We start from the raw sequence: 48,121 nt of genomic DNA on the forward strand, positions 1-48,121 counted from the left end.
TGGTTTTGCTACAAAAGTTTTCATTAATTAATTACCAAAAATTAAGTTTGATACCCAGTGTTTCCATGAAACACAACCATTAATCTTAATCATCACCCCTTCAAGTGTGATATAGATAAAATAATGCACGGTGGGAATCCGTGCATTTACAGGGTCGACGTATTATACATATTTTTCCATCAAATGCTAATTTTTTGCGTAAAAAATCTTCATATTTATGTTTATCTTCCGAATATTAATATAATTAATGTTTTTAATGAATTTATTAAAATTGACTCATGAATAAAGTTAATTTATTGTCATATTACACAATTAATTCGTAGGAAGAATCGCTATGAGCTATGCAAAAGAAATTAATAATTTAAATCAAAACATTGCTGATTTTAATAAAAAAATCAATGTATCCTTTGAATTTTTTCCGCCTAAAAATGAAAAAATGGAAAATATGCTATGGGAATCAATTCATCGTTTAAAAGTGTTAAAACCGAAATTTGTGTCTGTAACCTACGGTGCAAATTCAGGTGAACGGGATCGTACTCACAGTATTGTAAAAGCAATTAAGCAAGAAACCGGGTTAGAAGCCGCCCCTCATTTGACCGGTATTGATGCCACGACGGAAGAGTTGAAAAAAATCGCTCAAGACTATTGGGACAATGGTATTCGCCGTATTGTTGCATTACGTGGAGACGAACCGAAAGGTTATGATAAAAAACCGTTCTACGCTTCCGATTTAGTAGCGCTACTCCGATCCGTTGCTGATTTTGATATTTCCGTTGCTGCTTACCCGGAAGTCCATCCGGAAGCAAAATCGGCGCAAGCTGATTTAATTAACTTAAAACGTAAAATTGATGCAGGTGCAAACCATATTATTACTCAATTTTTCTTTGATATTGATAGTTATCTGCGCTTCCGTGATCGTTGCGCATCTATTGGCATTGATACGGAAATAGTACCAGGCATTCTACCTGTAACAAACTTTAAGCAACTTCAGAAAATGGCATCATTTACCAATGTGAAAATACCAAGTTGGCTAACTAAAGCCTATGATGGATTAGATGAAGATCCGACTACTCGCAATCTTGTCGCCGCAAGTGTTGCTATGGATATGGTGAAAATTTTATCCACTGAGGGCGTGAGTGATTTCCACTTTTACACGCTTAATCGGAGTGAATTAACCTATGCGATTTGTCATATGTTGGGGGTTCGCTCGTCAGTCTAAAAAACAAAAGTGCGGTTAAAATTAACCGCACTTTGCCTTTAAATTCGCCTTGCTTGCCAAAAAGTTTTTGTCCAGTAAGGTGTGTTCATTGAAGAATAAATAACACCACCTTTTGTGGAAGCATGAAGAAATTTGCCGTCTTTCACATAAATTCCGACATGATAACCGTTCGGGCCACGTCCCGTTTTAAAGAAAATCAGGTCACCGGTTTGAATGTCTTCCTTATGAATAAGTTTTCCATGTCTAGCCTGTTCTTTTGTCGTCCTAGGTAGAGTAATATTAAAACGATCAAAAAAAGTTTTCTGAACAAACCCGGAACAATCTACCCCATGTCTAGATTTTCCGCCCAATATATAAGGCGTTCCCGCCCATTCATACTGTTGTTCGCTCAATAACGTAATTGCCATAATAGGATCATCAATTTTTCCTTTGTAATTAATGGCGTAATTTTCCTTCTCGGAATTCCCTGAAGCACAAGCAAATAACAGCATTGTAGTAAAAACAAGAAATAACCTTTCAATTGATTTCATTTTATATCTCAATGAACAAAAGTGCGGCTAAAAATAACCGCACTTTTCATTTATCGACTTATTTTCGCTTTTTCAACTCTCGTACGTAATTTTTGCCCCGGTTTAAATGCCACCACACGGCGCGCTGAAACCGGTACGCTTTCCCCTGTTTTAGGATTACGTCCCGGACGAGAAGCTTTATCACGTAATTCAAAATTACCGAATCCCGATAATTTTACATCACAGCCGGATTCAAGAGATAAGCGAATTTCTTCAAAAAAATCATCTACTAAGTTTTTAGCCTCTAATTTTTGCAACCGATATTTTTCAATTAAAAATTCGGTAATATCAATTTTTGTAAGCGTCATAGGTTTAGTCTCTTAATTCAGCGTTAAAACGTTGTTTAACCTCATCTAACACAGCGGAAATTACAGCATGGATTTCATCGTCTTCCAAGGTTTTTTCATTATCTTGAATCGTCAAACTGATAGCAAGGCTTTTTGTACCTGACGGTACGCCAATACCTTTATACACGTCAAATAAATTAACTTGAGTGAGTTTTTCCCCACCAGCTTGCTTACATGCCTCAATAACATCGCCAGCAGCAATTTCATCCGCAACCACAAGTGCCAAGTCTCGACGGTTAGCCGGGAATTTGGAAATTTTCCTTGCTTGTATGACATTCCGATTTGCAATTGCGTTCCATAAAATTTCAAATACAACTATTTTTTCATTTAACCCCAATTTTTGAGAAACTGATGGATGAAGCGTACCAATAAAGCCAATTTCCTTACCGTCCAGTTCGATTGACGCAGATTGTCCCGGGTGCAATGCAGCAAAAGTTTTTGCGACAAAACATACTTTACTTCCCACTCCGGTTAAAGACAGTAGACTTTCTAAATCGCCTTTTAAATCAAAGAAATCGACTGACTGAGCTTTATTATTCCAACTTTCATTACTTGTCGTACCACTAATTACCGCACTTAATACAAATTCTTGACGCACGCCGAATTCAGCATCGGCATCAGGAATAAATCGTAATCCCGTTTCAAACAGGCGAACACGATTTTGTTGACGATTTTGGTTATATAACACTGCTCCGAGTAAACCGCTTAACAACGAAACCCGCATTACCGACATTTCGGTGGAAATGGGGTTTGGCAGCTCAAGTACCTCCTGATGAGGATGCAATAGACTTTGTACTTTTGGATCAACAAAACTATAAGTGATCGCTTCTTGGTAATCTGAATCTACAAGCGCGGTCTTAATCCGAGCTAAATCCAATACGGCTTCTTGATGATCACGCATACGTAAATGTGCCAGTGGTGCATTATTTGGAATACTGTTATATCCATAAATACGCGCAACTTCTTCAATTAAATCTTCTTCAATATCAATATCGAAACGCCAGCTTGCTGAGATTACCGTCCATACATTATTTTCGTATTGAACATCAAAACCAAGGCGTTCAAAAATATCGGTAACAATCTCGGTTTCAATATGATGCCCCAGTAAAGCGTCTAATTTCTCACGATGAAGTTGGATTTTTTTGACTTTCGGTAAAAATTCTTCATTTACCGCCTCATTAATTTCTCCACTTTCACCGCCACAAATTTCAAGTAATAATGCCGTTGCACGTTCCATTGCATAATGTGCTAATTCAAAATCAACTCCACGCTCAAAACGGTGTGACGCATCCGTATGCAAACCATATTGTCTTGCCCGACCGGCAATCGCCAGAGGAGTAAAGAAAGCCGCTTCCAAAATAACATCTTTCGTTTCAGAGGTAACACTACTTGCTTGTCCCCCAAAAATCCCTGCCATCGCAAGCGGGCCATTAGCATCCGCTATAAGTAAGGTATTTGATTGTAATTTTGCGGTGGTACCATCCAGTAAAATAAGTTCTTCGCCATCTTTTGCTAAACGTACTTGCACCGGTTGCACAACTTTTGATGCATCAAAGGCATGCATCGGTTGGCCTAATTCAAGTAAAACATAATTCGTAATATCAACGACGGGATCAATAGAACGAATACCGCAACGACGCAATTTCTCTTTCATCCAAATTGGTGAATCTGCTTTTACATTCACATTTTTCACCAATCGAAGTAAATAATGTGGGCAAGCTTCCGGTGCGACAAGTTCAATATCAATTTTATCTGAAATTGTTGCCGGCACTACGTCAAAGTGCGGTCGATTTACCGGCTGTTTATTAACAACAGCAATTTCACGGGCAATCCCGGCTATACTTAAACAGTCCGCACGGTTCGGCGTCAAACTAATTTCAATCGCTTTATCATTTAAATTCAAATAGTGACGAAAATCTGTGCCGACCGGTGCGTCTTGCGGTAACTCTATAATTCCCTCAGCATCAACATCAATACCAAGTTCAGAAAATGAACAGAGCATACCTTCCGACGGTTGACCGCGTAATTTGGTTTTCTTAATTTTGAAATTACCCGGTAACACCGCCCCTTCCGTCGCACAAACGACTTTTAATCCTTGACGGCAATTCGGTGCACCACACACGATATCTAATAATCTGTCACTACCGATATTCACTTTAGTTACACGTAATTTATCCGCGTCAGGATGTTGTGCGCACTCAACCACTTCTCCGATAACAACACCTGTAAAATCACTCGCAACATTTTCTACGCCATCTACTTCCAACCCTAACATAGTGATTTGGTCACATAATTGTTCTGTAGAAACAGCCGGATTAACCCATTCTCTTGCCCACTGCTCGCTAAATTTCATTATTCTTTACCCTTTAAAATTTATTATATATAACCTCGTTTTGAGGATACATCCGAAAAATAATTTATTTGAATTGCTTTAAAAAACGTAAATCGTTTTCAAAGAATGAACGTAAATCTGTGACGTTGTAGCGCAACATAGTTAACCGCTCAACACCCATTCCCACTGCAAAACCGGAATATTCATTCGGATCGATTCCCGCATTACGTAATACATTCGGGTGAACCATACCGCAGCCTAATACTTCAAGCCATTTGCCGTTTTTACCCATGACATCCACTTCTGCCGAAGGCTCGGTAAAGGGAAAATAAGAAGGTCGGAAACGTACTTTTAAATCTTCTTCAAAAAAAGCACGTAAGAAATCATGTAATAAACCTTTTAATTCTGTAAAGTTTACTTTTCTATCCACATACAGTAATTCAACTTGATGGAACATTGGCGTGTGTGTTTGATCATAGTCGTTACGATAAACACGCCCCGGCGCCATAATACGAATTGGCGGTTGCATTTTCTGCATCGTACGGATTTGCACTCCTGAAGTTTGAGTACGCAATAATAATTCGGGATTAAACCAGAATGTATCATGGTCAGCACGTGCAGGATGATGTTTTGGAATATTTAACGCATCAAAATTATAATAATCACTTTCAATTTCAGGACCGTTCTCTACAGAGAAACCAAGTTCCGAAAAAAATTGAGTAATGCGATTAATTGTTATGCTAACAGGATGTAAGCCACCTTTTTCCACTTTTTTACCCGGTAAAGTTACATCTATGCGTTCTTTTTCAAGTTTAGCATTCAGTTCCTCTTGTTCCCACTCAGCTTTTTTCGTACTCAAAAACTCAAGCACAACTTGTTTGACTTCATTTATTTTTGCTCCTACTGCAGGGCGTTCTTCTGCCGCAATATTTCTCAGTTCTTGCATTAATTGCGTGAAATGACCTTTTTTACCAAAATATTCAACACGAATTTCATCCAGTGCTACTAAACTCTTATTTTCGATCGAATTAATCGCTGATTTTGCTTTATCGGCAAGATCCTTCAGATGCTGCATAGTTTCCTCTGATTTACTTTTATCTAAAAATTTTTCTAATAATAATACCAACACATTAAAAAATCACGTTTTTATTTACGTTTAAAGGGTATCTATCGATTAGAGTTAAATGCTATTTCTAAAAAGCTAGCTGTTATCACAACATTTTTAAACAACGGGTTAAATTTGTCACAATGAGAACCATAAGCGCCTGAATTTTTTTGTATAATTCTACATAAATTATGAACGCACTTTTATAAATTATAGAAAAGGGTATAAAGTATAAGTTTGATAATTAACAGTGTTTAACTATCAATGTTAAGAAATTTAGAGGATTAGCTAAGATAAAAAAATAGCATAACCAAAGTTATGCTATTTCCCTATTTAATCAAAATTATTTTTGATAAAGTGGTGTAGGACCTTGTGTACCACCATTCATTTGGCTTGCTTCTTGATGTAGTTTCATTAAAGAACCAGAAGATGTGATTTCTACACGACGGTTAGGACGTAAACAATCTTTTTCTTCTTTACTTGCATGACGGAAGCCTTCACAAGCTTTAACCTGCGGGTTTTTACCGTAGCCGACAGCCGTGATCTGAGCTTTTATACCATCTTCAATTAGACGTGCTTTTACACGGTTTGCACGACGTTGAGAGAGAGAGAGGTTGTAAGCATCAGAACCTAAACGGTCAGTATAGCCAGCCACTTTAACCTCTTTCGCATTTGCAGATTTTAATTGAGCGGCAACATTATCAACCACTTCTTTACCACGTGGAGTCAATACATCTTTATCGAAATCAAATAAGAAATCACCGCTTAGAGTATATGCAGACTGACCGTTACATCCGTTTGGATACCAGAAGAAACTTTGGGCATTATGGTTTTTATCAAATAAGATTTTATATTGACAGATTTTGTGCACTCCGTTTTCACGATAGTTAAACGCATAATCCCATTCTTCTACACCATATAAGCCTTCAGAGAAGTGCGGACGACCAATCAAATTGTAGAGCTGATCTTTATTCATACCACGTTCAATCATACGCACATTATCCCAGTTTGGCCATGAACCAAATTGGCTACCATCATGATTAAAACCAGCACTGTCAATTTTTGGCCACACTAGTTGTGGTACTTGAACGCCATCAACATCCTTATATTCAGGCATACCTTCGGAAGTAACTTTACTTAAGTTACCGCAAGCTGCAACTGCTGTAACGGCAGCTGCAGATAATAAAATACGTGATAATTTCATGTTTTTACCTTTTAATCATTAAAAAAGTGTCATCCTTGTAATCAAGAAACACACAACTAAACTTTACTAATTCCAAATGAGAAAACTACAAAAGTTTCGAGGGCTATACTAATAGTAAAAGCCAATTTTGTAAATATTAAACTATAACTGAAATATTCTATTTACCGTGATTTTTGTAAAATAATGTAAAGCTTAGTGAATAAAATCCTGACAAGTCCTATTCATATAGCGCTGAATAAGTGCATTAGCACTCTCTTCTGCCTGTTGCCCTAACTTTTTCAATAATGTTTTTTTCATCTTATAGGTCACACCAATAACTAATTTATCTTTCATCGCATCAAGTAAAAGATCATCACTGGTAGAAATCCCGTCTATTAATTGCAACTCTAACGCTTGCGTACCAAACCAATGTTCACCGGTAGAAACCTTATTAACATCTAACTGAGATCGATTTTGACGGACAAATTGTTTAAATAGTTTATGAGTTTCTTCTAATTCTTGTTGGAATTTTTGTTTTCCCTTTTCAGTATTTTCCCCTAGCATCGTTACCGTACGCTTAAATTCTCCCGCAGTCATCACATCAACATCAACATCATGCTTTTTTAATAACCGGTGAATATTCGGTATTTGGGCAACTACGCCAATCGATCCAATAATAGCAAAAGGTGCGGCAATAATTTTATCCGCTACACAAGCCATCATATAACCGCCGCTTGCCGCAACTTTATCAATCGCAATAGTTAATTTAATTCCTTTTTGTTTTAAACGCGCTAACTGCGAGGCGGCCAAACCGTATCCATGCACAACGCCACCGGGACTTTCCAAACGTAGTAATACTTCGTCATCAGATTTGGCTACATTCAGGATTGCTGATATTTCCTCACGAAGTGCGGTTGTTTGTGAGGCAGAAATATCACCTTTAAAATCTAAAACATAAACACACGATTTAGGTTTATCAAGCGGTTCACCTTTTTTCAATTTTGCTTTTAACTCTTTTGATTTTTGTTTTTCAACTTTCTTTTCTGCTTTTCTTTGCCGTTTTAACTCTTCATCTGATAAATGAAAATCACGTAAATATTTAACTCTATCCTCAAAATCCTCGGATAAATTGCTAATTATCAGTTCACCTTGTTCTGCATCCTTATTTCGACGGGCAGAAATAATAAATGCCGTAATTGCTGCGATAACAAGTAAAATTGTTAAGATTTCTAAAATAAAAATACCGTAGCCGGTTAAAATATCTGACCACATAAAAACTCTCCTCTAATTATTTATGGTTCGGACATTCTACTTGAGTCTAACGCTAAGCTCTAACTTTTTATGGAAAATTTCAGGATTTAAGGTAAACTAGCCGCACTTTTTATTATTCTTATTACACCTAGGGGTTCGTATGTCTAAAATTGCATCTATTGCAGATGTATTACAAGGAAAAGTCGCGATTGGTGAAACTGTTACTGTGCGTGGCTGGGTTCGTACTCGTCGCGATTCTAAAGCGGGACTCTCATTCTTAACCGTATATGACGGTTCTTGTTTTGATCCTATCCAAACGATTATTAACAATGATATTGAAAATTATGAAAACGAAGTTTTACGTCTTACAACCGGCTGTTCTGTTGTTGTGACCGGTAAAATCGTTGAGTCACCGGCAGAAGGCCAGGCTGTTGAGTTACAAGCTGACAAAGTCGAAGTAGCTGGGTTTGTAGAAGATCCTGATTCCTACCCAATGGCAGCAAAACGCCATTCTATCGAATACTTACGCGAAGTCGCACACTTACGTCCACGTACCAATATTATCGGTGCCGTAGCTCGTGTACGCCATTGTTTAGCACAAGCCATTCATCGTTTCTTCCATGAACAAGGCTTTTATTGGGTTGCAACTCCGCTTATTACAGCTTCAGATACGGAAGGCGCAGGCGAAATGTTCCGAGTTTCTACTTTGGATCTCGAAAATCTTCCGCGTGATGAAAAAGGTGCGGTCGATTTTAGCCAAGATTTCTTCGGCAAAGAATCTTTTTTAACGGTTTCCGGCCAATTAAACGGTGAAACCTATGCTTGCGCATTAAGCAAAATTTATACTTTCGGACCAACTTTCCGTGCGGAAAACTCTAACACAACCCGCCATCTTGCAGAATTTTGGATGGTTGAACCGGAAGTCGCCTTTGCCACATTAGAGGATAATGCAAAACTGGCCGAAGATATGCTGAAATATGTTTTCCGTGCAGTATTGGCTGAACGTAAAGATGACTTAAAATTCTTTGAAAAACATGTCGATAAAGATGTGATTGATCGTTTAGAAAACTTCGTAAAATCCGATTTCGCTCAGATTGATTACACCGATGCCATTGATGTGTTATTAAAATCCGGTAAGAAATTTGAATTTCCGGTTTCTTGGGGAATCGATCTTTCTTCTGAACATGAACGCTATCTAGCGGAAGAATATTTTAAATCCCCTGTTGTGGTAAAAAACTATCCAAAAGATATTAAAGCTTTCTATATGCGTTTAAATGACGATGGAAAAACTGTCGCGGCAATGGACGTATTAGCACCGGGAATTGGTGAAATTATTGGCGGCTCACAACGTGAAGAACGCTTGGAAGTGCTTGATAAACGTATGGAAGAAATGGGGTTAGATCCGAAAGATTACTATTGGTATCGTGATCTTCGTAAATACGGAACTGTGCCTCATTCCGGTTTTGGACTCGGGTTTGAACGCTTGATTGTATACGTTACCGGAGTACAAAATATTCGTGATGTTATCCCATTCCCTCGTACACCGCGTAATGCGAATTTTTAATCAAAAATAGAGATAACTTGACCGCACTTTCTTGTGCGGTCAAATTTTTATTGTTTTAAGGAAAGTAAAATGAAAAAAATTGAACAGCTTTTCGCTAATAATTTAAGCTGGGCACAACGAATGAAAGAGGAAAATTCCACTTATTTTAAAGAGCTTGCTGATCATCAAACACCTCATTATCTTTGGATTGGCTGCTCCGATAGTCGTGTTCCTGCAGAAAAACTGACAAATTTAGAGCCCGGCGAATTATTTGTTCATCGTAATGTGGCAAATCAAGTTATTCATACGGATCTTAACTGTCTTTCCGTTGTGCAATATGCGGTTGATGTGCTTAAAATTGAACATATTATTATTTGTGGACATACTAATTGTGGTGGTATTAAAGCCGCAATGGCAGATCAGGATCTAGGTTTAATTAATAACTGGCTACTCCATATTCGTGATATTTGGTTTAAACATAGCCATTTACTCGGAAAACTTTCACCGGAAAAACGTGCCGATATGCTGACTAAAATTAATGTCAATGAACAAGTTTATAATCTCGGTCGTTCTTCCATTATAAAAAGTGCTTGGGAACGCGGGCAAAAACTTTCTTTACACGGCTGGGTATATGATGTAAATGATGGTTTTCTAATCGATCAAGGAGTGATAGCAACAAGCCGTGAAAGCCTTGAAATTTCTTATCGTAACGCCATCGCTCGTTTACTCACTTTAGGTGAGGAAGATATTCTTAAAAAGGAACATGCTGAATAGAAAAGTGCGGTTAAAATTGACCGCACTTTTTGTATTTTACTTCCGGATAATCAAGGATTATTTTATTTCACTCAAGCTGTTAAATAATCCATCATCCTTATTTGGTATTTGCAAATAAAAACCCTGTGATTTAATTTTTTTCTCGACTTCATTTTTATCAGCATGACGAAGCGGCTTATTACCAGATAAATTAAACATCATTACCAGTTCAGGTTTACCAAAATGCTCCAATAAATTATTGGGAACGGCAGAGAAATCATCACGTTTTTGAATATAAAGGTAACTCCCCACTTTTTTCTTACTTTTATAAATCGCACATAACATTTACCTTTCCCTCTATAAAGAAAATCCCCACAGGAAACTCCGGTAGGGATTTATTCAATTTTATAAAATTATTTTGCTGCGTCTTTCACTGCATCCACAGCTTCAGCCGCTTTTTCAGTTGCAGATTCTTTCATTGAAGACATTGCTTCTTTTGCCGAATCCATTTTTTCTGCCGTTGCGTCTTTCATTTCAGATGCTTTGTTGCTCACTGCATCTTTCATTTCCACCATTTTCTCCATAGCTGAATCTTTAACTTCCGCTACTTTAGCTTTGGCTGCTTCTCCGGCTTCTTCAACTTTAGCCACCGCCGCATCTTTCATTTCAGTTGCTTTTTCCACAGCCTTATCTTTTGCATCCGCTGCTGCAGATTTTGCTGAATCTAGGGCATTCACTGTTGCTTCTTTCGCATCAGACATTGTTTGTTTTGCTGCCTCTTTTACATCAGATGCGGCTTGTTTTGCCGAATCTTTAACATCCGACGCCACACTTACCGCTGCATCTTTTACATCAGCTGCCGTATTGGCTGTCGCCTCTTTTGCCGCTTCAACTTTTTGTGTCGTTTCTTGTTTATCAAAACAACCTGTTACGGCTAAACTTGCGCCTAATACTAATGTCGCTAATACTGTTTTTTTCATTTCTATCTCCTAATTGAGTAACAAACTAGCAAAGCATACTTGCCTTGTGCAATGTGTAGTTTACGCAAAAATAAAACAATCGAAAACAAAATTTACATTCCATAAAAGTAAAACTGCTGTTTTCAATCTTAACTTTTCACTATAACCAATTGAAAAACAATAATTTTATGAAAAGTTCCCATTTTTAAATTTATTTTTTGTAAAGAAAATAAAACATCTAAAATGTCTATCTTTTAGACAAATTAAAGCATTTCCGGTGAGTAGCTGTAGCTCATAATCTGCCCTTTTCCATTTTTCCAATCAATTTGAGCAATGGTTGCCGGATAAAAACTAATCGGGTTTCGTTTACCATAAAGTTCTGCAACAATTTCCCCGACTAACGGCAAATGGGAAATAATAAGGATAGTTTCTATGCCTTTCTTTTCCAGTACTGACAAATAATCTACGACCAACTCTGCCGAACCGTAAGGTGTAATTCCTTCCCAAATTTCTAAATTAGGTTGTAGTGCCGAATCAAATGCTAAATTCACTTGTTCAAAGGTATCTAAAGCGCGTTGATAGGGGCTGACTAATATACAGTTAAATGAAAGTGCGGTTGATTTTGTCGTATTTTTTAACCATTCTCCTTGCACAAAAGCTTGTTTTCTCCCATATTCGGTTAAACAACGCTCTTTGTCGGCTTTAGCCATCACTTCGGCTTCACCGTGACGCATAATAAAAATTTTCATATTGCTTTCCTAAATTAAAGAAAAAACCGACCGCTCTTTTTTTAGAGCGGTCGTACAAATTAGTTTGTTTTCACAGCCTCAGCAATTTCTTCCGCATATTGTTGGGCCATTTCACTATCTTGACATTCCACCATGACACGAATTAAGGGCTCCGTGCCGGATTTACGCAATAGAATTCGCCCTTTTCCTTCCAAACGTCTTTCTACATCTGCAGCAATGGCTTTTACCCTATCACTTTCTAATGGATTTTTCCCACCAGTAAAGCGTACATTAATTAATACTTGAGGAAACAACTTCACCGCACTAGCCAATTCATTGAGTGAAAGTTTATGTTGAACCATTGCTGCCAATACGGCTAATGAAGCAACAATACCATCTCCCGTAGAATTTTTATCGGAAATAATAATATGACCGGAGTTTTCTCCCCCAAGCGTCCAATTATTTTCCAACATTTTTTCAAGTACATAACGATCCCCTACATTTGCACGTAAAAACGGTACGCCTAGCATTTTAAGTGCAATCTCAAGGCTCATATTACTCATTAACGTCCCTACTACGCCGCCCTTTAATTGACCGGAACGCAGTGCTTCACGAGCAATAACAAAGAGGATTTGATCGCCGTCTACTTTATTTCCAAGGTGATCAATCATCATAATACGATCGCCATCTCCATCATAAGCCAAGCCAATGTCGGCTTTCACTTCTAGCACTTTTTCTTGTAATGCCCGAACATCTGTTGCACCGCATTTTTCATTGATATTAACACCGTTTGGCTCCGTACCAATCTCGATCACTTCCGCACCAAGCTCACGCAACACATTCGGTGCAATGTGATAGGTTGCCCCGTTTGCACAATCTACCACAATTTTATAGCCTTCTAAGCCTAAATGAGCCGGAAATGTACCTTTACAAAATTCAATATAACGACCCGCTGCATCATTGATACGGCTCGCCTTACCCAGTTCTGCCGATTCAACACAATCCATTGGCTGTTCAAGCATTGCTTCAATCGCTTCCTCAATTTCATCAGGTAGTTTTGTACCCTGAGCAGAGAAAAATTTAATTCCGTTATCATAGTAAGGATTATGAGAGGCGGAAATAACAATACCGGCTTCCGCGCGGAAAGTACGGGTTAAATAAGCAATGGCCGGGGTCGGCATTGGCCCTGTAAAAGCAGCGGATAAGCCGGCCGCAGCTAAGCCTGCTTCTAATGCCGATTCCAACATATAGCCGGAAATACGCGTATCTTTACCAATTAAGACGGTTTTTGATCCTTGTGAAGCAAGTACCTTACCTGCTGCCCAGCCTAATTTTAATGCAAAATCAGGCGTAATCGGATAAGTTCCCACTTTGCCACGTACACCATCCGTACCGAAATATTTACGATTTGCCATAATAAATTCCTTTATTTCTCAATTTTTTCTAAAAAATTAGGCGTTTTCTGTTGCTAACCAGATTTTGAGTGCATCAGATGTAGCAGCCACATCATGCACGCGTAAAATTTTTGCGCCTTTTTGCGCTGCAATTAACGCACCGGCAACACTCCCCATCACTCTTTCATCAACAGGTTTATCCAACACTGCACCAATCATTGATTTGCGCGATAATCCTGCAAGCACGGGGTATCCCTCTTCACAAAATCTATTTAACTGCTGCAATAACTTATAATTGTGTTGAACGGTTTTACCAAAGCCAAACCCCATATCCCAAATTAAATTTTCTTTTCTTATTCCTGCAATAATACATTCTTCCGAACGCTCTCGTAAAAAAGTGAGGACATCTTGTACTACATCTTTATATTGAGGATTCGTTTGCATCGTTCTTGGTTGTCCTTGCATATGCATAATACAAACGGGTAAATCCAGTTCTGAGGCAACTTGTAAGGCATTTGGTTCCTGTAAGGATCGAATATCATTGATTAAATCCATTCCGACTTTTGCCGCCTCTTGCATCACAATTGCCTTAGAAGAATCTACTGAAATCCAACAGTCAAAGCGTTGATTCACCGCTTCAACCAAAGGCACCACGCGACGAAGTTCTTCTTCTTCCGACACTTCTCCAGCCATCGGGCGGGTTGATTCGCCACCAATATCAATAATGGCCGCCCCTTCATTCAACATTTTTTCCACTTGAAACAATGCCTTATCAAGACTAAAAAACTGCCCGCTGTCAGAAAATGAATCCGGTGTGAAGTTGAGAATCCCCATAATTTGAGGAGCCGATAAATCTAGACATTTGTTATTAGCGTAAAGTTTCATAAAGTGCGGTCGATTTTTAAGATGAATTTGAACTGGGAAATTATAGCGGAATCCGTATAGGAAAAGAATAAAGAATCCGAAAAATCACTCACCCGTTGCCTTTTTTTTATTTTCAATACAATGGAAAACCTTTTGTGAATTGAAATGTGACTAGGGGAAACAATGAAAAAACTAGCTTTACTTCTTATTTCAGGCATTGCTCTGGTTGCCTGCAATGAAAAAGAATATACCGTTGATGATTTTATGAAGAATGATCAACTAAGAACAGAATGGCTAAAAAAATGTGAAAACGGTGAAGTTCGTCCTGAGTTACTAAATTGTATTAATTCTAAAAAAGCTATAGATAAGATGAGAACACACAATTTTGACTATCTAGATAATTTAGGAAAATAACCTACAAAAAAGCCTTCCTCTAGGAAGGCTTTCTTTTGAAGATTATTCAGAATCTTGCGAATTTTCAACCGCACTTTCATCGGATTTCGTTTCAGTTGAACTATTTGAATAAGCAGCTTGTGAGACTTTCGGCTCTTCCCAACCTGATGGCGGCGTGATCGGTTCACGATTCATCAGCTGTTTAATTTGCAATTCTTCAATCGTTTCATACTTCACAAGTGCATCTTTCATCGCATGCAAAATATCCATATTATCAATAAGAATTTGTCTCGCACGCTCATAATTACGGGTTATGATTGCACGTACTTCTTCATCAATCAGATGAGCTGTTTCATCAGACATATGTTTTGCTTTTGCCATTGAGCGACCTAAGAATACTTCACCTTCATCTTCAGAATAAAGAATTGGTCCAAGTTTCTCGGAGAAACCCCATTGAGTCACCATATTACGGGCAATATTAGTTGCCACTTTAATATCATTAGAAGCGCCGGTAGAAATATTTTCTTCACCGTAAATCAAATCTTCAGCCAAACGCCCTGCATAAAGGGTAGAAAGTTTACTCTCTAATTGTTTTTGGCTAATGCTGACCTGATCACCTTCAGGTAAGAAGAACGTAACCCCCAATGCACGGCCACGAGGAATAATGGTCACTTTATGAACCGGATCATGCTCCGGTACTAAATATCCCACAATGGCATGTCCTGCTTCATGATAAGCCGTCGATTCTTTTTGTTTCTCCGTCATAATCATAGTACGACGTTCGGGCCCCATATTAATTTTATCTTTTGCTTTTTCAAACTCAAGCATGGAAACCTTGCGTTTATTATTACGGGCAGCAAATAGCGCAGCTTCATTGACAAGGTTAGCCAGATCCGCACCGGAATAGCCCGGTGTACCACGAGCTAATGTCATAGCATCTACATCCTCAGCCAACGGTACCTTACACATATGTACTTTTAAAATTTGCTCGCGACCTTTTACATCCGGTAATCCCACCACGACTTGACGGTCGAAACGCCCCGGACGGGTTAATGCCGGATCTAACACATCCGGACGGTTAGTTGCGGCAATTACAATGACACCGTCGTGACCGCCAAAGCCATCCATTTCAACGAGCATTTGGTTAAGGGTTTGCTCACGCTCATCATGACCGCCGCCTAAACCGGCACCACGTTGACGACCCACTGCATCAATTTCATCAATAAAAATCAAACAAGGGGCATTTTTCTTCGCTTGTTCAAACATATCGCGTACACGGGAAGCCCCTACACCGACAAACATTTCAACGAAATCAGAGCCCGAAATAGTAAAAAACGGTACTTTAGCTTCACCGGCAATCGCTTTTGCCAATAAAGTTTTACCGGTACCCGGTGGTCCTACCATCAAAATCCCCTTTGGAATTTTACCGCCTAAATTTTGGAATTTAGTCGGATCACGTAAGAAATCGACAATCTCGCCTACTTCTTCTTTTGCTTCATCACAACCCGCCACATCGGCAAAAGTCACTTTGATTTGATCTTGGCTTAACATTTTTGCTCGGCTTTTACCAAAGCTCATTGCCTTGCCGCCACCGCCTTGCATTTGACGCATAAAGAAAATCCACACGCCCACAAGAAATAGCATTGGAAACCAAGAAATTAAAATTTGTGAAATTAAACTACGTCTTTCAAACGGCGTACCCTCTACTTTCACTTTCTTACTTAATAAATCATCAAGTAATTTCTTATCTTCCAATGGTGGCATGACAGTCATATATTTTGAGCCATCGTTTTTTGTTACCGTAATTTCATTGGTATCAAAACGCGCTTCTTTTACTTGACCGTTGCTCACATCGTAAACAAACGTCGTGTAATCGGTGGAATTTTCTACCGAATTAGAATTGAAACTCTGGTAAGCAGTCATCATCACAACCGCCACCACGATCCAGAGCACCAAATTTTTGACCATATCGTTCAAAGTTTAACCTGCCTTTCCTAAGTTAATAAATTCGTCACAAGATACTATATATCATAGACTATGAAAAGCTATCAAAGCGATTCGCCTTTATAGCCCGTAGCCACAATATAAACCTCACGGGAGCGTCCGCGCGAAGCCTCCGGTTTACGGACTTTTACCACATTAAAAAGAGAGCGAATCTCTTTCAAATATTCATCAAATCCTGCCCCTTGAAATACCTTTACTACAAAACTGCCTTTTATTGCCAATACTTGCTTGCACATATCTAATGCCAGTTCCACCAAATACATCGCACGGGGAATATCAACAGACGGCATACCGCTGAAATTGGGTGCCATATCCGACATCACTACATCTACCTTGACTTCACCCACCCTTTCAAGCAATGCATTAAGGACCTTTTCATCACGAAAATCGCCTTGTAAAAAATCAACTCCTACGATCGGATCCATTTCCAAAATATCGCAAGCAATTACTTTTCCATTGTTACCGATTTGGCTTACTACGTATTGCGACCATCCGCCCGGTGCAGCTCCAAGATCGACAACAGTCATTCCCAGTTTAAATAATTTGTCTGTTTGCTGAATTTCATCAAGTTTAAAATAAGCACGAGAACGCAATTTTTGCTTATGTGCTTTTTGTACAAACGGATCTTTAAAATGTTCGTTTAGCCAACGAGAAGAACTCGCCGAACGTTTTTTCTTTCCCATAATTTCTATCTTTCGTACTATTTTTTGTAGTAGTTTCGCCTATATTTGGGTACAATTTGCCAAATTCAAGACTTGATGAGCTTAAAAACAGAGAAAATCTCTGTTTTTTCTGACCGCTCTTTTTATTATTCGTATTCATTTATAGGATTCCTTATGACAACCTTATCAACCAAACAAAAACAATTTTTAAAAGGCCTTGCACACCATCTAAACCCTGTTGTTATGCTCGGTGGCAATGGGTTAACCGAGGGCGTGCTTGCCGAAATTGAAAACGCCTTGGACCACCATGAGCTCATTAAAGTAAAAATTGCCGGCGCCGACCGAGAAACCAAACAATTAATCATTGATGCTATTGTTCGTGAAACCCAATCTTCAAACGTTCAAACTATCGGGCATATTTTAGTGCTTTACAAACCTAGCGAAGAAAAGAAAATACAACTTCCACGGAAATAATTTACATTAAAGTGCGGTAAAAAATGACCGCACTTTTTTATTTCCTAGAGATAATCTACTTCAATAATTTCAAATTCAACCGCACCGCCCGGCGTCACAATATTTACCGTATCATCCAGTTCTTTACCAATTAAACCGCGTGCAATCGGTGAATTCACGGAAATCAAACCTGATTTAATATCCGCTTCATCATCGCCGACAATTTTATAAGTAATTTCCTCCTCCGTATCGGTATTCACTAATACGACTGTCGCCCCAAAAATCACTTTGCCGTTATTCGGCAACTTAGTGACATCAATCACTTGACTATTGGTCAACTTGCCTTCAATCTCTTGAATTCGCCCTTCACAAAAACCTTGTTGTTCACGTGCGGCGTGATATTCTGCATTTTCTTTTAAATCACCGTGTTCACGGGCTTCTGCAATTGCCTTAATAATTTCGGGGCGACGAACATTTTTCAAGAAATCCAATTCTTCTTTCAATAGCTCTGCACCACGCACAGTCATTGGAATTTGTTTCATAGCTTCATTCCTTAAAATTTAATAAAAAGAAAACCACGGCAAAATTGAAAAAACATTGCCGTAGCGACTTAAAATTAACGTACACAAGAAAATGATTTACTCTCGTGAGTTCGGGGACTATTATTGTCCGTCTTGAAAGAAATAGCAACCAGAACCGTTAATAATGGAAAAAATATCTTCAATTTCAACCGCACTTAAAGCAATATTTTTTACACTCGGCTTTTCCCTTTCCAGCTATGCAAAAATTGACCTTCCCTCGATTACCGAGTATTTGCCCGAAGGTGCAAGTACAGGAATTATTGCTAAAAATCTAAATCAAGATCAAATCATTGCGGATTATCACAGCACGACCTTTATGCTACCGGCAAGTACACAAAAAATATTTACCGCCGTTTCTGCAAAATTAGTGCTTGGTGATGACTTCAAATTTGATACCGCCCTTTTAACGAACGGCAAAATTCAAAACGGGCTGTTAGAGGGCAATTTAATCGTACGTTTTAGCGGCGATCCGGATCTCACCAGCGGACAACTTTATAGCTTACTTGCCGAATTAAAAAAACAAGGCATCAATAAAATTCATGGTGATCTCATACTGGATACTTCCGTATTCTCCAGTCATGATCGTGGTTTAGGTTGGATTTGGAATGATTTAACCATGTGCTTCAATTCCCCTCCTTCCGCCGCAAATATTGATAATAACTGTTTTTATGCGGAATTGGATGCCAATCAAACGCCGGGGGAAACCGTTAAAATCAATGTGCCGGCACAATTTCCCATTCAAGTTTTCGGACAAATTTATGTGGCAAACAGTCGTGAATCACCCTATTGTCAATTAGATGTGATGGTGCATGATAATAATCGCTATCAAGTTAAAGGCTGTCTTGCCCGTCAGACAAAACCGTTCGGTTTAAGTTTTGCCGTACAAGATCCCGATGCTTATGCGGCGTCGATTATTCAACGTCAACTAAAACGATTAGGCATTGAATTTAATGGAAAAGTACTACAACCGCAAAAACCACAGCAAGGGCAATTATTGGCACAACATTTCTCTAAACCGTTACCGGCTTTATTAAAAAAAATGATGAAAAAATCCGATAATCAAATTGCCGATTCTTTATTTCGAGCCATTGCCTACCATTACTATAAACGTCCGGCCACCTTCCAACTCGGGACATTAGCGGTTAAATCCGTTTTACAAAAGCAAGGAATCAAATTCGGTAATAGTATCTTGGCGGATGGTTCCGGCCTTTCACGTCATAACTTAGTTGCGCCTAAAACAATGCTTTCTATACTGGAATACATTGCGAAAAATGAAGATAAACTGCATTTAATGGAAACTTTCCCTATTGCGGGCGTTGACGGCACCATTAGCGGACGTGGCGGATTAATTAATCCGCCGTTAGTAAAAAATGTCATCGCAAAGACCGGTTCATTAAAAGGGGTTTACAACCTTGCAGGGTTTATGACAAATGCACGCGGCGAGAAGATCGCCTTTGTCCAATTTATTAACGGTTATTCCACCGGCGAACTTGAAAATAAAACAAAACGCGCCCCTTTGGTACAATTTGAAAGCGGATTGTATAATCAATTATATAAAGAATAATAAAACAGTATAAAATATAAAGAAATTTAACCGCACTTTGAGTAACAGCGTTCTAAACTCAACTCAAAGTGCGGTTAATTTTAACTGAATTTTCGATAATCTGTGATTATTTCGCTCCCAGTAAAGCCGGTACTTTCAATAAAATTAATTCATTATCGTCTTGACGATTAGGTTCTCGACTTGATGAAAATGGAAAGTTATTATCATTACCGACGATAATGTGTTCACTATCAACAATATCAAGGTTCTCAATAGTAAAGAATGGGAATTTCAATACTCCTCCATTCAAAGGCTTAAGACTGACTTTATTTGGATCGGAAATATTCAATAAATCAATATATGCAATTTTTTTCACAGCTTTACCTACATTATCAGAGGAAAATTCCACTTTATAAACCCGCTTAAATTTTGCCGGTTCAGAAAAACAATGTGTAGTATCCGTAAGATTTTTACAACCTTTATCCTCTGTTCCTTCACCGTTATCCCGCTCTATGATTAAGCCTTTTTTTGCATCAAGCAGATTAAAATCCCCAATTGCATTGTGTTCGTTTTCTAGAGGATAAAGCCAGTAACGTCCCGTCCATTCCTGTTTATCGACATCAAACTCTAAAATACGTAATGCAATCTTGTCGTCGATAGTTTCCCAACTTTGTTTTTTTTCATCCCATAGAGGTCCTTCTAATAATGGGTAAAGATATTTACCGTCAGGGGAAGAGGCCATTCCTTCATAACCTTTCGAACGTTTTAAATTGACATTTTTATGCTGACCGTTTGGTATGCCCGGTGAAACTACCCGATAGTGATCGGGTGACTGAATTTTTATTCCGTCTACTTCCGCTTCAAACACAGATAATACTTTTCCGTCTAAATCCGTTTTAATTAAATACGGACCGAATTCATCGCCAATCCAAATATTATTGCCGATAATTTGAAAACTTTCCGTATCAAAATCCGATCCGGTTAAATATCTTTCCTTTGTATCTTCATGCACAATACGAAACGGTACTTTTTTATCAGGATCCGCTAAAAAAACTGTCTTAAGCGGTTCAAATTTGCCCTTCGACCAATTAATTTGATATTGATTCAGATAAAGCATCGAATCCGGCGAATTAACTTTACCGCCAAAGCCATTATCGGTAAGGATCCATACCGTATCTTTTCCAACAACTTTTATTCCGGAATGGCCTTGCCTTGGCTGATCTTGAATCGGTAAAAAATAACCCGTTTCACGATCTTTTGATTTTCCCGCTACGGATTGCAATTTTTCCACTCGCTTGAAAGTGGTATATTTCCCTGCAATTTTTAAATCACTCGGTGCATCATTCGGTACGGAAACTACAGCATTTGCAGGTAACACTGCATGACCTGCCAATTCAGCCGGAGTTTCAAAAGCCGATGGTATTTTCGCTGCACTTGTCATACTTAAAGCTAAGCCTAACATAGCAAAACAATGTTTACATTTCATATCATTTCCTCTTTAGTTCATTGTTATTAAAGAGAATACTTTGTAAAAGTGACAAGAGTATGACAATAAATAATAACATTGCTATAAAAAGCAAATCTGCACATGATCACAACAACATACCATCTTATGCAGATTAATATTGATCTACATAATAACTAAAAAACAACCACACTTTGATGACAAAAACTAAAGTGCGGTTAAATTTTGGAGGGAATTACCAAGGCTGAATCGTTGGCCCTAGGGTAAATTCACTGATATTTGTATCTTCAGGTTGGGAAAGGGCAAATGCCACTACGTTTGCCACACGTTCCGCAGGGATTTCAAAAGTATCGTAAAGCTCACGGTAGCCTTTGGATGTTGTTTCATTAGTGATGTGATCGACTAATTCGGATTGCACCGCCGCAGGATAAATCGTTGCCGTGCGAATATTTGTACCGGCTTGAGCGGATTCCATACGCAATCCTTCCATAATGGCTTTTACCGCCCATTTTGTCCCGCAGTAAACACTCGCCCTGGGATATACTTTTAACCCTGCAACGGAAGAAACCGCTAAAATGTGACCGGATTTTTGCGACTCAAAGGTAGGTAACACCGCCGCAATACCGTTTAACACGCCTTTAATATTGACATCCACCATTGCATTCCAATTGTTTGTTTCCAAGGCTGAAAGCGGTGAGTTTGGCATTAAACCGGCATTTAAGAAAATTGCATCGACTTTACCAAATGTATTTTTAGCAAGTTCAACCAACGCCGTATTATCTTCCGCTTTCACCACATCCGTGACACGATAAACGGCTTCGCCGCCTTTAGCTCTGATGTTTTCTACAATCGCTTGTAATTTAGCTTCACGACGCGCACCTAACACTAATTTTGCACCGTTTTCGGCTAATTTATATGCCGTAGCTTCACCTATACCTGATGAGGCTCCCGTGATAATAACAACTTTATCTTGAATATTGTTCATGTTATTTCTCCTAATTGATTTACAAAAATACATTAAAAAATGACCGCACTTATTTTAATTTTGCATAATATTCATCCGAAACCGGTTCAAGCCACTCATTGCTCGTTACCTCACCGGGTACTTCAATGGCTAAATGTTGAAACCACGAATCTTTCGCCGCGCCATGCCAGTGTTTCACATTTGCGGGAATATTCACCACATCCCCCACCTTCAACTCTTGAGCAGGTTTGTCCCATTCTTGATAGTAACCGCGTCCTGCTGTAACAATCAAAATTTGACCTCCCCCTTTAGCCGCATGATGAATATGCCAATTATTGCGAACCGTTGGCTCAAAAGTAACGTTATATACCCCTACTTGCTCGGTAGAAATCGGAGCTAAATAGCTTTGACCGCTGAAATATTGGGCATAAGCATCATTTGATTTACCCAAAGGAAATTGACTCAGCGTTTCCATTTTTTGTACCCCTATTTTTTTTTGTAATTTCGTTGATTTGAACATCAGTTAAGCCGTTCTTTTTTCCGATCTCAATATGAGCATTAAGTTGGCTTGGTACATTTAATTGATTTAACGCCCCAATCGTGATGATTTCTCTTTCTTGCCAGTTGAGCAAGTCACTTGCAAAAATATCACCAAATAAATGAGTTTTTAAATAACGATCAATATCGGGGGAAAGGCTGGATAAATCAACCTTCTGTCCCACTAAATCCGTTTGTGTTTTCGTACCGCGCTCTAAGATATTTGTGCCTTTTGGCAAAGCCGTCGCTACTCTGCCTTGTTCTGTTTTTGAGCCTTTTTCTTGTCTTTCTTTCACTGTTTCCGATAAGGTTGAAAGGGCATTTAAACTACGTGGAAAACCGACATAAGCATAAAGTTGTACCATCGCATCTTTGGCTTCATTTACGGTTAAAGTTTTATCTAAAGCGTGATTTAACATAGTTTTTAGTTCAATTTGATTACCTGTTGCAGTAAAAACGCCGATAGCGGCTAACGCTTCTTGACGTGGTGTTAATTCCATTGTTTTGTTCTCCGCAAAAGTAAAGCCTGCTACACCGGCTCCTAAGAGTGAAATCCCCAAAAGGGTGAATAACTTTTTCTTCATTTTCAAATCCTTCATTTAGAGCCTCAATTACAAAATACGGTTAAAAATAACCGCACTTACTTTTCCAAAATTTCTACTGTCGCTGCCCGAGAGCCGCTCCCGATCATATGTAACATATAACGACTTGACGCATATTTCTTGCGATAGGCTTGATCAATTTTATCATTCAGTTGAGAATCATTGATTGAATTAAATGTCACATCAAAAACATTGTTTATTGCATAAATTTTACCTGCCTTCTGCCGAATTGCTGCTTGATACCAACTAGAATGTACACCACTATAAGCACGCACAAATAATCGCCCTTCCACAATCACCGCCCAAATCCAAGTAGGCGTACCCGTTGTTTGACTATCAGGGCGGAATGGAGCGATTTTTAAATCATCTGCAATATCAATTTGGCTTAAAACTTCTTTATCCCACATCATTTTCTCCTTAATCAAAACTTAGAGGCGGTGTTATTGTATTTATCCTCATAACTCCATACAATGAATAAAATAAGAAAACACAATTCCAAAAAATGAGATTATGAATCGATTAGATGCCCTTAAATACTTTGTTGCCGCAGCAGAAAATTTAAGTTTTAAATTGACCGCACTTCGTTTCTCCGTTTCACCACAAGTGATCAGCCGAGTGATTGCCGAATTAGAAAAAGAACTCGGCGAACCTTTATTCAAACGCAATACGCGCGCTATTCATTTAACGGATTTTGGCGATAAATTTCGCCCAAATGCGATTGCTTTTCTACAACAAGAAGAACGATTGTTCGGATTAAAACATGAGGAAAATGATTTGGCCGGTATGGTTCGAATAACATTGCCGCCTTCTGATTATGCCGACTATATTTTGCAACAATTATTGACCGCACTAAAACCTTATCCGCATATTGCCATTGATTGGCGAACAGATTTCGATACACTCAATACCGTGGAGGATCAAATTGATATTGGTATCCGTATCAGTCGTACGCCTAAAGAACATTGGGTTGCAAAGAAAATAATGATGTTGCGCGAACCTATCGTCGCCACCCCGGAATTAATTGCAAATGTCGGATTACCGAAAGATATACACGACTTAGCAGAAAATTTTCCCGTAGGTAATCTTTTGAACCCTAAAACAGGTAAAGTTTGGGATTGGTTTATTGATAACGAGCCTGTTCCCTTACCAAAACCTTGCGTCGTAACCGGTGATATTCGCAGCTTATTACAAGCCGTGCTGGCAGGTAGAATTTTTGCTCCGATTATGTATCACGACTGTAAGAAATACATTGAAAACGGCACACTTCAAGTCGTGCTAAACGACAAAGAATCCGCCCTGTGGGGGCTATATCTTTACCGTCCCTATCAGCCTATCACGCCAAGACGGGTTCAGCTAGTATTTGAGATATTGGAACAGATCTTAATGAGAAATAAAAGTTTAATCTAACACGACAAGTTTGAGAAAATGGCTACACCATACCAAAACGATGAAAAAAATAACCGCACTTTAATCCATTCATGATGAACAAAACTAAAGTGCGGTTGCTTTTTTGAGTTGGTCGATAAGCCGAGTTCTGTCGTGGACAATCATTCCTCTAGGCGACGAATTACTCCGCCGCTCAAGCGACCTACCCGAACTCTAGACGGGCCATCCATTGAGTTCCTATTTGGTCTTGCTACGAGTGGAGTTTACCCTGCTGCCAACCGTTACCGGCGACACGGTGCGCTCTTACCGCACCCTTTCACCCTTACCGTTTGCACGGCGGTCTGCTCTCTGTTGCACTGGTCGTAGGCTCACGCCTCCCGGACGTTATCCGGCACCCTGCCCTGTGTAGCTCGGACTTTCCTCTCGTTTACTTGTCCCGCTAGGTCGTGCGAACACGGTCAAGGGCTTCAATAAACCAGCGATTGTCTAACCAACTCGGCGCGTAGTATAGAGATTAATAAAAGTGCGGTCAACAAAATCCAATGGATTTTGAAGGTTGCCCTTGCCACGGCGCTGAAGCCGTAAGTAATCGCATCAGTGATTAGGCATAATTTTTCATTCGAATTTTTACCACATTCAGCTAAAATATCCACAATTTTAACCGCACTTTAGGACTGTTCATGAACTATCTACAAATTGCACGCGATACGCTTTCGGTAGAAAGTCTCGCACTCACCCAATTAAGCCAACGCTTAGATGAAAACTTCAACCAAATCGTTGAGCTTATTTTGCATTGCCAAGGCCGCCTTGTCATTGGCGGGATTGGTAAATCAGGCTTAATTGGAAAAAAAATGGTCGCAACTTTTGCTTCCACCGGTACGCCAAGTTTCTTTTTACATCCAACAGAAGCCTTTCACGGTGATCTGGGTATGCTCAAACCGGTTGATATTGTTATGCTCATTTCCTATAGCGGTGAAACGGATGATGTTAATAAACTGATTCCAAGTTTGAAAAACTTTGGCAATAAAATAATTGCCCTCACTAGCAATAAACACTCTACCCTTGCCCGTCATGCGGACTATGTATTGGATATTACGGTTGAGCGTGAAGTATGCCCGAATAATCTTGCTCCAACCACATCAGCTCTTGTGACGCTGGCATTGGGCGATGCCCTTGCCGTATCGCTCATCACCGCAAGAAATTTCCAACCTGCCGATTTTGCTAAATTCCATCCGGGTGGTAGCCTTGGTCGTAGGTTACTTTGTCGGGTAAAAGATCAAATGCAAACACGCTTACCTATTATTTCACCCGCTACAAATTTCACCGATTGTTTAACCGTGATGAATGAAGGACGAATGGGGGTTGCACTTGTTATGGAAAACGACCAATTAAAAGGCATTATCACTGATGGAGATATTCGCCGAGCTCTTACTGCTAATGGTGAACAAACACTTAAGAAAACGGCACAAGATTTTATGACAAGTTCACCAAAAACCATTAACCAAAATGAATTCTTATCAAAAGCGGAAGATTTCATGAAAGAGAAAAAAATTCACTCTCTGGTGGCGGTAGATGATGAAAATAACGTGGTGGGTTTAATCGAATTTTCAAGCTAAGGAAAACAAATGCAACAAAAACTCGAAAAAATTAAATTGGTTATCACCGACGTGGATGGTGTACTGACTGACGGTCAACTTCATTATGACGCAAATGGTGAGGCCATTAAAAGTTTCCATGTGCGTGATGGTTTAGGCATTAAAATGTTGATGGAGTCCGGCATTCAAGTTGCGGTACTTTCAGGTAGAGACTCCGCTATTTTGCGTCGTCGTATTGCCGATCTCGGCATAACATTATTCTTTCTTGGCAAATTAGAGAAAGAAAGTGCCTGTTTTGAATTGATGAAACAAGCCGGCGTCAATCCGGAAGAAACCGCTTACATTGGCGATGATAGTGTGGATCTCCCCGCGTTTGCCGTCAGCGGACTTTCCTTTGCGGTCGCAGATGCGCCTTCCTATGTAAAAAATGCCGCAAATTATGTGCTGTCTCTTGGTGGTGGCAAAGGCGCATTTCGTGAAATGTCCGATATGATTTTACAAGCCCAAGGCAAATCTGCGGTATTTAATAGCGCACAGGGATTTTTAAAATCGGTCAAAAATATGGCGCAATAATCAAAATAATCTCCCTTTTTAGAAAAGGGGGGAACTCACTTTCATAACTTAATTTCTGTATTATTAACCGCTCTTTTATAACAGTAACAATGGAGAAAACAGATATGATAGGCGTTTATGCTACTTGCCAAGTAAAACAGGGTTTTGAAACCGAATTTGAAGATTTAGTCAAACAATTCATCACTGAAAGCCAAACTCATCAAGGTTGTTAAAGCTATGACTGCGGTGTAGTGACAGAAAAAGCTCGGACTTACTGTTTTATTGAACGTTGGACAGCGCAAGCCGACTTAGATGCTCACCTAGCCTCTCCATTCTTTCAAAAAAATGTACCTAAATTAATCGAAACGTTGGAAAATGGTTTAGATATTAATGTCGTGAATTTTATCTAAATTGTCGTAGGTTCTTCCTTCTATCTAAAAATTAGATTCGTTCACGGCTAATAAATAATAAAAAGGCTGTAAACACAGCCTTTTTATTATTTATCGGATTTTTTAACCGCACTTAATTGCTAGAACAGGTAGCTTTATTGAGTAATACTTTCACAATTTTTGGCACGCCTTCACCAGCCTTTTCTTTCAGCGCAATGACATGTTTACGAATAAAACCAGTATTAGGATTTGGATCAACAAGGTAAATTGTTGCGCCATAAGGTGCTTCATTGACTAAACCATTGGCGGGATAAACTTGTAACGATGTACCAATCACGATCACAATATCTGCTTTTTTCACTAACTTGACCGCTTGATCCAGCATTGGCACATTTTCCCCAAAGAAAACAATATGCGGACGCATTGGATGCCCGAGATTATCTTTATCGTCAATATGCTGATCGCCTAAGCAAGGAACGATGTAATGCGTATTAAAGCTACTTCTCGCCTTGTTCAACTCACCGTGCAAATGCAATACATTTTGACTACCTGCACGTTCGTGTAAATCATCGACATTTTGAGTAATGATCTGTACATCATAAGCCTTTTCAAGCTCTACTAAAGCGAGATGTGCCGCATTTGGTTGCGCCACTTGAGCATTACGACGGCGTTCATTATAAAATTCCAACACCTTAGCCCTATTCTTTTTCAACGCTTCAGGTGTACAAACTTCCTCAATCTTATACCCTGCCCACAAGCCATCTTCCTCACGAAAAGTCGGAATTCCACTCTCGGCACTGATACCGGCACCGGTTAAAACAACACAAACTGGTTTATTCATAATATTTTTCTCTATTTTATTACAACGATGAATTTTATCTATTCAAGCCTGTTTACTAAGTCCATAGGATTTTAGTTAAGATAAGAAGTTGAAAACCCGATCCTTGTCTTTGCAATAGAGGCATATCCAACAGCTCAGCAGGTCAACCTGTCTAAGCCAGCCTGATTTAGACATAATTCCCCCATTTAGGAACAATTCATCCGTTTTTCAATATCGCTTTTCAACTCACGCTTTTCTTCATCGCTGAGAAAAGCAGCACTAATAGCGTTTTCAAGTAACTGTTGTGCTTCGCCTTCATTTAATTGATATTTTCTCTTGCCAATATATCAAATTCTTGCTGAATATTGGTTTGAGAAACGGTCATATTGTCGGTGTTTAATGTGGCAATAATTCCCTTCATTAGGAATGTTCTAAGAGGGTAATTTTTTAACTGATCAATCGCTTTAGTTTGTAAATTACTGCAAGGACACATTTCCACTGCAATGTGGCGGTCAGCTAAAGATTGCATGACAAGCTCTGACTCTGCCGCACGAATACCGTGTCCGATACGGCTTGCCCCCAGGTCAATCGATTGTTGAACATTCTCCGCACCCGCCGCTTCACCCGCGTGAATAGTAAAAGGTATACCAAGTGATTTGGCAAGCTCGAATTCTTTTGCAAAATTCATTGTTGGATAACCGGCTTCCGGGCCGGCTAAATCTACGGCAACGACTCCCGGTTTCCCTTTTGACAGATATTTTTTAGCCATTCGCACGGTTTCTAAATTCCCTTCTTGCGAACCTATACCACGCAAACAGCATAATATTAAATTTGCTTTAAATAATCGGCTTTCCGTTAATCCTTCTTGTAACCCAGCTAAAGCCGCTTCCACCACCTGTGATTGGGTTAAACCTTTTTGTATGTGAAGTTGTGGAGCAAAACGAATTTCAACATAGGCTAACCCTTGTTGATCTAAGCGTTTTAATAAATCAGAAACCGCAGAGGTGATTGCTTCCGAGCTTTGCAGTAAAGAAACGGGAATCGCAAAACAGTTAAGATATTGATTAAGATCCGTACAATCTTGGGGAACGGAAACCAGAGAAAGAAGCTGTTCAACATTTTGGGCCGGTAAAGCGATATTCTGTTTTTCCGCCCATTCAAACATCCATTCCGGAGAAAGTGAGCCGTCTAGGTGAAGGTGTAAATCAATCAGACTATATTTAGTAAAATTTTTCATTATTGTACTCAATTGATTAGAAAAGTGAGAAAAAACGCACGGTATTTTAATCCTAAAAGAAAAGGGGAACAAGAAAGGGCTGTCAATACAGCCCTTATCTTTACTTCACTTCTCTAAATAAAATCTCGCTTGGAATCACCGAACCTTGCCAGTAAAGTTCGGTAGATACTTTCTCTGCCAGTTGTAGGAAGGCTTGTGTGATTTCACTTTCCGGTGCGGCAACTACTGTTGGATTACCGGCGTCTAAATCTTCACGGATACGAATGTGTAAAGGCAACTGTGCTAGCACTTTTACATTGTATTTTTCAGCCATTTTTTCTGCACCGCCCGTACCAAAAATAGCCTCGTGATGACCGCACTTACCACAAATGTGCATTGACATATTTTCGACAATACCTAATACAGGCACAGATACCCTTTCAAACATTGAAACCCCTTTTACCGCATCAAGTAACGCAATATCTTGCGGTGTTGTTACCACTACGGCTCCGGTTACCGGAATTTGTTGTGACAGGGTAAGTTGAATATCGCCGGTGCCCGGTGGCATATCTATCACCAGATAATCCAAGCTATCCCATAATGTTTCATTCAATAATTGGCTCAATGCACTACTTGCCATCGGACCGCGCCAAATGGTCGCACTATCTTCATCCATTAAAAAACCAATGGAATTAGCCGATAAACCCTGTGCTTTAATCGGTGTAATGTGTTGATTATCCGGCGATGTTGGGCGTTGATGTGGCGCACCGAGCATATGCGGCACAGAAGGTCCATAAATATCCGCATCTAAAATGCCTACGCGCGCGCCCTGAGTTTGTAACGCAAGGGCTAAATTCACGGAAACGCTAGATTTACCCACTCCTCCCTTGCCTGATGTAACCGCAATGATATTTTTCACACCTTTTACGGCAGGTTGATTATTGGCACGCTTTAATGTAGCGATTTGATAATTCACAGACCATTTGATTTCCTTGCAATCCGCTGCTTGCAGTAAAGCATCGGATAACGTTCGTTTAAGTTGTTCAACACCGGTATTCCAAGCAAAAGGCAGTTGCAATTCAATGCGCAATGTCTTACTGCCTTTCTCCACTTTTCTCAAAGTGTTTAGTTCAATCAGATCTTTTTGTAGGCTTGGATGTTGAAATTGTCGGATGATTTGCTGAATTTGTTTTTGCTGCTCAGCTGTTAAATTGTCAGAAAAATAGGTTGTCATCGTAATTTCCTATTTAAGTGGATTAATTTGTCAGGCATATTTAATCACGTAAAGTGCGGTCTGTTAAGTTAAAGTTTTTTTGAATTATCCGAATACTTCTTAATGTGTATTTATGTAAATCGTTTTCTTGATACTGATAAGTTGGTATAAGATCTTTTGTAATATCTCAATCACGGAAATCAAACCAGTCCCCTTCTAGAGCATAATCTTTATACTTTTCAAGAAACGGTTCATTTCATATAGCAGATGCATTACTTCAATAAATTCAAACATAGTAGTGATAGAACTTTATAGATTGCATTTAAAAGCTCTTATAGATGTAATTGTCATAGCCTTACAAAATATCCAGGTCTCCTTGTATGAAACGGATAAAAAGGAATCAGTTCTTTTTATTTATGGCGTAGTGAATTTAACATTAAGTAAAAATATTGCTTTCAATTCTTCAATTGGCTCTGTTATACTGCGACGGATTTTTATAGCTGAAAGTTCTGATTTGTGATTCTTTAATAACAAAAAACTCAGAGCGATTTATTCATAACTATTCTAATAATGGCGTTATCCAATGGCTAAAGCGCATTTTTTATCTCACTTAATCTCAGTTAGTATTGGTATATATACCGTTTCTGCTTTTGCGCAAAACTCCCCTCAGCAAACATTATCCACACTCCCTACCGATTTAACCCAAAGCGCACAAAAAGAACTGAAAAATTTAACTAATACAGTTGCAACAGCCAAGTTAAGCAAACAAATCTATCAGCCGGATGAAAAAAATGCTACTGAAACCTTAATTTATAGCAAGCAATGTTTGCCCTATAAAACGATTGAATTACGTGGCATCACTTTAATTCCAACGGGAAATTTATTGCCTGAACATAACGGCTGTATCAGTGAAGATATGCTGAATCAACTAAGTAAAAATATTACGGCTGCCTATTTACAAGCCGGCTATATTTACAATCCTTTCCAATTCCAAACAGACGGTACGGAACGTCTTATTTTGCAAGTAATAGAGGGTAAAGTCAGTAAAATTAGCGGAAAAGATAACATTGTTAATCCTGCTTTATTATTTCCTAATTTAATTGGCCAACCATTAAATATTAGAGATTTAGATCAAGGTTTGGATCAAACCAATCGTTTTTCCGGTAGCAAGGTTACGTTAGATGTGCTACCGCAAGAGAATGGCGATGTTGAAATTGCGCTGCATAATGACTACGAAAAACGGATGAATACGAGATTATCTATTGATAATTTCGGCACAAAAAATACCGGAGAATGGGTCGTGCGAGGTTTTATTAATATTGATAGCCCATTAGGTTTATCAGATACATTTAGTTTAAGTGCCAGCCATTCTTTACGCCCTCATCTTTATCCCTATAACCGCAGTGCCGCTTTTTATTACAGCATTCCCTATGGCTATTACACAATGAGTATTTTTGCTTCCCTTTCTCAATATCGTTCCGATCTTAACCTCCCTCACAAAAAGTTGCAGCAATCCGGCCGTACTTGGCAGGTCGGAAGCCGATTAGAGCGAGTGGTAAAGCGAGGTTCAAATGCAGTCAGTACCGCATATATTCAGTTAGAACATATTAATGCCAAAAATGGCTTAGAAGATATTGTGTATATGAACCAAAGCCCGATTATTTCAACAGCGAATATCGGTTTTAACCAACTTTGGCTAATTGAAAACGGCTTATGGCTATTATACGGAAATTATGAATACGGCAAATTATTCAAGAAAAACAACTCGGAAGGTCTGTACCAAAACTACCACAAATTTAGCACAAACATTGATTTTATCGCCTATCACTCATGGCTTTCACAAACATTTCGTCAGCAACACCGTTTAACCGCACAATACAGTTCCACTTACTTACCGACCATCAAACAACAAGATATTTTAGGGCGTGGTTCTGTACGGGGATTTAGATTTATGTCCTCAACAGCGGAAAAAGCGCTTGTATTGGAAAACAATCTATTTATTTCCAAAAGTTGGGGAGATTGGTTGGTTGAACCTTATATTGGGCTTGATTTAGGCATCCAACGTAATGTGGCTAAAGAAGGTCAAATAAGTTTTTCATCAAAAGCACTCGGCGGTGCAGTTGGCGTGAAAACAACGTTGAAACAACGTTATAGCTTTAATTTGGAATGGGCAAAAGGGAAACTCTTCACACCATCAGAAAATTTTTCTGAACAGATGTTAAGTTTCAATGCCAGCATCAATTTTTAAACGCTTGTTGAACCGGTTTTCTCAACGAGCATTATTTTAATAAGCTAAAAGGACAAACTATTATGAAAAAGCCCCCTAAGAAATTTAAATTATCCGCATCCGGAAAATTAGCTGCAACATTAGGTGTATTTTTTGTTGCCTCACAAGCCAATGCTGATATTCAACCGGTAAAACAAACGCCGACTGAAGTAATAAAACAAGGCAAAATTGAAATCGTCAATATTGTCTCACCAAGTAGCAGCGGTTTATCACACAATAAATACAATAAATTTAATGTGAATAAAGAGGGGGCGGTGTTAAATAACGCGCTCCAAGCAGGTAAATCACAACTTGCCGGTCAATTAGAGAAAAATCCAAATCTGAAAAACACTGCAGCGAATGTGATTTTAAATGAAGTGGTAACCCGCAACCCTTCCCTATTATTGGGAAAACAAGAAGTATTCGGTATGGCAGCAGATTATGTGCTGGCTAACCAAGGCGGAATTACTTGTGATAATTGCGGCTTTATCAATACCCCTCGAGCCAGTTTAGTAGCGGGACGCCCGGTTGTTAATGAAGGAAAACTAACCGGTTATGAAACCGATAAATTAAGTAGCAAAGTTATGGTTAAAGGGGAATTAACTGATGCACAAATTTTAGATTTAATCGCCCCTCGGGTTGAAGTCAATGGCGATATCAAAGGCAACAAAGATGTCAATATTGTTATTGGACAAAACCATTTACAGATAGACAATGACGGAAATTTATCGGTTAAAAATGTACGTAACGGTGTAATGGACGGTAAAATTTTGGGTAGTATCCAAGCAAACCGTATCCGTGTTCACGCGCCAAACAGTCAAAGTCGTGTCAATATTGAAACAACAGATTTAGAGGCGAAAGAAGTTAGCATTGTTGCCGGTAATGCCGCTTTTAAAGGAAAATTTGAACGTAAAAACGAACGCATGGTTGAAACGGAAAAACTCAATAACAATGTTCGCTTAGACCATATTACAGTCAAACGGGATAAAAATTATACAGGCAATAGCATTAACGCCGATCATATTGAAATGGATATTGCCAATAAATTAGATTTAACGGCCACCAAAATTCAAGGTAAAACCGCTAAAATCAATGCCGGCAATATTAATCTAGGTAAACAAGTGGCAGAGCATTTTAACCAAAAAGAAGACAGACAAAGCAAAGGTCTGTGGTACCGTACCGAGAAAGACACTCTTGATACCAAAGTCGTGCATAACGCCGTCGTTCATACGGATAAATTAGAAATGGTTGCCAATAGCGGCAAGATTGCCGGCGTATCTGCTGATTTACAAGCAAAAGAGATGAAGTTAAGCGCAGCGAAAGGGATTGATCTAAAAGGTAGCTTATCGGAACGCTATACTAGTGTCGGGACAGGCTGGGCAAATGAAACCAGTCGTTTAAAAACCGGAGGAGTATGGGAAAACTTACGAGTCAAACAATACGAACCGACCCAGCTCATAGCAGATAATTTACTGATTGAAAGTCATGGTTACATCAAATTAGCCGGTGTCGTTTCACATGTGAAAGAAAAAACCTTGATTAACACAGATAAAAGTGTCAGCCTTTCTCCGGAAATTAGCGAACGAATTCAAGACTCTATTGATAAAGAAGTCTATTGGGGTGGGCTTGCCGGTTCGCGCAAAGATAATAAAGGACAACGTATTACGCTTCAAAATGGGGCGGATTTCGTCTCTGGCGACACCTTGCTAATTAATGCAAAAGAAGGAGTCAATATTAAGGGAAGTCGTGTTATTGCCAAAAATGGGGCTTATGTCAACGCAGGAAAAGGAAATTTAGTCATTGATTCGGCTGTGAATAAAGAAACCAACTATGTGAGCAAACGCACCGGAACAATCTTAAATATCGCCACTCACCGTTATAATGAAAACTATAAAAATTACACCACGCAAGGATCGGAAGCACATTCTTATGCAGAACTTCATTTGATTTCGGATCGAGATCTCAAGATTATGGGAGGTAATGTCAGCTCACTTGGCGTGTTGGCTCTTAAAGCCGGTCAAAATATTAATATTGATGCAGCACAACAGAAGCAAATCAATGATGCCAAAACCCACAAACTTTCCGCCTTTACTAATATAGATAAACTTAGTTTAAAACAAAAAGAGCTTCAAACTACAGTAGGACTGGATTTTTTTGGTCAACGTAAAACAGATACTCAAATTACGCATACTGCAGCCAACCTTTCTGGTAGCGAGGTTGAAATTAATGCAGGTAAAAATCTAAATGTGCGAGGAAGTCATATTACGGCAAATAATGGGGATTTAAATATCAATGCCGATAAAATTAATACTACTGCCGTTATCAATTCCGATACCCATAAAGAATCGGAAACCGACACCAAATTAACCCTTACCACTGGTGTAAGTGCAAACAGCGTAAACTTAGGACTAGGTATTAATACTACCCATCACAGCAAAACCGATACGGATAAAAAAGCCCAAAGTTCACAGCTTTCAGCAAGTAATAACTTGAACTTGAATGCCAAAGAAATTATCCATCAAGGTACTCAATTAAATGCACAAAATGTTAACGAAAAAGCTGATAACATCAGTCATACAGCAACGGCAGATGCAAAAATCCACAAAGAAGTTGATTTAAATGCTGGGCTAAATATCGGTATCGGGTTAAATAAAGATAAAGGTTTTAGCGGTAATCTGAATATCGGAGGAGAGGGCGGCAGCAAAACTCAAACGCAATCAACCGCAAAAGGCACAGAGATAAATGCAAATAATATCAATGTAACTGCGACTGAAAACCTAAAAGATCGTGGCACGAAATACACCGCCAATTCAGAGGTAAATTTAACTGCCAAAAATCAGCATATTGAATCAGCCCAAAATGTTGACTCAACTGTTTCTCATCAAGGTGCAGCAAGTATCAGCATTGGTGCAACAAGTAAAGATTTTACCAGCGCGACTCTAAATGTTAGCGTTGCCGGTAAATACCAAAACCAAAAAGACAGTATAGAAACCCCAAATCAGACCGCTATTCACACCAATAACGTGAATATGAAAGCAGAAAATACCTTACACAGTGAAGCCAATATTCAAGCCAATAACGTGAATATGGAAGCTGGCAAATTAGCCTTAAACCAATCTACCTCAAAAGAACAACATAGCGGTGGTGGCTTTGATGCGAAAGTAGAGGTTGGTGCAATCGCTGTGCCAGAAGCTGGAACCGCCCTGCCAAGCGTAAATGTAGCGTTAAATGTCAACGGTAAAAATGACACTACTTACCACGGGCATAGTAATACAATTACTGCAGATAATGTTAATCTTAACGGGAAAGAGTTAACCGTAGTACAAGGTACAAACATTAATGCTGACAACTTAACCATTAACGGTAAAGAGGTACTCGTTAAAGGTACGGAAACAAACGGCAAAAAAGTCGGTGTTGATTTAGGCGGCAAAGTCGGGGTTGGCGCTTCTATCGAAAGCTTGGAACTCGGTGCTCACTTAAATGTTGAACACGGCAAAAAGAAAGCACATAGCACCGTCGATATTAATGCCAATAATCTAAACATTAATAGTGAAACCAATGTTTCTGTAGTCAGTGCCAATATTAACGCCGACAAATTGAATATCAATGCTCAAAACGGAAGTGCGGTCATTTCCGGCGGAGATAATTTCGATAAACAAACGAATGTTGGTGGCGGCTTTGAGCTAAACGGTCCAATGAAAGAAGGTAAATGGGAACCGGCAGGTGGCAAAGCCAACTTTAATTTGGATGTCTCAAAAACAGAAAGCGTTACGCCATCGAATGTCAATGGCAAAAAAACCACCATTAATGCCGACAAAAATTTAGGCATTCATTCCAGCCACTTAACGGCAAATGAACTAAACGGTCATATTGGCGGAAACCTTACCACCTCCGAAAGCCAAAATAGCGCACAAACAACTAAAGTGGATATTGCTGTCAGTGGTAGCGGAAAACCGGCTATGTATGAGGAAGGAAAAGTGCTTGACGGCATTCTTAAAGATCTCGAAAACGGCACAATTCTAGGTTTAAAACTGGATGCTAAAGTTGATGTCCACAACAAAGATCAAGTCACCAATAACGGTACAACACTAAATATTGGTAGCAACAATCTCAATGTTGAAGGTAAAGAATCCAACTTAAAAGCCGGTAAAGGACATTCTTCAGAATTTAACCTACACGGCGAAATCAGCACAGATATGGAAAAAAACTTAGAACAAATTAAAAGTGCTAAAGAAAACGGCAAAAAACCGTTTTTAGATATTAGCTACGTTGAAGGTGTTCCGTCCAAATAACATCAACGCATAGCAAAATTATAAAAATACCTTTTTACTAGGTATTTCAAATAATCGCTACAACCCCACATTTTTCATATTGCGGGGTTGTTTTTTATACCATTCTCAGCGCCTTTCTGTTCAATATTAAATTTTGCTTCATCATTTTGGACACAAAAGTGCGGTCTATTTTCCTTTTGTTTTCTAACTAGAAAAAATACCCTTTTTCAAGTAAGATAAGCCCCAATTTTGTATGATAAAAAGAGAACAACAATGTCAACTCAACCCCGTAAAATTTTAGTGACTTGCGCCTTGCCTTACGCCAATGGTGCGATCCATTTAGGCCATATGTTAGAACATATTCAAGCAGATATTTGGGTTCGTTTTCAACGTATGCGCGGTAACAAAATTTATTTTGTATGTGCCGATGATGCACACGGCACGCCGATTATGTTGAATGCCGATAAATTAGGCATCACACCGGAAGAATTAATTGCTAAGGCGAAAGCGGATCATATTCGTGATTTTGCCGGTTTTAATATTAGTTTTGATAATTACCACTCCACACACAGTGAAGAAAATAAGCAGCTCACGGCAGAAATTTATAACAAGTTAAAATCAAACGGTTTTATAAAAAGCAAAGTGATTGCTCAACTTTACGATCCTGAAAAAAATATGTTCTTACCGGATCGCTTTGTGAAAGGTACCTGCCCGAAATGTAAGGCGGAAGATCAATATGGCGATAACTGTGAAGTATGCGCTTCCACTTACAGCCCGATGGATTTAATTAATCCGCGTTCTGCCGTATCGGGCGCGACACCAATTGTAAAAGAATCCGAACACTTTTTCTTTGATTTACCGGCATTTGAAAATATGTTGCAAGAATGGACTCGTTCCGGTTCGCTTCAATCTGAAATCGCCAACAAAATGCAAGAATGGTTTGAAAGCGGTTTGCAACAATGGGATATTTCCCGTGATGCGCCTTATTTTGGTTTTGAAATCCCGGGAGAAAAGGAGAAATTCTTCTACGTATGGTTGGATGCGCCAATCGGCTATATGGCATCATTCAAAAATCTTTGTGATCGTGAAGGCATTAATTTCGATGAATTTTGGTCGAAAAATAGCGAGGCGGAACTTTATCATTTTATCGGAAAAGATATCGTCTATTTCCACAGTCTATTTTGGCCGGCAATGTTAGAAGGCTGCAATTATCGTAAACCGACTAATGTTTTTGCCCATGGTTATGTCACCGTGGATGGGGCAAAAATGTCAAAATCTCGCGGAACCTTCATTCAAGCAAGTACTTATTTGAATCACATTGATCCTGAATGTTTACGTTATTACTATGCGGCAAAACTCAATAGCCGTATTGAAGATCTCGATTTCAATCTTGATGATTTTGTGCAGCGTGTAAATACTGATATTGTAAACAAACTGGTTAATTTAGCCTCTCGAAATGCAAGCTTTATCGCAAAACGTTTTAATGGAAAATTAGCCGATAAATTAGAAGATAAAGCATTGTTTGACGAATTTACTGCACGGGCAGAACAAATCTCAACCTATTATGAAACCCGCGAATTTAACAAAGCAATTCGTGAAATTATGGCATTGGCAGATAAAACCAATAAATACATTGATGATAAAGCCCCATGGGTAATCGCAAGAGAGGAAGGTAAAGAAGCTGAATTACAAGCCGTCTGCTCTATGGGAATTGAATTGTTCCGAGTGTTGATGACCTACTTAAAACCGGTATTACCCAAATTAGCAGAGCGTGCAGAGGCCTTTTTACAAAGCGAATTGCGCTGGGATAACATTACCCAACCTTTACTCGGTCACCAAATCGCACCGTTTAAATCTTTATTCTCCCGTTTAGAGAAAAAACAAATTGACGCGGTGGTAAAAGAAACCAAGAAATTATTTGCCGAATCAAACAAAGTTGCAGAAAAAACAGCGGCAAAATCCACCGCACTTTCTAATATAGAACCTATTGCCGACACCATCACTATTGATGATTTTGCCAAACTTGATATGCGTGTCGCCAAAGTGTTGAAATGTGAAGCCGTGCCGGAATCCAATAAACTTTTACGTTTTGAATTAGATCTTGGTGACCATACCCGTCAAGTATTCTCTCGAATCAAAGCAGCTTACAGCAAACCGGAGGAATTGGAAGGTCGATTCGTGATTATGGTGGCAAATCTTGCACCGCGTAAAATGAAATTCGGCGTATCTGAAGGGATGATTCTATCTGCCGGCACTGGTGGCAGTGATTTATTCTTACTTTCTGCCGACAGCGGAGTAACTGCCGGTATGCAAGTGAAATAATCAATTTGATGTCAATTCGGGCGACTTTAGTCGCCCTTTTATTTTTTGATTGAAAATTCAAGCCACATAACCTACTATAACACTCAACTATTTAACTTGTTTGGAGAATAATGATGAACAATGAATTAATTTGCTATAAACAAATGCCCGTTTGGACAAAGGATAAACTTCCTCAAATGTTTCAAGAAAAGCACAATACTAAAGTTGGCACTTGGGGAAAGGTAACCGTATTAAGAGGTAAACTCAAATTTTATGAATTAACAGAGAAAGGTGAGGTGCTTTCCGAGCATATTTTTACGCCTGAAACAGAAACCCCATTTATTGAACCACAAGCTTGGCACCGGGTGGAAGCCTTAACTGATGATCTAGAATGCACCCTTGGCTTTTATTGTAAAAAAGAAGATTACTTCAGCAAAAAATACAATATGACGGCAACCCATTCCGAAGTGAAAAATGCGGTTAAAATAATTAGTCCTTGTAAAACCCTCGATCTTGGTTGCGGACAAGGCAGAAATTCACTCTTTCTCAGTTTGCTTGGTTATGATGTCACTTCTTGGGATCATAATGAAAACAGCCTGACTTTCTTAAATGAAACGAAAGAAAAAGAAAATCTGACAATTTCGACCGCACTTTATGATATCAATACGGCGAATATTCAAGAAAACTACGATTTTATTCTTTCTACTGTCGTATTTATGTTCTTAAACCGCGAACGCGTCCCGGGCATTATCAAAAATATGCAGGAACATACCAATAGCGGCGGGTATAACTTAATTGTTGCTGCTATGTCCACTAATGATGTGCCTTGCCCAATGCCTTTCTCTTTTACTTTCAAAGAGAATGAATTGAAAGATTATTATCAAGGCTGGAAATTCATTAAGTACAATGAAGAAATGGGAGAATTGCACAAAACAGATGAAAACGGCAATCGCATTAAAATGAAATTTGTGACGATGTTAGCCCAAAAGAAATAATAGTTTGATTTATAAAATAAAAAACCGCATTTTGTGATAACAAAGTGCGGTTTATTTTTCATGAGAATTTTTAATTACTCTTCAATTGAGCGCAATAATTCATTGATACCGACTTTACCTAAGGTTTTCGCATCCACTTTTTTCACGATAACCGCACAATAAAGGCTGTATTTACCGCATTTTGACGGAAGACTACCCGAAACCACCACAGAGCCGGCAGGTACACGACCATAGTGAATTTCACCGGTTTCACGATCATAAATTTTGGTAGATTGACCAATGAATACGCCCATTGAAATCACACAGCCGTCTTCAACAATGACCCCCTCAACCACTTCGGAACGAGCACCGATGAAGCAGTTGTCACCAATAATAGTCGGATTGGCTTGCAACGGCTCTAATACACCACCGATACCTACACCGCCCGATAGGTGAACGTTTTTACCAATTTGAGCGCAGGATCCCACCGTTGCCCAAGTATCCACCATGGTGCCTTCGCCGACATAGGCACCGATATTTACATAAGATGGCATTAGGACACAATTTTTAGAAATATATGCCCCTTTACGAACCGTAGCAGACGGCACAACTCGGAAGCCTTCCTGTTGGAAACGCTCTTCAGTATAATTGGCAAATTTTAATGCGACTTTGTCATAGTATTTTGTTTCCGCACCATCAATGATTTGATTGTCGTTGATACGGAATGAAAGCAATACCGCTTTTTTTAACCACTGGTGGGTGACCCACTCACCATCAATTTTTTCTGCAACACGATATTTTCCACTGTCTAACCCTTCAATCACTTCTTCAATCGCACGACGGGTTTCCGAATCCACGGTTTTTGGCGTAATATCCGCGCGTTTTTCAAATGCGGATTCAATTATTGTTTGTAAATTTGACATACTACTTCCTATGTTAGTTAACAGAATAAAAGCAATGTTAGTTTTACCATATTTCTAACTATCAAGCAAAAAACACCGAAAAAAATCACCGCACTTTGTAATACCAGAAGTGCGGTGATGATAAAAAAAACTATCTTAATTACAAGATAGCAAGTGTTAAGCCAACAATAAAAGACATACTTAACACAACTGCAATCATCGCATAACCAAAATCACTCATGTTTTCTCCTTAAATTGATGTTAACGCGCTGTTATTCTAACAAGAAAAAGAAAAAAAACGACCTTTTTTAAAAAAATTTTGTTACCCACTTAACTATTCCTAAACAATCCTTATAATGGGAAAAATTTTTTTTAGAGAAAATCAAATTATGGCAACAATTAAAGATGTGGCAAAAATGGCTGGGGTATCCACCACTACCGTTTCCCATGTAATAAATAAAACCCGATTTGTTGCAAAAGAAACAGAAGAAGCCGTTCAGCATGCGATTAAAACCCTAAAATATTCTCCCAGTGCAGTGGCAAGAAGTTTAAAAGTAAATACCACAAAATCTATCGGTATGATCGTCACGACCAGTGAAGCGCCTTACTTTGCCGAAATTATTCACGCGGTGGAGGAACATTGCTATCGCCAAAGCTATTCTCTGTTTTTATGTAACACTCAAAATGATCCTGAAAAAATTAAAAACCATTTAGAAATGTTAGTGAAGAAACGGGTGGATGGTTTGCTTGTGATGTGTTCCGAATATACCCAAACTTCTCTTGACTTACTTTCCAATTTTTCCAACTTACCGATGGTCGTAATGGATTGGGGGCCTAACAGTGATACCGATGTGATCGAAGATAACAGCTTTATGGGCGGCTATCTTGCAACCAAACATTTGATTGATTGCGGCCATAAAAAAATCGGTATCATCGCAGGGGAGCTGAGTAAAACTACGGCAAGAACCCGTTACGAAGGTTTTGATAAAGCTATGACAGAAGCAAACCTAACTATTAATAAAGATTGGGTGATGGAAGGTCATTTTGAACCGGAAGACGGCTATGAATGTATGAATAAAATTCTTGCCCGAACCGAGCTGCCAACAGCTGTATTTTGTTGTAATGATGTCATGGCGCTCGGTGCTATTTCAGCCATCACAGAAAAAGGATTACATGTACCAGATGATATTTCCGTCATTGGCTATGACAATATTCATTCGTCACGTTTTTATGCCCCGCCGCTCACAACAATTCACCAATCAAAATCCCGATTAGGTGCACAAGCGGTTAATTTGCTCTTTGAACGCATTTCACAGAAAGATAAAAATGATTTATCACATGAGCAAAGCCGCATTGATATTCATCCCGAATTGGTTATCAGAAAATCTGTTAAAACCATGTTATAAAACTCACTAAAACTTAACCGCACTTTTTTAACTAAAACATAAAAAGTGCGGTTATTTTTTTACAAAAATTTATTTTTCCTGCCTTTCGTCAATCTTTTCTCTTGTAGAGTTTGACCCTACACTTATTTTTAGTTATATCTATATCCGGTTTTATTTTTTATCTTACTTTTTAGGAGTTTGTATGACACAAGAGTATGTTACTCTGCGCAATAACATCAATATGTTAGGGCGCTTTCTCGGAGAAACCATTAACGATGCACAGGGTGCCGATATTCTTGAACTTATCGAAAATATCCGTAAATTATCCCGTGATTCCCGAGCCGGAGACGACAATGCACGTCAAGCATTACTCGAAACCCTCGCGAATATTTCAACGGACAATATCATTCCTGTGGCACGGGCATTCAGTCAATTTTTGAACCTGACAAATATTGCCGAACAATATCAAACGATCTCCCGTGAACATTCACAAAAAGCCCCTTCAGAACGGTCTTTACACGCCCTATTCGCGCGTTTAAAAGCTGAAAAAGCCTCAAAACAAGAGGTCTATAAAACCATTGAAAAATTATTAATTGAACTCGTCTTAACGGCACATCCAACGGAAACTACGCGCCGTTCACTGATTCATAAGCATGTTGAAATCAACAAATGTTTAAGTAAATTAGAACACGGTGATCTCACCCCAAAAGAACGGAGCATTATTGAACGTTTACTCCTTCGTTTAATCGCCGAAGCTTGGCATACCAATGAAATTCGCACGGTTCGCCCAACCCCTTTTGATGAAGCTAAATGGGGTTTTGCAATGTTAGAAAACAGCCTTTGGCAAGCGGTGCCGGAATTTCTTCGTCAATTAAATGAAAATGTACGTGAATTTTTAGGTTACGATTTGCCGGTAGGATTAAAACCTGTACGCATTTCTTCTTGGATGGGGGGCGACCGCGACGGCAACCCGTTTGTTACCGCTCAAATTACCCAAAAAGTCCTAAATTTTGCCCGTTGGAAAGCCGCGGATTTATTCCTACAAGACATCTGTAAGCTGGTTGATGAACTTTCTATGGTGAAATGTACCGATGAATTCCGAACAAAATACGGCGATCATTTAGAACCATATCGCACCGTTGTAAAAAGCTTACGCACCAAACTCACTACGACTCTCTCTTACTTTGATGATCTCCTTGCCGATCGTCTGCCTCGAGTAACAGAAAGTGATATTATTTTAGAAGATAACCAACTTTGGGAACCGCTTTATGATTGTTATCAATCACTTATGGCGTGTGGTATGCGTATTATTGCAAACGGTTCATTACTTGATATTTTACATCGTATCCGTTGCTTTGGTGTCACCTTGTCACAAATGGATATTCGACAAGAAAGCACGCGTCATACCAACGCCATTGCGGAAATCACACGTTATATCGGTTTAGGTGATTATTCACAATGGACAGAAGAAGATAAACAAGCCTTTTTAATTCGTGAATTAAGTTCACGTCGCCCGTTAATTCCGCAAAAGTGGACACCATCCGCAGAAACACAAGAAATTCTTGATACTTTTAAAGTTGTTGCGGCACAAAAACAAGGCGTAATTGCTTGTTACGTTATTTCCATGGCGCGTAGCGCATCCGATGTGCTTGCCGTCCATTTATTACTAAAAGAAACGGGGGTTTCTTACCATATACCGGTGGTTCCTCTCTTTGAAACCTTAGATGATTTAGATGCCGCAGAAGATGTGATGAGCCAACTTTTCGATATCGGTTGGTATCGAGGTGTGATTAACAACCGCCAAATGGTGATGATTGGCTATTCTGATTCCGCCAAAGATGCAGGAATGATGGCCGCCTCATGGGCACAATATCGTGCACAAGAAGCCCTTGTGAATTTAACTGAAAAGCTCGGTATTGAATTGACATTATTCCATGGACGTGGCGGTACAATCGGTCGTGGCGGCGCACCGGCACATGCAGCGCTACTTTCTCAACCGCCACGTTCCTTGAAAAATGGCTTACGCGTAACAGAACAAGGCGAAATGATCCGCTTTAAGCTCGGTTTACCGGCTATCGCAGTAGAAACTTTCGATCTTTATGCAAGCGCTATTTTAGAAGCAAATCTCTTACCCCCCCCGGAACCTAAAACGGAATGGCGCAAAATAATGGATGAACTTTCCACTATTTCTTGCAAAATCTATCGTGATGTCGTACGTGGCGATAAAGACTTTGTACCATACTTCCGTAGTGCCACACCGGAACAAGAACTCTCTAAATTACCCTTAGGTTCACGCCCGGCCAAACGTAATCCAAACGGAGGTGTAGAAAGTCTTCGAGCCATTCCTTGGATTTTCGCTTGGATGCAAAATCGACTAATGTTGCCGGCATGGTTGGGAGCCGGTGCCGCTGTGCGTCAGGTTATTGAAAACGGCAAGGGCGATATTATTCAAGAAATGTGTCAAACATGGCCGTTTTTCTCCACTCGAATCGGCATGTTAGAAATGGTATTCAGCAAATCGGATAGCTGGCTTTCACAACAATACGATCAACGTTTGGTGAAAAAAGAACTTTGGTATTTAGGCGAAAATTTACGCCAACAATTACAGGCAGATATTCAAACGGTACTATCACTCTCCCATAACAGCGAGTTAATGTCCGATTTGCCATGGATCGCCGAGTCTATCGCATTACGCAATATCTATACTGATCCGCTTAATCTTCTCCAAGTAGAACTTCTCCACCGTTTCCGTGAAAATCCGGATCAACCAAATCCTGATGTGGAACAAGCATTGATGATCACCATCACCGGCATTGCTGCCGGAATGCGTAATACCGGTTAGTCGATAAAATAAAAGAGCGGTCAAAAACACAAATGAATTTGACCGCTCTTTTTATTTCCGTATCATACCGTCCATAACTGAAAAAGAGGTAAAATTATGACAACCGAACTTCAAAAACTTGATCCTGATACTGCAATTGACATTGCTTATGATATCTTCTTGGAAATGGCGGGGGAAAATTTAGATCCGGCGGATATTATGCTCTTTAATCTCCAATTTGAAGATCGTGGTGCCGTGGAATTTGTCGAAACAGCGGAAGATTGGGAACAGGAAATCGGTGTATTAATCGATCCGGATGCCTTTGCCGAAGTATGGATTGGTTTAGTTAACGATAACGATGAAATGGATGATGTCTTTGCCAAATTCCTCATTTCTCACCATGAAGAAAATCGTGAATTTCACGTGATTTGGAAAAAATAATTTCCGCTAAAAAAGAGGGGAAAATTCATAATTTTCCCCTTATCTTTTCTATTTTTTTGTTAACTTACGAACCAAAATGGTTAAACCGAAGGTGAAAGCAATAACAGGAAAAGTTACCCCTAATTCGGTTTCCCATTCTTGCCACATTAAAACACGGTAAATAACAAAGCCAATAAACCAAACACCTAAACCTATAACATCAATGTTTTTCTGAGGTTCTCTTTGTTTAAACACAAAGAAATCAGCAATCAGTACCCCTATCATAGGAGCGAACACCGAGCCGATAAAAAAGAGAAAATGCTCATATTGCGTAACCGGCAACATTGTTGCAAGAATAATACCGGTAACCACCGTGAGAATTGAAACCCATTTCACACTCAATTTAGCGTAAATATTATTCAAGCTCATTCCCGTGGAATGTGCCGGTAATGCTGTATTGATCATGGTTGATGTGACAACAATCAGCACACCAACAATACTGACTCCGGATAATGTCAAAATTTGAGCGATTTCTGATTTTCCGCTTACAAGTGCGGCCCCTAACCCAATGGAATACATCCAACAGCTTGTGACAGTATAGGCGAGAGTAGAAAGTGCGGTTGTTTTTAGCGGTGTTTTTGTATGTTTCGTATGATCGGAAACAACCGGAAGCCAAGATAACGGCATAATCGCGGCAATCTCTACCGCCGTACCAAACTTAATATGATGTTGTTCTTCCAACATCGGTATAAAATCACGGCTAATGATTTGCAAAGTCAACCAAAGCATCAATAAAAACATCGTCACCAAAGAAAGACTTTTTATCACACCAAGATTGGTAAATCCCATTAATAACCAGACTATGATGAGTACACCTAATCCAACGGTAAATAAGGGAAAAAGTGAATTTTGTGCTTCCTGTTGATTCAAAATAGAAATTACTTCCGCCCCCATATAAATCATCACCGCAGTCCAACCGATAAGTTGCATTGCATTGAGCACGGAGAAAAGTATCGAACCTTTTTGACCAAAGGAAATCTGTACCGTTTGCATTGCACTTTTTTGTGTTTTGGCACCGATTAACCCTGCACAAAAGAACATTGCGCCGCCAATAATATGCCCGAGTAAAATCGCAATAATCCCTTGTTTCCAACCAAGAGGCGCAAACCAAGTTCCAGTTAAAATTTCAGCCATAGAAATAGCCGCAGTAAACCATACAAGACCTGCAGTAAGATTTGAATATTTTTGTTGCATTTTTTTATTCCTTTAGGTTAAGTATTGTTGATTAAAATTTATAATATAGAAAATTCAAGAGGACTAAGTTAAATAGGAATGCCTGAAAATAATACCAACAAAAGCGGTGGGAGAATATTTGTTACAAATCCAAAAGAAATAGCAATGGGTGTTACTTCTATTCCTCCTGATTTTTGGATAATGGGTAAAGTACAATCTAATGCAGTCGCACCGGTGATACCAATAGCCGTTGAGCGAAAATGTTGCATAAAAAGCGGCACGATAAATAAACTAATAATTTCCCGAGATAAATCATTGAAAAACGCAATACTCCCCTGCACCGGCCCCCACGCATTTGTCAGTACCACGCTTGATAAAGAATACCACCCCATTCCTGAAGCAAATGCCAAACCTTGAGTGATAGGCATAGCTAAAACCAACGCCGCTATGATTCCCCCCAATAAAGAAGTGACGGTAAACACAATACCGGTTTGAAAACCACGTTTATTGAACAACGCATCTTTTAGCGAAATACCATTGTTACGCAGCTGAATCCCCACAAAAAAGATTAATACAATTAATACATAAAGATTAATACCCGTAGGTAAAACAAGATAGGAGTTAAAGAACCAGCCACATAAAGTCCCAAAAACAACGGTGCCGGAAAGTTTAAAAGAATCAACCAATGAATGCCGGCGAGAAACGATTTTTCCTTGAGATTTAAGTAATGGTGCCGGATTAAAACGATCATAAATCATTAATCCAATCATATTTGAAGTTAAAATAATCATTGAAAGTATTGTCGCCGTTTTCCCAATAATGGGTAATTTTGCTCCAATATCATCAAGTTGACCAAGTAAATATCCCATTAAAAACAAGATGATATACAGCAGAAACATTACCATCCGATTAATTCCGGCTATATG

Annotated in this window: 43 protein-coding genes and 1 other RNA gene; 18 read left to right on the plus strand and 26 right to left on the minus strand. The window is 39.1% G+C overall.

Annotation, left to right across the window (positions count from 1 at the left end; genetic code table 11):
• The first annotated feature begins 334 nt into the window (after nucleotides 1–334).
• A complete protein-coding gene (gene metF, locus BKL51_RS00790; protein ID WP_077464865.1) occupies nucleotides 335–1,219 on the plus strand; it encodes a methylenetetrahydrofolate reductase in 885 nt (294 codons plus the stop codon).
• A 38-nt stretch (nucleotides 1,220–1,257) separates the two neighbouring features.
• Here the strand turns inward: metF and BKL51_RS00795 are convergent, their stop codons facing one another.
• The 6 genes from BKL51_RS00795 to sohB all read right to left on the minus strand — a co-directional run bounded on the left by BKL51_RS00795 (nucleotide 1,258) and on the right by sohB (nucleotide 8,027).
• Nucleotides 1,258–1,749, minus strand: a complete 492-nt coding sequence (locus BKL51_RS00795; RefSeq protein WP_077464866.1) for a C40 family peptidase — start codon at nucleotides 1,747–1,749, stop codon at nucleotides 1,258–1,260.
• Between the two features lie 50 nt (nucleotides 1,750–1,799).
• Complete coding sequence (locus tag BKL51_RS00800) at nucleotides 1,800–2,096, minus strand: integration host factor subunit alpha (RefSeq protein ID WP_059366327.1); 297 nt, start codon at nucleotides 2,094–2,096, stop codon at nucleotides 1,800–1,802.
• A gap of 4 nt (nucleotides 2,097–2,100) precedes the next feature.
• Nucleotides 2,101–4,488 (minus strand): phenylalanine--tRNA ligase subunit beta, encoded by a 2,388-nt coding sequence (gene pheT, locus BKL51_RS00805; RefSeq protein ID WP_077464867.1) that lies wholly within the window; start codon nucleotides 4,486–4,488, stop codon nucleotides 2,101–2,103.
• 64 nt (nucleotides 4,489–4,552) lie between these two features.
• Entirely contained in the window at nucleotides 4,553–5,542 is a 990-nt protein-coding gene (gene pheS / locus BKL51_RS00810) for a phenylalanine--tRNA ligase subunit alpha (protein ID WP_077464900.1), read from the minus strand.
• A 373-nt stretch (nucleotides 5,543–5,915) separates the two neighbouring features.
• Nucleotides 5,916–6,776 (minus strand): OmpA family protein, encoded by an 861-nt coding sequence (locus BKL51_RS00815; RefSeq protein WP_077464868.1) that lies wholly within the window; start codon nucleotides 6,774–6,776, stop codon nucleotides 5,916–5,918.
• Nucleotides 6,777–6,968: 192 nt separating this feature from the next.
• A complete protein-coding gene (gene sohB / locus BKL51_RS00820; RefSeq protein ID WP_077464869.1) occupies nucleotides 6,969–8,027 on the minus strand; it encodes a protease SohB in 1,059 nt (352 codons plus the stop codon).
• A gap of 139 nt (nucleotides 8,028–8,166) precedes the next feature.
• Here sohB and asnS point away from each other — a divergent pair, with 139 nt between their 5' ends.
• Both asnS and can read left to right on the plus strand, forming a co-directional pair.
• Entirely contained in the window at nucleotides 8,167–9,570 is a 1,404-nt protein-coding gene (gene asnS, locus BKL51_RS00825; protein WP_077464870.1) for an asparagine--tRNA ligase, read from the plus strand.
• Between the two features lie 69 nt (nucleotides 9,571–9,639).
• On the plus strand, nucleotides 9,640–10,323 hold the full coding sequence (gene can, locus BKL51_RS00830; RefSeq protein ID WP_077464871.1) for a carbonate dehydratase: 684 nt from the start codon (nucleotides 9,640–9,642) through the stop codon (nucleotides 10,321–10,323).
• Nucleotides 10,324–10,380: 57 nt separating this feature from the next.
• Here the strand turns inward: can and BKL51_RS00835 are convergent, their stop codons facing one another.
• The 5 genes from BKL51_RS00835 to folP all read right to left on the minus strand — a co-directional run bounded on the left by BKL51_RS00835 (nucleotide 10,381) and on the right by folP (nucleotide 14,268).
• Nucleotides 10,381–10,647 carry a YcgL domain-containing protein gene (locus BKL51_RS00835; RefSeq protein ID WP_077464872.1) on the minus strand — a complete coding sequence of 89 codons (267 nt, stop codon included), beginning with the start codon at nucleotides 10,645–10,647 and terminating at the stop codon, nucleotides 10,381–10,383.
• A 68-nt stretch (nucleotides 10,648–10,715) separates the two neighbouring features.
• A complete protein-coding gene (locus tag BKL51_RS00840; protein ID WP_077464873.1) occupies nucleotides 10,716–11,282 on the minus strand; it encodes a histone in 567 nt (188 codons plus the stop codon).
• A gap of 242 nt (nucleotides 11,283–11,524) precedes the next feature.
• The gene (sixA, locus tag BKL51_RS00845; protein WP_077464874.1) at nucleotides 11,525–12,010 is read right to left on the minus strand and encodes a phosphohistidine phosphatase SixA; all 486 of its coding nucleotides are present in this window, start codon (nucleotides 12,008–12,010) and stop codon (nucleotides 11,525–11,527) included.
• 59 nt (nucleotides 12,011–12,069) lie between these two features.
• Entirely contained in the window at nucleotides 12,070–13,404 is a 1,335-nt protein-coding gene (glmM, locus tag BKL51_RS00850) for a phosphoglucosamine mutase (RefSeq protein WP_077464875.1), read from the minus strand.
• Nucleotides 13,405–13,440: 36 nt separating this feature from the next.
• Entirely contained in the window at nucleotides 13,441–14,268 is an 828-nt protein-coding gene (folP, locus tag BKL51_RS00855) for a dihydropteroate synthase (RefSeq protein WP_077464876.1), read from the minus strand.
• Between the two features lie 162 nt (nucleotides 14,269–14,430).
• Between folP and BKL51_RS00860 the strand changes: the two genes are divergently transcribed.
• Entirely contained in the window at nucleotides 14,431–14,661 is a 231-nt protein-coding gene (locus BKL51_RS00860; protein ID WP_077464877.1) for an EexN family lipoprotein, read from the plus strand.
• A gap of 42 nt (nucleotides 14,662–14,703) precedes the next feature.
• Here BKL51_RS00860 and ftsH read toward each other — a convergent pair whose 3' ends face one another.
• Both ftsH and rlmE read right to left on the minus strand, forming a co-directional pair.
• Nucleotides 14,704–16,608 carry an ATP-dependent zinc metalloprotease FtsH gene (ftsH, locus tag BKL51_RS00865; RefSeq protein WP_077464878.1) on the minus strand — a complete coding sequence of 635 codons (1,905 nt, stop codon included), beginning with the start codon at nucleotides 16,606–16,608 and terminating at the stop codon, nucleotides 14,704–14,706.
• An 80-nt stretch (nucleotides 16,609–16,688) separates the two neighbouring features.
• Nucleotides 16,689–17,327: a 23S rRNA (uridine(2552)-2'-O)-methyltransferase RlmE gene (gene rlmE, locus BKL51_RS00870; RefSeq protein ID WP_077464879.1), complete on the minus strand. Its 639-nt coding sequence runs from the start codon at nucleotides 17,325–17,327 to the stop codon at nucleotides 16,689–16,691.
• Nucleotides 17,328–17,480: 153 nt separating this feature from the next.
• Between rlmE and yhbY the strand changes: the two genes are divergently transcribed.
• Nucleotides 17,481–17,780, plus strand: a complete 300-nt coding sequence (yhbY, locus tag BKL51_RS00875) for a ribosome assembly RNA-binding protein YhbY (protein WP_077464880.1) — start codon at nucleotides 17,481–17,483, stop codon at nucleotides 17,778–17,780.
• 44 nt (nucleotides 17,781–17,824) lie between these two features.
• Here yhbY and greA read toward each other — a convergent pair whose 3' ends face one another.
• Nucleotides 17,825–18,301: a transcription elongation factor GreA gene (gene greA / locus BKL51_RS00880; protein WP_077464881.1), complete on the minus strand. Its 477-nt coding sequence runs from the start codon at nucleotides 18,299–18,301 to the stop codon at nucleotides 17,825–17,827.
• A gap of 163 nt (nucleotides 18,302–18,464) precedes the next feature.
• Here greA and dacB point away from each other — a divergent pair, with 163 nt between their 5' ends.
• Nucleotides 18,465–19,904: a serine-type D-Ala-D-Ala carboxypeptidase gene (gene dacB / locus BKL51_RS00885; RefSeq protein WP_077464882.1), complete on the plus strand. Its 1,440-nt coding sequence runs from the start codon at nucleotides 18,465–18,467 to the stop codon at nucleotides 19,902–19,904.
• 106 nt (nucleotides 19,905–20,010) lie between these two features.
• Here the strand turns inward: dacB and BKL51_RS00890 are convergent, their stop codons facing one another.
• The 5 genes from BKL51_RS00890 to BKL51_RS00905 form a co-directional block, all read right to left on the minus strand.
• On the minus strand, nucleotides 20,011–21,369 hold the full coding sequence (locus tag BKL51_RS00890) for an esterase-like activity of phytase family protein (protein WP_077464883.1): 1,359 nt from the start codon (nucleotides 21,367–21,369) through the stop codon (nucleotides 20,011–20,013).
• 214 nt (nucleotides 21,370–21,583) lie between these two features.
• Nucleotides 21,584–22,333: an SDR family oxidoreductase gene (locus BKL51_RS00895; protein WP_077464884.1), complete on the minus strand. Its 750-nt coding sequence runs from the start codon at nucleotides 22,331–22,333 to the stop codon at nucleotides 21,584–21,586.
• Nucleotides 22,334–22,382: 49 nt separating this feature from the next.
• Nucleotides 22,383–22,787 carry a cupin domain-containing protein gene (locus tag BKL51_RS12010; protein ID WP_233127062.1) on the minus strand — a complete coding sequence of 135 codons (405 nt, stop codon included), beginning with the start codon at nucleotides 22,785–22,787 and terminating at the stop codon, nucleotides 22,383–22,385.
• On the minus strand, nucleotides 22,756–23,433 hold the full coding sequence (locus BKL51_RS12015) for a carboxymuconolactone decarboxylase family protein (protein ID WP_233127063.1): 678 nt from the start codon (nucleotides 23,431–23,433) through the stop codon (nucleotides 22,756–22,758). Before BKL51_RS12015 ends, BKL51_RS12010 begins: the two co-directional genes overlap by 32 nt.
• Nucleotides 23,434–23,489: 56 nt before the next feature.
• Entirely contained in the window at nucleotides 23,490–23,861 is a 372-nt protein-coding gene (locus BKL51_RS00905; RefSeq protein ID WP_077464885.1) for a DUF2255 family protein, read from the minus strand.
• A gap of 100 nt (nucleotides 23,862–23,961) precedes the next feature.
• Here BKL51_RS00905 and BKL51_RS00910 point away from each other — a divergent pair, with 100 nt between their 5' ends.
• Nucleotides 23,962–24,858 (plus strand): LysR family transcriptional regulator, encoded by an 897-nt coding sequence (locus BKL51_RS00910; RefSeq protein WP_077464886.1) that lies wholly within the window; start codon nucleotides 23,962–23,964, stop codon nucleotides 24,856–24,858.
• A gap of 100 nt (nucleotides 24,859–24,958) precedes the next feature.
• On the opposite strand, the gene rnpB is transcribed toward BKL51_RS00910, so the two are convergent.
• Nucleotides 24,959–25,335, minus strand: an RNA gene (rnpB, locus tag BKL51_RS00915) — RNase P RNA component class A.
• A 182-nt stretch (nucleotides 25,336–25,517) separates the two neighbouring features.
• Here rnpB and BKL51_RS00920 point away from each other — a divergent pair.
• The 4 genes from BKL51_RS00920 to BKL51_RS11930 all read left to right on the plus strand — a co-directional run bounded on the left by BKL51_RS00920 (nucleotide 25,518) and on the right by BKL51_RS11930 (nucleotide 27,394).
• Nucleotides 25,518–26,453, plus strand: a complete 936-nt coding sequence (locus BKL51_RS00920) for a KpsF/GutQ family sugar isomerase (protein ID WP_077464887.1) — start codon at nucleotides 25,518–25,520, stop codon at nucleotides 26,451–26,453.
• 9 nt (nucleotides 26,454–26,462) lie between these two features.
• Entirely contained in the window at nucleotides 26,463–27,005 is a 543-nt protein-coding gene (locus tag BKL51_RS00925; RefSeq protein ID WP_077464888.1) for an HAD family hydrolase, read from the plus strand.
• Nucleotides 27,006–27,094: 89 nt separating this feature from the next.
• Complete coding sequence (locus BKL51_RS12245) at nucleotides 27,095–27,217, plus strand: hypothetical protein (RefSeq protein WP_255372283.1); 123 nt, start codon at nucleotides 27,095–27,097, stop codon at nucleotides 27,215–27,217.
• 18 nt (nucleotides 27,218–27,235) lie between these two features.
• Complete coding sequence (locus BKL51_RS11930; protein ID WP_198930095.1) at nucleotides 27,236–27,394, plus strand: putative quinol monooxygenase; 159 nt, start codon at nucleotides 27,236–27,238, stop codon at nucleotides 27,392–27,394.
• Nucleotides 27,395–27,506: 112 nt separating this feature from the next.
• On the opposite strand, the gene BKL51_RS00935 is transcribed toward BKL51_RS11930, so the two are convergent.
• The 3 genes from BKL51_RS00935 to apbC all read right to left on the minus strand — a co-directional run bounded on the left by BKL51_RS00935 (nucleotide 27,507) and on the right by apbC (nucleotide 30,643).
• On the minus strand, nucleotides 27,507–28,214 hold the full coding sequence (locus BKL51_RS00935) for an NAD-dependent deacylase (protein WP_077464889.1): 708 nt from the start codon (nucleotides 28,212–28,214) through the stop codon (nucleotides 27,507–27,509).
• Between the two features lie 298 nt (nucleotides 28,215–28,512).
• Nucleotides 28,513–29,430 carry an adenosine deaminase gene (add, locus tag BKL51_RS00940; protein ID WP_233127064.1) on the minus strand — a complete coding sequence of 306 codons (918 nt, stop codon included), beginning with the start codon at nucleotides 29,428–29,430 and terminating at the stop codon, nucleotides 28,513–28,515.
• 100 nt (nucleotides 29,431–29,530) lie between these two features.
• The gene (gene apbC / locus BKL51_RS00945) at nucleotides 29,531–30,643 is read right to left on the minus strand and encodes an iron-sulfur cluster carrier protein ApbC (RefSeq protein WP_077464890.1); all 1,113 of its coding nucleotides are present in this window, start codon (nucleotides 30,641–30,643) and stop codon (nucleotides 29,531–29,533) included.
• Nucleotides 30,644–31,205: 562 nt separating this feature from the next.
• Here apbC and BKL51_RS00950 point away from each other — a divergent pair.
• The 4 genes from BKL51_RS00950 (at nucleotide 31,206) to tehB (ending at nucleotide 40,455) form a co-directional block, all read left to right on the plus strand.
• Nucleotides 31,206–32,870 (plus strand): ShlB/FhaC/HecB family hemolysin secretion/activation protein, encoded by a 1,665-nt coding sequence (locus BKL51_RS00950; protein WP_077464891.1) that lies wholly within the window; start codon nucleotides 31,206–31,208, stop codon nucleotides 32,868–32,870.
• 62 nt (nucleotides 32,871–32,932) lie between these two features.
• Nucleotides 32,933–37,180, plus strand: a complete 4,248-nt coding sequence (locus BKL51_RS00955) for a hemagglutinin repeat-containing protein (RefSeq protein ID WP_077464892.1) — start codon at nucleotides 32,933–32,935, stop codon at nucleotides 37,178–37,180.
• Nucleotides 37,181–37,432: 252 nt separating this feature from the next.
• On the plus strand, nucleotides 37,433–39,481 hold the full coding sequence (gene metG / locus BKL51_RS00960) for a methionine--tRNA ligase (protein WP_077464893.1): 2,049 nt from the start codon (nucleotides 37,433–37,435) through the stop codon (nucleotides 39,479–39,481).
• Between the two features lie 113 nt (nucleotides 39,482–39,594).
• Nucleotides 39,595–40,455 carry an SAM-dependent methyltransferase TehB gene (tehB, locus tag BKL51_RS00965; RefSeq protein WP_077464894.1) on the plus strand — a complete coding sequence of 287 codons (861 nt, stop codon included), beginning with the start codon at nucleotides 39,595–39,597 and terminating at the stop codon, nucleotides 40,453–40,455.
• Between the two features lie 74 nt (nucleotides 40,456–40,529).
• Here the strand turns inward: tehB and dapD are convergent, their stop codons facing one another.
• Entirely contained in the window at nucleotides 40,530–41,357 is an 828-nt protein-coding gene (dapD, locus tag BKL51_RS00970) for a 2,3,4,5-tetrahydropyridine-2,6-dicarboxylate N-succinyltransferase (protein ID WP_077464895.1), read from the minus strand.
• A 368-nt stretch (nucleotides 41,358–41,725) separates the two neighbouring features.
• On the opposite strand from dapD, the gene purR reads away from it, so the two are divergent.
• The 3 genes from purR (at nucleotide 41,726) to BKL51_RS00985 (ending at nucleotide 45,983) form a co-directional block, all read left to right on the plus strand.
• Nucleotides 41,726–42,742 carry an HTH-type transcriptional repressor PurR gene (purR, locus tag BKL51_RS00975; protein ID WP_077464901.1) on the plus strand — a complete coding sequence of 339 codons (1,017 nt, stop codon included), beginning with the start codon at nucleotides 41,726–41,728 and terminating at the stop codon, nucleotides 42,740–42,742.
• A gap of 181 nt (nucleotides 42,743–42,923) precedes the next feature.
• Nucleotides 42,924–45,563, plus strand: coding sequence for a phosphoenolpyruvate carboxylase (gene ppc / locus BKL51_RS00980; protein ID WP_077464896.1), 2,640 nt, complete (start codon nucleotides 42,924–42,926; stop codon nucleotides 45,561–45,563).
• Between the two features lie 96 nt (nucleotides 45,564–45,659).
• Nucleotides 45,660–45,983: an HI1450 family dsDNA-mimic protein gene (locus tag BKL51_RS00985; protein ID WP_077464897.1), complete on the plus strand. Its 324-nt coding sequence runs from the start codon at nucleotides 45,660–45,662 to the stop codon at nucleotides 45,981–45,983.
• Nucleotides 45,984–46,031: 48 nt separating this feature from the next.
• Here the strand turns inward: BKL51_RS00985 and cytX are convergent, their stop codons facing one another.
• Both cytX and BKL51_RS00995 read right to left on the minus strand, forming a co-directional pair.
• Nucleotides 46,032–47,216, minus strand: coding sequence for a putative hydroxymethylpyrimidine transporter CytX (gene cytX, locus BKL51_RS00990; protein ID WP_077464898.1), 1,185 nt, complete (start codon nucleotides 47,214–47,216; stop codon nucleotides 46,032–46,034).
• 68 nt (nucleotides 47,217–47,284) lie between these two features.
• On the minus strand, nucleotides 47,285–48,121 hold an 837-nt coding region (locus tag BKL51_RS00995; RefSeq protein WP_143530474.1), incomplete at its 5' end, for a lysine exporter LysO family protein.

Source organism: Rodentibacter sp. Ppn85, from assembly GCF_001999335.1.
Classification (GTDB): domain Bacteria; phylum Pseudomonadota; class Gammaproteobacteria; order Enterobacterales; family Pasteurellaceae; genus Rodentibacter.

Coding starts and splice junctions, on each gene's coding strand:
- metF (WP_077464865.1), top strand. CDS start 335: ATGAGCTATGCAAAAGAAATTAATAATTTAAATCAAAACATTGCTGAT.
- BKL51_RS00795 (WP_077464866.1), bottom strand. CDS start 1,749: ATGAAATCAATTGAAAGGTTATTTCTTGTTTTTACTACAATGCTGTTA.
- BKL51_RS00800 (WP_059366327.1), bottom strand. CDS start 2,096: ATGACGCTTACAAAAATTGATATTACCGAATTTTTAATTGAAAAATAT.
- pheT (WP_077464867.1), bottom strand. CDS start 4,488: ATGAAATTTAGCGAGCAGTGGGCAAGAGAATGGGTTAATCCGGCTGTT.
- pheS (WP_077464900.1), bottom strand. CDS start 5,542: ATGCAGCATCTGAAGGATCTTGCCGATAAAGCAAAATCAGCGATTAAT.
- BKL51_RS00815 (WP_077464868.1), bottom strand. CDS start 6,776: ATGAAATTATCACGTATTTTATTATCTGCAGCTGCCGTTACAGCAGTT.
- sohB (WP_077464869.1), bottom strand. CDS start 8,027: ATGTGGTCAGATATTTTAACCGGCTACGGTATTTTTATTTTAGAAATC.
- asnS (WP_077464870.1), top strand. CDS start 8,167: ATGTCTAAAATTGCATCTATTGCAGATGTATTACAAGGAAAAGTCGCG.
- can (WP_077464871.1), top strand. CDS start 9,640: ATGAAAAAAATTGAACAGCTTTTCGCTAATAATTTAAGCTGGGCACAA.
- BKL51_RS00835 (WP_077464872.1), bottom strand. CDS start 10,647: ATGTTATGTGCGATTTATAAAAGTAAGAAAAAAGTGGGGAGTTACCTT.
- BKL51_RS00840 (WP_077464873.1), bottom strand. CDS start 11,282: ATGAAAAAAACAGTATTAGCGACATTAGTATTAGGCGCAAGTTTAGCC.
- sixA (WP_077464874.1), bottom strand. CDS start 12,010: ATGAAAATTTTTATTATGCGTCACGGTGAAGCCGAAGTGATGGCTAAA.
- glmM (WP_077464875.1), bottom strand. CDS start 13,404: ATGGCAAATCGTAAATATTTCGGTACGGATGGTGTACGTGGCAAAGTG.
- folP (WP_077464876.1), bottom strand. CDS start 14,268: ATGAAACTTTACGCTAATAACAAATGTCTAGATTTATCGGCTCCTCAA.
- BKL51_RS00860 (WP_077464877.1), top strand. CDS start 14,431: ATGAAAAAACTAGCTTTACTTCTTATTTCAGGCATTGCTCTGGTTGCC.
- ftsH (WP_077464878.1), bottom strand. CDS start 16,608: ATGGTCAAAAATTTGGTGCTCTGGATCGTGGTGGCGGTTGTGATGATG.
- rlmE (WP_077464879.1), bottom strand. CDS start 17,327: ATGGGAAAGAAAAAACGTTCGGCGAGTTCTTCTCGTTGGCTAAACGAA.
- yhbY (WP_077464880.1), top strand. CDS start 17,481: ATGACAACCTTATCAACCAAACAAAAACAATTTTTAAAAGGCCTTGCA.
- greA (WP_077464881.1), bottom strand. CDS start 18,301: ATGAAACAAATTCCAATGACTGTGCGTGGTGCAGAGCTATTGAAAGAA.
- dacB (WP_077464882.1), top strand. CDS start 18,465: ATGGAAAAAATATCTTCAATTTCAACCGCACTTAAAGCAATATTTTTT.
- BKL51_RS00890 (WP_077464883.1), bottom strand. CDS start 21,369: ATGAAATGTAAACATTGTTTTGCTATGTTAGGCTTAGCTTTAAGTATG.
- BKL51_RS00895 (WP_077464884.1), bottom strand. CDS start 22,333: ATGAACAATATTCAAGATAAAGTTGTTATTATCACGGGAGCCTCATCA.
- BKL51_RS12010 (WP_233127062.1), bottom strand. CDS start 22,787: ATGGAAACGCTGAGTCAATTTCCTTTGGGTAAATCAAATGATGCTTAT.
- BKL51_RS12015 (WP_233127063.1), bottom strand. CDS start 23,433: ATGAAGAAAAAGTTATTCACCCTTTTGGGGATTTCACTCTTAGGAGCC.
- BKL51_RS00905 (WP_077464885.1), bottom strand. CDS start 23,861: ATGATGTGGGATAAAGAAGTTTTAAGCCAAATTGATATTGCAGATGAT.
- BKL51_RS00910 (WP_077464886.1), top strand. CDS start 23,962: ATGAATCGATTAGATGCCCTTAAATACTTTGTTGCCGCAGCAGAAAAT.
- BKL51_RS00920 (WP_077464887.1), top strand. CDS start 25,518: ATGAACTATCTACAAATTGCACGCGATACGCTTTCGGTAGAAAGTCTC.
- BKL51_RS00925 (WP_077464888.1), top strand. CDS start 26,463: ATGCAACAAAAACTCGAAAAAATTAAATTGGTTATCACCGACGTGGAT.
- BKL51_RS12245 (WP_255372283.1), top strand. CDS start 27,095: ATGGAGAAAACAGATATGATAGGCGTTTATGCTACTTGCCAAGTAAAA.
- BKL51_RS00935 (WP_077464889.1), bottom strand. CDS start 28,214: ATGAATAAACCAGTTTGTGTTGTTTTAACCGGTGCCGGTATCAGTGCC.
- add (WP_233127064.1), bottom strand. CDS start 29,430: ATGAAAAATTTTACTAAATATAGTCTGATTGATTTACACCTTCACCTA.
- apbC (WP_077464890.1), bottom strand. CDS start 30,643: ATGACAACCTATTTTTCTGACAATTTAACAGCTGAGCAGCAAAAACAA.
- BKL51_RS00950 (WP_077464891.1), top strand. CDS start 31,206: ATGGCTAAAGCGCATTTTTTATCTCACTTAATCTCAGTTAGTATTGGT.
- BKL51_RS00955 (WP_077464892.1), top strand. CDS start 32,933: ATGAAAAAGCCCCCTAAGAAATTTAAATTATCCGCATCCGGAAAATTA.
- metG (WP_077464893.1), top strand. CDS start 37,433: ATGTCAACTCAACCCCGTAAAATTTTAGTGACTTGCGCCTTGCCTTAC.
- tehB (WP_077464894.1), top strand. CDS start 39,595: ATGAACAATGAATTAATTTGCTATAAACAAATGCCCGTTTGGACAAAG.
- dapD (WP_077464895.1), bottom strand. CDS start 41,357: ATGTCAAATTTACAAACAATAATTGAATCCGCATTTGAAAAACGCGCG.
- purR (WP_077464901.1), top strand. CDS start 41,726: ATGGCAACAATTAAAGATGTGGCAAAAATGGCTGGGGTATCCACCACT.
- ppc (WP_077464896.1), top strand. CDS start 42,924: ATGACACAAGAGTATGTTACTCTGCGCAATAACATCAATATGTTAGGG.
- BKL51_RS00985 (WP_077464897.1), top strand. CDS start 45,660: ATGACAACCGAACTTCAAAAACTTGATCCTGATACTGCAATTGACATT.
- cytX (WP_077464898.1), bottom strand. CDS start 47,216: ATGCAACAAAAATATTCAAATCTTACTGCAGGTCTTGTATGGTTTACT.